Genomic DNA, 57,671 nt, shown 5'->3' with positions numbered 1-57,671 from the left:
GAATTACTGGGCGTAAAGAGCTCGTAGGCGGTTTGTCGCGTCGTCTGTGAAAACCCGCAGCTCAACTGCGGGCTTGCAGGCGATACGGGCAGACTTGAGTACTGCAGGGGAGACTGGAATTCCTGGTGTAGCGGTGAAATGCGCAGATATCAGGAGGAACACCGGTGGCGAAGGCGGGTCTCTGGGCAGTAACTGACGCTGAGGAGCGAAAGCGTGGGTAGCGAACAGGATTAGATACCCTGGTAGTCCACGCCGTAAACGGTGGGCGCTAGGTGTGGGTTTCCTTCCACGGGATCCGTGCCGTAGCTAACGCATTAAGCGCCCCGCCTGGGGAGTACGGCCGCAAGGCTAAAACTCAAAGGAATTGACGGGGGCCCGCACAAGCGGCGGAGCATGTGGATTAATTCGATGCAACGCGAAGAACCTTACCTGGGTTTGACATACACCGGACCGCCCCAGAGATGGGGTTTCCCTTGTGGTCGGTGTACAGGTGGTGCATGGCTGTCGTCAGCTCGTGTCGTGAGATGTTGGGTTAAGTCCCGCAACGAGCGCAACCCTTGTCCTGTGTTGCCAGCACGTAATGGTGGGGACTCGCAGGAGACTGCCGGGGTCAACTCGGAGGAAGGTGGGGACGACGTCAAGTCATCATGCCCCTTATGTCCAGGGCTTCACACATGCTACAATGGCCGGTACAGAGGGCTGCGATACCGCGAGGTGGAGCGAATCCCTTAAAGCCGGTCTCAGTTCGGATCGGGGTCTGCAACTCGACCCCGTGAAGTCGGAGTCGCTAGTAATCGCAGATCAGCAACGCTGCGGTGAATACGTTCCCGGGCCTTGTACACACCGCCCGTCACGTCATGAAAGTCGGTAACACCCGAAGCCGGTGGCCTAACCCCTCGTGGGAGGGAGCCGTCGAAGGTGGGATCGGCGATTGGGACGAAGTCGTAACAAGGTAGCCGTACCGGAAGGTGCGGCTGGATCACCTCCTTTCTAAGGAGCAACTCCTCGTGCACCCCGAGCAGTCGGGGACGGTAAACGCATGCAGGCAGAGCCATTTCGGATTCACACGTAATCCGGTGGTGCTCATGGGTGGAACGCTGACAGGTATTTTCTTCGTCACCGCCGGTCCGAGTGCCGGCGGGAAGAGAGTTATATCGGTGCACTGTTGGGTCCTGAGAGAACACGCGAGTGTTCGATCAGCGACGATGCCTGTCAAAGCTTCTGCCGGTCGGTGGGGTGAGTAGTGGGTGTTGTGTGTTGTTTGAGAACTGCACAGTGGACGCGAGCATCTTTGTTGTAAGTGTTTATGAGCGTACGGTGGATGCCTTGGCACCAGGAGCCGATGAAGGACGTGGGAGGCTGCGATATGCCTCGGGGAGCTGTCAACCGAGCTGTGATCCGAGGATTTCCGAATGGGGAAACCCAGCACGAGTGATGTCGTGTTACCCGCGCCTGAATATATAGGGCGTGTGGAGGGAACGTGGGGAAGTGAAACATCTCAGTACCCACAGGAAGAGAAAACAACATGTGATTCCGTGAGTAGTGGCGAGCGAAAGCGGAAGAGGCTAAACCGCGGGTGTGTGAGAGCTGGCAGGCGTTGCACTCGTGGGGTCGTGGGGCCCTTCTTCCCATCACTGTCATGGTGGGCGAGAGTAAGAAACCGGTGTGTTAGTCGAAGTGGTCTGGAACGGCCCGTCGTAGAGGGTGAGAATCCCGTAGACGAAAACATGCCGGCTCTCGTGGAGGGTGCCCGAGTAGCAGCGGGCCCGTGAAATCTGCTGTGAATCTGTCGGGACCACCCGATAAGCCTGAATACTCCCTGGTGACCGATAGCGGACTAGTACCGTGAGGGAAAGGTGAAAAGTACCCCGGGAGGGGAGTGAAATAGTACCTGAAACCGTGCGCTTACAATCCGTCGGAGCCTTCGAGCAGTTTGGTCTGCTGGGGGTGACGGCGTGCCTTTTGAAGAATGAGCCTGCGAGTTAGTGGCATGTCGCGAGGTTAACCCGTGTGGGGTAGTCGTAGCGAAAGCGAGTCCGAACAGGGCGTATCAGTGGCATGTTCTAGACCCGAAGCGGAGTGATCTACCCATGGCCAGGGTGAAGCGACGGTAAGACGTCGTGGAGGCCCGAACCCACTTAGGTTGAAAACTGAGGGGATGAGCTGTGGGTAGGGGTGAAAGGCCAATCAAACTCCGTGATAGCTGGTTCTCCCCGAAATGCATTTAGGTGCAGCGTCGCGTGTTTCTCACCGGAGGTAGAGCTACTGGATGGTCTAGGGGGCCCACAAGCTTACCGAAATCAGCCAAACTCCGAATGCCGGTGAGTGAGAGCGCGGCAGTGAGACTGCGGGGGATAAGCTTCGTAGTCGAGAGGGAAACAGCCCAGATCGCCGGCTAAGGCCCCTAAGCGTGTACTAAGTGGAAAAGGATGTGGGATCGCTGAGACAACCAGGAGGTTGGCTTAGAAGCAGCCACCCTTGAAAGAGTGCGTAATAGCTCACTGGTCAAGTGGTTCTGCGCCGACAATGTAGCGGGGCTCAAGTACACCGCCGAAGCCGCGGCACTCACACAACACCCACTCGTTTCTGCGGAGACGGGTGCAGTGGTGTGGGTGGGTAGGGGAGCGTCGTGCCGCCGGGGAAGCGCCGGAGTGATCCAGGTGTGGAGGCGGCGCGAGTGAGAATGCAGGCATGAGTAGCGAAAGACGAGTGAGAAACTCGTCCGCCGAATGACCAAGGGTTCCTGGGCCAGGTTAATCCGCCCAGGGTGAGTCGGGACCTAAGGCGAGGCCGACAGGCGTAGTCGATGGACAACGGGTTGATATTCCCGTACCCGTGTGAACGCGCCCCTGGTGAATCATCGGTACTAACCGTCCAAAGGGTGATCGATCTCCTTCGGGAGACGGGATCCTGCTGCACGGGACCTTCGGTGGTAGTAGCCAAGCGATGGGGTGACGCAGGAAGGTAGTGGGGCCGGTCAGTGGTTGTACCGGTGTAAGCCTGTAGGGCGTGACATAGGCAAATCCGTGTCGCACGAGCCTGAGAGGTGATGCGTAGCCGAATGAGGCGAATTCCATGATCCTATGCTGCCGAGAAAAGCCTCTAGCGAGCTTTCACACGGCCCGTACCCCAAACCGACACAGGTGGTCAGGTAGAGAATACCGAGGCGATCGAGAGAACTGTGGTTAAGGAACTCGGCAAAATGCCCCCGTAACTTCGGGAGAAGGGGGACCAGCCCTGGTGAAGACCTTCGCGGTCGGAGCTGGGGGTGGTCGCAGAGACCAGAGAGAAGCGACTGTTTACTAAAAACACAGGTCCGTGCGAAGTCGTAAGACGAGGTATACGGACTGACGCCTGCCCGGTGCTGGAAGGTTAAGAGGACCGGTCAGCGGAGCGATCCGCGAAGCTGAGAATTTAAGCCCCAGTAAACGGCGGTGGTAACTATAACCATCCTAAGGTAGCGAAATTCCTTGTCGGGTAAGTTCCGACCTGCACGAATGGCGTAACGACTTCTCTGCTGTCTCAACCACAGACTCGGCGAAATTGCATTACGAGTAAAGATGCTCGTTACGCGCGGCAGGACGAAAAGACCCCGGGACCTTCACTACAGCTTGGTATTGGTGTTCGGTTCGGTTTGTGTAGGATAGGTGGGAGACTGTGAAGCGGTGACGCCAGTTACCGTGGAGTCGTTGTTGAAATACCACTCTGATCGTATTGGACCTCTAACCTCGGACCCTGATCGGGTTCAGGGACAGTGCCTGGTGGGTAGTTTAACTGGGGCGGTTGCCTCCCAAAATGTAACGGAGGCGCCCAAAGGTTCCCTCAGCCTGGTTGGCAATCAGGTGTCGAGTGCAAGTGCACAAGGGAGCTTGACTGTGAGACCGACAGGTCGAGCAGGGACGAAAGTCGGGACTAGTGATCCGGCACCGGCATGTGGAAGCGGTGTCGCTCAACGGATAAAAGGTACCCCGGGGATAACAGGCTGATCTTCCCCAAGAGTCCATATCGACGGGATGGTTTGGCACCTCGATGTCGGCTCGTCGCATCCTGGGGCTGGAGTAGGTCCCAAGGGTTGGGCTGTTCGCCCATTAAAGCGGCACGCGAGCTGGGTTTAGAACGTCGTGAGACAGTTCGGTCTCTATCCGCCGCGCGCGTTAGAAACTTGAGGAAGGCTGTCCCTAGTACGAGAGGACCGGGACGGACGAACCTCTGGTGTGCCAGTTGTCCCGCCAGGGGCACGGCTGGTTGGCTACGTTCGGAAGGGATAACCGCTGAAAGCATCTAAGCGGGAAGCCTGTTCCAAGATGAGGTTTCTCACCCCCTCGAGGGGGTAAGGCCCCCGGCAGACCACCGGGTTGATAGGCCGGAACTGGAAGTGCGGCAACGCATGCAGGTGACCGGTACTAATAGGCCGAGGACTTACCACGAAGAAGCTACGCGTCCACTGTGCGGTATCTGAAACAGCACACACATCAGATACCGAAGCCCGACAAGGGTATTCGAGAACTCTGATGCGTGACGTTTCGCAGAGTTACGGCGGCCATAGCGACAGGGAAACGCCCGGTCCCATTCCGAACCCGGAAGCTAAGCCTGTCTGCGCCGATGGTACTGCACCCGACAGGGTGTGGGAGAGTAGGACACCGCCGAACACCCGTTACCGAGAGGGGACCCACCTGGTGGGTCCCCTCTCGTCGTTTTTCGTGAAAGGATTTTTCTGTGTCCGACAACAATGGTGAGCGTCGATCCTTCCGGGGTGGAGGGTCCACTCCCAGGTCGGGACGCGGAGACAGCGGCGAACGTCGCCAAGGCGGTGATCGGGGTCAGGCCCGCAGCGAGGACCGCCGGCAAGGATTCGCCGGCCGACCGGATCGCCGCGGCGAGGACCGCACGTTCCGCGGGGAACGCCGAAGTGAGGCACCCAAGGGCGCCGGGGACGACTCCCGGGAGGGCGCCCGGTCCGAGCGACCCCGCAGCGACCGCCCGCCGGGAGACCGGCGAGACCGGCCCTACGGTGAACGGCGCGGCGAGCGTCCGCATCGAAGCACGAACGAGGACCGCCGGGACGATCGGCGCACCGGTGACCGGCGTGACGATCGGACCCGGGATGATCGGCGCACCGGCACGTCCCGGGCCGGCCACGGACCCGAACAGCGGGACGGCAACGCCCCGCGCCGCCGCGGCGGCGAAGGCGGCTTCGGCCCGGGCCGGGGTCGGGAAGGCGTTCCCGCTGGACGTCGCGAATCTCGACCGGACGAGCCGGATCTTCCCGAAGACGTCGAGGCGTCGGAGCTCGATCCGACCATCCGCCGGGATCTGCTGAGCCTCGACAAGTCGAACGCCAACGCGGTGGCTCGGCACCTGGTCATGGCCGGCCGCCTCATCGACGACGACCCCCGTGTCGCCCTGGCTCATGCGCGTGCTGCGCGGCAGCGCGCCGGCCGCATCGCCGTGGTCCGGGAGGCAGCGGGCATCACCGCCTACCACGCCGGCGAATGGGCGGAGGCCCTGTCCGAGTTGCGGGCCGCTCGCCGGATGGCCGGTGGACCCGGATTGCTGGCGGTCATGGCGGACTGCGAGCGCGGACTCGGCCGACCGGAACGGGCGATCGAGCTGGGCCGTAGCGACGAGGCTCGGGCGCTGACCGGAGACGAGGCCACCGAACTGCGCATCGTCGTCGCGGGTGCCCGGATGGACCTGGGGCAGTTCGACCAGGCGGTGGTCACCCTGCAGACGCCGGAACTGGACGCCTCGCGCACCGGACCGTCCGCCGCGCGCCTGTTCTACGCGTATGCGGACGCGCTCGTGGCAGCGGGACGTACCGAGGACGGATTGAAGTGGTTCCTCAACGCCGCCGCCGCCGATCTGGAGGGGGACACCGACGCCGAGGAACGCGTCGCCGAGCTCACCGGAGAGGATCTGTGACCGGTACGGGCGCATCGTTGCGGACCCACTACGACGTCCTTCTGCTCGACCTGGACGGCACCGTCTACCGCGGCGCCGAAGCGGTGCCGGGCGCCCGCGAGGCCCTGTCCGAGGGGGCTGAGCGGTTGTTCTACGTCACCAACAACGCGAGCCGCCGCCCCGGTGAGGTCGCCAAACACCTGCGCGAACTCGGTTTCGCGGCCGACGAGTCGAACGTGGTCACCAGCTCCCAGTCCGCGGCCCGGCTGCTGGCGGAGCGGGTTCCGGCCGGCGCGCCGGTGCTGGTGGTCGGCACCGAAGCCCTCGTCGACGAGGTCGCCGGGGTCGGGCTGGTGCCGGTACGCTCCGCCGACGCCGACCCGGTGGCGGTCGTGCAGGGGCATTCCCCGGAAACCGGATGGGCGATTCTCGCCGAGGCGACGCTCGCACTGCGCTCCGGCGCGCTGTGGGTGGCGACGAACATCGACTCGACGCTGCCCACCGAGCGAGGTCTGGTGCTCGGGAACGGTTCCATGGTCGCGGCCCTGCGGTCTGCGACGGGACGTGAGCCGCTGGTGGCCGGCAAACCGGCCGCGCCACTGATCGAGGACGCCGTCGTGCGCAGCGGTGCCTCGCGTCCGCTCGTGGTCGGCGACCGGCTCGACACCGACATCGCCGGCGCGAATGCCGTCGGTGTCGATTCGCTACTGGTGCTGACCGGGGTGAGCACTGTCGCGGACCTGCTCCGGGCCCCGGCGGAGCAACGTCCCACCTATGTTGCGGACTCGCTCGCGAGTCTCGACGGCGAGGCCGCCGAGCTGCGGCCGGGCACGCGCGAGCCCCACGCGGTGTCGTTCGACGGTCGGGACGTGCATCTGGCCCCGCAACCGGCCGCGGACCCGATGGCTGCTCTTCGTGCCGTGCTCGACGTCGCCTGGTCCCATCCCGGCTTCGGTCGGGTCGTGGCGACGGACGACCTGCTGGCGCGGTGGGGAATGCCCCGCTGAGACCGTTCTGCGTGGTGTGCCGGTTCGTCACCGGCATGCACTAGCGTGGTCGATGATGAGCACGTCGATACCACGCCCAGGCGATCACCTTCCAGGCTCCCATCCGGGTATGGATCCTCGGTCGATCCACACCGATGTCGAGGGGCTGCTCACGCGTGCCCGCGACACCGCTGTCGGTGCGGCCGATCCGTCCGAGATCATCCCGCGGCAGGCGCAGCTGCTCGAACAGGCACACGACCTGCTCGTCCAGGCGCTCGCTACCGTGGACAAGATCTGACGTGGCCCGGCGAGCGCGAGTCGACGCGGAGCTGGTCCGTCGGGGCCTCGCCCGGTCCCGCGAGCACGCCGGCGAGCTGATCGCTGCGGGACGGGTCCTCGTCCACGGCACGGTCGCGACGAAGCCTGCGACGCAAGTCGATCCGGGGGCGCCCCTGTTGGTCACCGAGGTCGCCGACGAGGTGGAGTGGGCGTCACGAGGTGCTCACAAGCTGCTCGGCGCCCTCGAGGCGTTCACCGACCGGGGACTTCGGGTCGCCGGCCGGCGGTGTCTCGACGCCGGGGCCTCCACCGGGGGCTTCACGGACGTGCTGTTGCACGAGGGCGCACGGGAAGTCGTCGCCGTCGACGTGGGCTACGGCCAGCTGGTGTGGCGGCTGCAGTCCGACGACCGGGTCCGCGTGATCGATCGAACAAACGTGCGTAACATCGATGCGGACGCGATCGGGGGGCCGGTCGAGCTGGTGGTGGCGGATTTGTCCTTCATCTCGCTGAAGCTGGTGCTTCCGGCGTTCGTGCGGTGCGTGACCGCGGGCGCAGATCTGCTACCCATGGTCAAACCGCAGTTCGAGGTCGGGAAGGAGCGGGTCGGCAGTGGCGGTGTCGTCCGGGATGCGGCATTGCGGACCGAGGCGGTCCTCGACGTCGCGCGCGAAGCCCAGACTCTCGGGCTGCGTACCCTCGGGGCGGTGGCCAGTCCGCTGCCCGGTCCGTCCGGCAATGTCGAATACTTCCTGTGGCTGCGCGCCGGGCAACCGGGCCCGGCCGAGCCGGACGCGGACGTGGTCGAGCTGGTCGAACGAGCCGTGCAGGAAGGACCCCAGTGACCACAGATAGTGCAGCGCCCGGCCCGGAGCGCGCGACCCGCGAGGTCCTGCTCGTGTCCCACTCGGGACGGGTCGAGATCGCCGCGACGGCGCAGCGCACGGCGAAGATCTTCGGCGAGGCCGGCATCGGGCTGCGGGTGCTCGACGACGAGGTCGCCAGCACCGGTCTGGGTCCCCTGGCCGGACCCGAGGGCCGGGTCCGCATCGTCGAACCCGGACCGGACGCCGCCCGGGGTTGCGAGATGGTGATCGTGCTCGGCGGCGACGGCAGTTTCCTGCGCGCCGCCGAACTGGCCCAGTGCGCGACGGTGCCCGTGCTCGGAATCAACCTGGGACGCATCGGTTTCCTCGCCGAGGCCGAGACCGAGCATCTCGAGGAGGCGCTGGCACAGGTGGTGCGCCGCGAGTACCGGGTCGAGGAGCGGATGACGCTGGACGTCGCGATCCGGGTCGACGACGCGATCGTCGACCGGGGATGGGCGCTCAACGAGGCCAGCCTCGAGAACAAGTCCCGCCTGGGCGTGCTCGAGGTGGTGCTCGAGGTCGACGGTCGGCCGGTGTCGGCGTTCGGATGCGACGGAGTGCTGATCGCCACCCCGACCGGCTCGACCGCCTACGCGTTCTCCGCCGGCGGCCCGATCGTCTGGCCGGAACTCGAAGCGTTGCTGGTGATTCCCAGCAACGCCCACGCTCTGTTCGCCCGGCCCATGGTGACCAGCCCGGAATCGCTGATCGCCGTGGAGACCCTCGCCGGCAGCCACGACGGGCTGGTGTTCTGCGACGGCCGCCGCACCCTCGACCTGCCCGCGGGTGGGCGGCTCGAGGTGGTCCGCGGCAAGCATCCCGTGCGGTGGGTGCGCCTGGACTCGGCGCCGTTCGCCGACCGAATGGTGCGCAAGTTCGATCTTCCGGTGAAGGGCTGGCGGGGAAGGAGACTGTGAGGTGCTTGCCGAGATCCGGATCGACAATCTGGGGGTCATCTCCGAGGCGGGCGCCCAGTTCCACGGCGGTCTGACCGTCCTGACCGGCGAAACCGGAGCCGGCAAGACCATGGTCGTGACCAGCCTGCATCTACTGTCGGGGGTCCGCGCCGACCCTACCCGCGTCCGTGTCGGCGCCGCCCGCGCCGTCGTGGAGGGTCGGTTCTGCATCGACGCCGACGGCGGCTCGGGCGCGGAGGGCGCCGTGCCCAGCCACGTCGAGCGGGAGGTGGCGCGACTGCTCGAGACGACCGGCGCCCAGCGTGACGAGGACGGCAGCATCATCGCGGTCCGCACCGTCGGCAGCGATGGCCGCTCCCGCGCCCACCTCGGCGGTCGCAGTGTCCCGGTGGGGGTGCTCTCGGAGTTCACCGATCCGCTGCTGACCGTGCACGGCCAGAACGATCAGCTGCGGCTGCTGCGACCCGACCAGCAGCGCGCCGCGCTCGACCGGTTCGCCGGCAAGACGATCACGTCGCTGCTGTCGACGTACCAGGAACACCGCCGGCGCTGGCTGGCCGCGCGGGACGAACTACTCGAACGCACCGAGAAGTCCCGCGAACTCGCGCAGGAGGCGGACCGCCTGCGGTTCGCGCTCGACGAGATCGACGCGGTCGACCCGCAGCCGGGGGAGGACACCCGGATCGTGGCCGAGGTGCGCCGGCTCGGCGACCTCGATTCGCTGCGCGACTCCGCCCAGGGCGCACAGGCCGCGCTCGCCGGCGGCGACGGCGACGACGTGGGCGGCGCGGCGGCGCTGGATCTGCTCGGGGAGTCCCGGGCGCGCCTCGAGGCGGCCGAGGACCCCGCCCTGCGCGAGCTCGGGCCGCGGCTCGACGAGGCCATCGCCGTGGTCACCGACGTCGCGGGCGAGCTGTCCGGGTACCTGTCGGACCTGCCGTCCGATCCGGGTGTCCTCGAGACGTTGCTCGGCCGTCAGGCCGAGCTGAAATCGCTCACCCGCAAGTACGCCGCGGACATCGACGGCGTGCTCGCGTGGGCCCGCGACGCCCGTGATCGGTTGACGCGGATCGACGTGTCCGCCGATGCGGTCGCCGAGCTCGCCGCACGCGCCGACCGTGAGGCGGCCGCGACCGCCGAAGCCGCCACCGCCCTCACCGCCGCCCGCAGGAAGGCTGCCGACAAGCTCGCCAAGGCGGTGAGCAAGGAGCTCTCCGGCCTGGCGATGGGACGGGCGAGTCTGGACGTGCAGGTGCGGGACCGGGAGGCGGGACCGCAGGACAGCGCACCTCTCGAGGTCGGCGGGCGGTTGCTGCACGCCGGCACGTCGGGTGTCGACGACGTCGAGTTCCGGCTCGCCGCGCACAGCGGCGCCCGGTCCCTGCCGATCGCCCGCAGCGCCTCCGGCGGCGAGCTCTCCCGCGTGATGCTCGCGCTCGAGGTGGTGCTGGCCGGATCCGAGCGCGGCGCCACGATGGTGTTCGACGAGGTCGATGCGGGGGTCGGCGGTCGCGCGGCGGTCGAGATCGGCCGGCGCCTGGCCCGGTTGTCCCGCACGCATCAGGTCATCGTGGTCACCCATCTACCGCAGGTCGCTGCATTCGCCGACACCCATCTCGTCGTCGACAAGGTCGACGACGCGGGCGGCGTCGTCAGCAGCGGGGTGCGCACCCTCACCGAGACCGAACGAGTCGCCGAACTCGCCCGCATGCTCGCCGGTCTCGGCGACACCGAGACGGGCCGGGCCCACGCCGAGGAACTGCTCGCCACCGCGCACGCCGAACGCCGGGGCTGATCCCGCCCCGGCGCGCCTCCGTTGCCCGACCGCGGCCCGGGTTCATCATCGATGCCATGAAGATGCCGGCGCTGCTGTCACGCAATAACGAAACGTTGCCCGGAGTGAGCGGCATTGCCCGGGTCGACAAGAACCAGACCAAGCTCCTGCGTCGGGTCGGTCCCGGCGACATCGTCGTTCTCGACGCCGTCGACATGGACCGCGTCACTGCCGACGCGCTCGTCGAGGCGGGAGTGACCGCCGTGGTCAACGCCTCGACGTCGATCACCGGCCGCTACCCGAACCTCGGCCCCGAGGTGCTCGTGGCCAACGGCATCGCCCTGATCGACAACACCGGTCCCGAGGTGTTCAAGAAGATCAAGGACGGCGCCAAGGTTCGCCTGCACGAGGGCGGGGTCTATTCCGGGGAGCGGCTGCTGATCCAGGGCGAGGAGCAGACCGAGACCGAGATCTCCGACCGCATGATCGAGGCGAAAACCGGTCTGGTCGACCACCTCGAGGCGTTCTCGGGCAACACCATCGAGTTCATCCGTTCGGAGAGCCCGCTGCTCATCGACGGGGTCGGAGTGCCCGACGTCGACGTGGACCTGCGCGACCGGCACGTGGTGGTGGTCGCGGACGGACCGGACCACGAGCAGGACCTGAAGAATCTCAAACCGTTCATCAAGGAGTACTCGCCGATCCTCGTCGGTGTCGGCACCGGCGCCGACACGCTCGTCCGCGCCGGGTACCGGCCGGATCTGATCGTCGGCGACCCGGACGAGATCGGCACCGAAACCCTCAAGTCCGGCGCCGAGGTGGTGCTGCCGGCCGATCACGACGGTCACGCGCCCGGTCTCGAACGGATCCAGGACCTGGGCATCGGCGCGATGACATTCCCCGCCACCGGCGCCCCCGCCGACCTGGCGCTGCTGCTCGCCGACCACCACGGCGCCGCCCTCGTCGTCACCGTCGGCAGCACCGTCTCGCTCGACGAGTTCTTCGACCAGGGCCGCCGTGACAGCAACCCGTCGGCGTTCATGACCCGGCTGAAGGTGGGCCCGAAACTGGTCGACGCCAAGGCCGTCGCCACCCTCTACCGCAGCCGCGTCTCCGGCGGGGTGATCGCCCTGCTGGTGTTCGCCGCGCTGATCGCCGTGATCGTCGCCCTGATCGTGTCCAACCTCGGCGGCGACGTCGTGGACTGGGCCGTGCAGAGCTGGGACAGCCTCGTGGTGTGGGTGCAGGGGCTGACCGCGTGATCTCGTTGCGTCACCACGCAATCTCGATCGCAGCAGTCTTCCTCGCCCTGGCCGTGGGCATCGCCCTCGGCTCCGGGCTGTTGTCGGACAGCGTCGTCGCCGGCCTGCGCGACGACCGGTCCGAGTTGCAGCGCCGGCTGCAGGACGCCGAGGACCGCACTAACGCGCTCACCGAGCAGCTCAACGCGGCGGACGGCTTCGACGCCGCCGTGTCCGGACGCATCGTGCGCGACACGCTCGCCGGTCGCACGGTGCTCATGATCGCCACCCCCGACACCGACCCGGCGGACCTGGACGCGGTGATCCGCACCGTCGAGGCCGCGGGCGCCGCCGTGACCGGCCGGATCTCGCTGACCGAGTCCTTCGTCGACGCCGCGGGCGCCGACCAGTTGCGCACCACCGTCACCAACGTCGTGCCCGCCGGGGTGCAGTTGCAGACCGGCGCCGTGGACCAGGGCAGCCTGGCCGGCGACCTGCTCGGCGCCGTGCTGCTCGTCGATCCGGCGAACGCGCAACCGCGCAGCACCCCCCAGGAACGCGACCTCGCCCTGTCCACGCTGCGCGGCGGCGGATTCGTCGCATACGACGACGGGACCGTCGAGCCCGCGCAGGCCGCGATCGTCGTCACCGGCGACGGGGAGGCCGGGGCCGAGGCCGGCGGTAACCGCGGCGCGCTGCTGGCCCGCTTCGCCGCCGCGTTCGACTCCCGGGGCGCCGGCACGGTCCTGGCCGGACGGCCCGGCGCCGCCGTCGGCAACGGGGCCGTTGCCGTGGTGCGGGCCGACGCGGCGCTGTCGGCCGGTCTGTCCACGGTCGACACCGTCGACCGCGAATCCGGCCGTATCACCACGGTGCTGGCGCTGCAGGAACAGCTCGCCGGGGTGTCGGGCCGGTACGGAACCGGGCCCAACGCCGGCGCCGTCACCGTCGGAACCGCCGCCCGCTGACGGGGCGCGCCGCGGCGGACGGTGTGATCCCCGTCCGATCCGGGCGAGTCGTGTACGCGGGACCCGCGGCAGGTGTTACCGTGAAGTTCCGTGGGTCGTGCAGGCCCCAGTTGTTCCGTCATCAGTCCGAAGTCCTGCACCAGACGTCACGGGAGCTTCTTTGCCACAGTCACGCCACTCGCGTACCGCCACCAAGCACATCTTCGTCAGCGGGGGTGTCGCCTCCTCGTTGGGCAAGGGGCTGACGGCATCGAGCCTGGGCGCTCTTCTCACCGCGCGCGGAATGCGCGTGACCATGCAGAAGCTCGACCCCTACCTGAATGTCGATCCCGGCACCATGAACCCCTTCCAGCACGGCGAGGTCTTCGTCACCGAGGACGGCGCCGAAACCGACCTGGACGTGGGCCACTACGAACGCTTCCTCGACCGCGATCTCAACGCCGCCGCCAACGTCACCACCGGCCAGATCTACTCCACGGTCATCGCCAAGGAGCGGCGCGGCGAGTACCTCGGCGACACCGTCCAGGTGATCCCGCACATCACCGACGAGATCAAGAACCGGATCATGGCGATGGCCGGCCCCGACAAGGACGGCAACGTTCCCGACGTGGTCATCACCGAGATCGGGGGAACCGTCGGCGACATCGAGTCCCAGCCCTTCCTCGAAGCGGCTCGCCAGGTCCGCCACGACGTCGGTCGCGGCAACGTCTTCTTCCTGCACGTCTCCCTCGTGCCCTACCTGGCCCCGTCGGGCGAGCTGAAGACCAAGCCCACCCAGCACTCGGTGGCGGCGCTGCGCAACATCGGCATCCAGCCCGACGCGCTGGTGCTGCGCTGCGATCGGGAGGTCCCCGCCGCCCTCAAGGCGAAGATCGCGCTGATGTGCGACGTGGACGTCGACGGCTGCATCTCCTGCCCCGACGCCCCGTCGATCTACGACATCCCCAAGGTCCTGCACCGCGAAGGCCTGGACGCCTACGTCGTCCGCCAGCTCGGCCTGCCGTTCCGCGACGTGGACTGGACCGTGTGGGGTGATCTGCTCGACCGGGTGCACCAGCCCCGCGAGACCGTGCGGGTCGCCCTCGTCGGCAAGTACGTCGACCTGCCCGACGCCTACCTGTCGGTCACCGAGGCGTTGCGGGCCGGTGGGTTCGCACACCGCGCCAAGGTCGACATCCGCTGGGTGCCCTCCGACGACTGCGAAACCGAGGCCGGCGCCCAGGCCGCGCTCGGCGACGTGGACGCGGTCCTGATCCCCGGCGGCTTCGGCATCCGCGGCATCGAAGGCAAACTCGGCGCGATCCGCTACGCCCGCACCCGCAAGATCCCGCTGCTCGGCCTGTGCCTGGGCCTGCAGTGCGTGGTCATCGAAGCGGCCCGCTCGGTCGGCATCGCCGACGCGAACTCCGCCGAATTCGACCCCGACACCACCCACCCGGTGATCTCCACGATGGCCGATCAGGAGCAGGCCGTCGCGGGAGAAGCCGACCTGGGCGGCACGATGCGGCTCGGCTCCTACCCGGCCGTGCTCACCAAGGGCTCGGTCGTCGCGCGTGCCTACGGCAGCGAACGGGTCTCCGAGCGGCATCGCCACCGCTACGAGGTCAACAACGCCTACCGCGACCGGATCGCCAAGTCGGGCCTGACCTTCTCGGGCACCTCCCCGGACGGGCATCTCGTCGAGTTCGTCGAATACCCCGCCGACGTGCACCCGTTCTTCGTGGCCACCCAGGCGCATCCCGAGCTCAAGAGCCGCCCCACCCGGCCGCACCCGCTGTTCTCCGCATTCGTCGCGGCCGCGCTGCGGTACAAGGCCGCCGAGCGGCTGCCGGTGGACGTGCACGGCGACGACGCCGACCACGCCCTGGTCGACGGCGGCGCCGCGGCGCCGACCGTGTCCGAGGACGCCACCGTGTCCGAGAACGCCACCGCCGGCGGCAAGTAGCCGACCGTGACGCAGCGACACGAGTTCCGGACACTGTCCACACGCCGGATCCACACCGGCGCCATCGTGTCGCTGCGCGTGGACCGGGTCGCCATGCCCGACGGGCACGAGGCCGAGCGGGAGGTGGTCGAACACCACGGCGCCGTCGCGATCGCCGCGGTCGACGCACAGGATCGGCTGATCCTCATCCACCAGTACCGCCACCCGCTCGGCCACCGCCTCTGGGAGCTGCCCGCCGGGCTGCTCGACGCGCCCGGCGAGGACCCGCTCGACGCGGCCCGCCGGGAACTCACCGAGGAGACCGGCCTGGCCGCCGCCCGCTGGGACCTGCTCGTCGACCTCGCCCTGTCCCCGGGGTTCACCGACGAGGCCGTGCGCGTATACGCGGCCCGGGACCTGTCCACCGCCGACCGGCCCGACCCCGAACACGAGGAGGCGGACCTCGAGATCCGCCGGGTCCCCGTCGACGAGGCCGTCGCCATGGTGCTCGGCGGACAGATCGTCAACGCCACCGCGGTCGCCGGAATCCTCGCTCTCGCCGCCACCCGCCGCGACGGGGCCCTGCGTCCCGCCGACGCCGAGTGGCCCGACCGGCCCCGCGCCCTGCTGCGCACCAAGAGCCTCGGGAACTGACGCCGTGCTGGCCCGACAGCTCGACGCCTACCTCGACCACCTCACCGTCGAACGCGGGGCCGCCCCCAACACCCTCGCCTCCTACCGCCGCGACCTCACCCGATACCTCGAACACCTCACCGACCTTGGCATCGCCGACCTCGCCGAGGTGCGCGAGGAACACGTCGGCGACTTCGTCACCGCGCTGCGCCGCGGCGACCCCGAACGCGGCAGGCCCGCCCTCGCCGCGAGCTCCGCCGCCCGAGCCCTCGTCGCCGTGCGCGGCCTGCACCGCTTCGCCACCACCGAAGGCCGCACCCCCGTCGACGTCGCCCGCGCCGTCAAACCCCCCGCCGCGGGCCGGCGCCTGCCGAAGGCCCTGCCGGTCGCCGACGTATCGGCCATCCTCGACGCCGCAGGCACCGGTGCCGACGGACCCCGGGACCTGCGCGACCGGGCGCTGCTCGAACTGCTGTACTCCACCGGCGCGCGCATCTCCGAGGCCGTCGGCCTCGACGTCGACGACCTCGACACCACCCACCGGTCGGTGCTGCTGCGCGGCAAGGGCGGCAAGCAACGCGTCGTACCGGTCGGCCGCCCCGCACTGGCCGCCGTCGACGCCTATCTGGTCCGCGGCCGCCCCGCCCTGGCCACCGGACACACCCCGGCCCTGTTCCTCAACGCCCGAGGGGGCCGACTGTCCCGGCAGAGCGCCTGGCAGGTACTGCAGACCGCCGCCGGCCGGGCCGGAATCACCGCCGCCGTCTCCCCGCACACCCTGCGCCACTCCTTCGCCACCCACCTCCTCGACGGCGGCGCCGACGTGCGCGTGGTGCAGGAACTCCTCGGCCACGCCTCGGTGACCACCACCCAGATCTACACGCAGGTCACAGCCGGTGCGCTGCGCGAAGTATGGGCCGGGGCCCACCCCCGCGCCCGGTAGCCACCACGGCGGCAGGGCGTGTCCACGGCGCCATCGCACCATCCGAAGCGGTAGCGTTGACCCGACAGCCGAGCGAGCAGGACAGGGGGAGCAGGGGACAGTGGCGACACCACAACCGCCCGCAGCGGACACAGCGCCCGCGGCGGACACAGCGCCGGCCTCGCAGCACGCCCTGCTCCACGGCCGCCCCGACGTCGACGCGGCCCACACCGACCCGGACCCCACCCACACCGCGGAACCCGAAGCCGAACTCGGCCCCACCGGACGACCCCGCCGGTACGTCCCGGAACCGCAGCCGCTGCCCGGTCACGGACCCGCGAAGATCATCGCGATGTGCAACCAGAAGGGCGGGGTCGGCAAGACCACCTCCACTATCAACCTCGGCGCCTCCCTCGCCGAATACGGCCGTCGCGTCCTGCTCGTCGACCTCGACCCCCAGGGCGCCCTGTCCGCCGGACTCGGCGTCGCCCACCACGACCTCGACCTGACCGTGCACAACCTGCTCGTCGAACGCGGAATCTCCGTCGACGACGTCCTACTGCACACCCGGGTCGAAGGACTGGACCTGCTACCGAGCAACATCGACCTGTCCGCCGCCGAAATCCAGCTCGTCTCCGAGGTCGGCCGCGAACAAGCCCTCGGCCGAGCCCTGTACCCCGTCCTCGACCGCTACGACTACATCCTCGTCGACTGCCAGCCGTCCCTCGGCCTGCTCACCGTCAACGCCCTCGCCTGCGCCGACGCGGTCATCATCCCGATGGAATGCGAGTACTTCAGCCTGCGCGGACTGGCCCTGCTCAACGACACCGTCGACAAGGTGCGCGACCGGCTCAACCCCAAGCTCAGCCTCGCCGGGATCCTCGTGACCATGTTCGACTCCCGCACCCTGCACGCCCGCGAGGTGATGTCCCGCGTCGTCGAGGTCTTCGGCGACCTCGTCTACGACAGCGTCATCGCCCGCACCGTCCGGTTCCCCGAAACCAGCGTCGCCGGCGAACCCATCACCACCTGGGCGCCGAAATCCGCCGGCGCCGAGTCCTACCGGGCCCTGGCCCGCGAAGTGATCCATCGCTCCGGCCGATAACCCGTGACCGTGGACAACCCAGGCCCGACCCCACCGGATCCGGCCCAGCCCGCCGCGACCCCCGCGGGATTCCAAGTACGACTGCGCAACTTCGAAGGCCCCTTCGACCTGCTGCTCACCCTGATCTCCCAGCACCGCCTCGACGTCACCGAAGTCGCCCTGCACGAGGTCACCGACGAATTCATCGCCTACACCCGCGCCCTCGGCCCCCGGATGGGGCTCGACCAGACCACCGAATTCCTCGTCGTCGCCGCCACCCTGCTCGACCTCAAGGCCGCTCGCCTCCTGCCCTCGGGCGACGTCGACGACCCCGAGGACCTCGCCCTGCTCGAGGCCCGCGACCTGCTCTTCGCCCGCCTGCTGCAGTACCGCGCCTTCAAACAGATCGCCGACCGGTTCGCCGAGTTCGAAGCCGCCGCCCTGCGCCGCTACCCCCGCACGGTCGCACTCGAACCGCAGTACGAAAACCTGCTGCCCGAGGTCGTCCTCGGCGTCGACGCGACCCGGTTCGCCGAGATCGCCGCCGCCGCCTTCCGGCCCAAACCGCCCCCGCGCGTCGGCCTCGACCACCTCCACACCCCCCGCGTCTCCGTCCCGGAACAGGCCGCCCGCCTGCTCACCCTGCTGCGCGCCCTCGGCGCCGGCACCTGGGCCACCTTCGGTCACCTCGTCGCCGAATGCGACAACGGCCTCCAGGTCGTCGCCCGGTTCCTCGCACTGCTCGAGCTCTACCGCGAACGAGCCGTCACCTTCGACCAACCCGAACCGCTCGGACCGCTGCACGTGGCCTGGACCGGTGAGAACGACGACACCGTCACCACATTCGAGGAGGACTACGGGTGAGCAGCGCCACACCGGACCCCGATGCGCACGGACTCGACGCGGAACTGCTCGAGATGAGCGACGACGAACTCGCCGCCGCCCTCGAAGCACTGCTGCTCGTCGTCGACACCCCCGCACCCAACGCCCAGCTCGCCGACGCGATCGGCGTCACCGCCACCCGCGTCGAGACCACCCTGCACCGCATGGCCGCCGACCTCGACGCGCGCGGCTCCGGCATCGACCTGCGCTACGCCGGCGACGGCTGGCGCTTCTACACCCGCCGCGACTACGCCCCCTACGTCGAACGACTCCTGCAGGGCGGCGCCCGCACCAAACTCACCCGCGCCGCCCTCGAGACCCTCGCCGTCGTCGCCTACCGCCAGCCCGTCACCCGCGCCCGCGTCAGCGCGGTGCGCGGCGTCAACGTCGACGGCGTCATGCGCACCCTCCTCGCCCGCGACCTGATCGCCGAGGACGGCACCGACCCCGAGACCGGCGGCACCCGCTACGTCACCACCGAACTGTTCCTCGAACGCCTCGGACTGGCCTCCCTGCACGATCTGCCGCCGCTCGCGCCACTGCTCCCGGACGTCGATGTGATCGACGACATCAGCGAAAGTCTCGAGGCCGACCCACGATTTGCGAGAATGGGAAGGAACCCGCGCACCGAGGTCCCCTCGCCCGCGCCGTTCGATCCCGATTGAGACAGGAAAAAAGTGCACAAGCCCGCTCGCCGTGATGGCACACCGGACCGCAGAAAGACCAACTCCCGCGCAGGGAATCCACCCCGCGAACGCCGGGGCGAACCCGCCGCCCGCGCGGCCACATCGAAGCCCGCCGCCGGCGCGGCCACACCGAAGAAGGCACACCGCAAGGGCGACACCCCGCTCAACAAGCGCGGCCGTCCCGCCGCCCCCAAGCCCCAGGCCCAGCGCCCCGCGGCCCTGCCCAAGATCAGCAACGCCAGACCCGCCCGGCACCAGCACGCTGCCGAACGCCCGCAACTGCCCGCCGGCGAAGGCGTGCGCCTGCAGAAGGTCCTCGCCCAGGCCGGAGTCGCGTCCCGCCGGGCCGCCGAAGAACTCATCGCCGCCGGCCGCGTCGAGGTCGACGGCGCCATCGTCACCGAGCAGGGCCTGCGCGTGGACCCCGAGAACGCCGTGATCCGCGTCGACGGCATCCGCGTCGTCGTCGACAAGGACCTCGTCCACCTCGTGCTCAACAAGCCCCGCGGCTGGCAGTCCACCATGTCCGACGACCTCGGCCGCCCCTGCGTCGGCGACATCGTCTCCGAACGCGTCGCCGCCGGCCAGCGCCTCTTCCACGTCGGCCGGCTCGACGCCGACACCGAAGGACTGCTGCTGCTCACCAACGACGGTGAACTCGCCCACCGGCTCATGCACCCCTCCTACGAGGTGACCAAGACCTACCTCGCCACTGTCAAGGGCGTCCTTCCGCGCGGCATCGGCAAGCAGCTGCGCGCCGGCGTCGAACTCGACGACGGCCCCGCCAAGGTCGACTCCTTCGCGCTCCTCCAGGTCAACGAGGGCCAATCCCTGGTCCGCCTCGAACTGCACGAAGGCCGCAAGCACATCGTGCGCCGGTTGCTCGACGCCGTCGGCCACCCCGTGATCCGCCTCGTGCGCACCGACATCGGCCCCGTCGCGCTCGGCGACCAGCGACCCGGCACCCTGCGGGTGCTCGGCCGCAAGGAAGTCGGCGGCCTCTACCAGGCGGTGGGCCTGTGAGCTCGCTCGTCGTCGCCATGGACGGTCCCTCGGGCACCGGCAAGTCCACCGTCTCCAAGCGACTCGCCCAGCTCCTCGGCGCGGCATACCTGGACACCGGCGCCATGTACCGCGTCGCGACCCTGCACGTGCTGCGTGCGGGTGCGGACCTGACCGATCCGGTCGCCATCGCCGCCGCCACCGAGCCCCTGCCCTGGTCGATCGGCACCGACCCGGAGGCCGAGGACATCCGGCTCGCCGGGGAGGACGTCCGCGAGATCATCCGCGGTGCCGAGGTCACCGGCGCCGTCTCGGCCGTGTCCGCCGTCCCCGCCGTCCGCCGGACCCTCGTCGCAGCGCAGCAGCGCATCGGCCGCGACGCGGGGCACATCGTCGTCGAGGGCCGCGACATCGGCACCGTCGTCTTTCCCGACGCGGATGTGAAGATCTACCTCACCGCCTCCGCCGAGGCGCGGGCACAGCGGCGCAACCAGCAGAACATCGCCGAAGGCCGCGGCGACAACTACGAGGCGGTGCTCGCCGCGGTGCAGCGCCGCGACCACCTCGACTCCACCCGCGCGGTGTCCCCGCTGCGCGCGGCGGACGACGCGATCGTCGTCGACACGAGCGAGATGGACATCGACGAAGTGATCGCCGCGCTCGCCGCCGTGGTCGCCGAACAGACGGGAGCGACCCTGTGAGCGAGGACGTGACGGAATTCACCGGCGACGGTACCTGGTCGGAGGAATCGGACTGGGACCTCGAGCTCGCCGGGGCCGCCGAACTCGAAGAGTTCGTGCCCGTGCCGACGGTCGCCGTGGTCGGACGCCCCAACGTCGGCAAGTCCACCCTGGTCAACCGCATCATCGGCCGCCGCGAAGCGGTCGTCGAGGACGTGCCGGGCGTGACCCGCGACCGCGTCTCGTACGAGGCCACCTGGAACGGCCGCCGATTCATGGTGCAGGACACCGGGGGATGGGAACCCGACGCCAAGGGCCTGCAACAATCCGTCGCGCGACAGGCAGAGATCGCGATGCGCACGGCCGACGCGATCCTGATCGTCGTCGACGCCACCGTCGGGGCCACCGCCGTCGACGAGGCCGTGGCCAAGGTGCTGCGCCGGTCCAAGACGCCGGTGCTGCTCGTCGCGAACAAGGTCGACGACGACCGCGTCGAGTCGGAGGCGGCGGCACTGTGGTCGCTGGGCCTGGGGCAGCCGTACTCGGTCTCGGCCACCCACGGTCGCGGCACCGGCGACCTGCTCGACGAACTACTCGCGGTGCTGCCGCGCACCCCGCGTGAAGGCACCGGGGGACAGGGGCCACGTCGCGTCGCACTGGTCGGCAAACCGAACGTCGGCAAGTCCAGCCTGCTCAACAAGCTGGCCGGCGACGAACGATCCGTGGTCCACAACGTCGCAGGCACGACGGTCGACCCGGTGGACTCCCTCGTCGAACTCGGCGGCAAGACCTGGCGGTTCGTGGACACCGCCGGTCTGCGCAAACGCGTCAACACCGCCTCCGGCGCCGAGTTCTACGCCTCGTTGCGCACCCGCGGCGCCATCGAGGCCGCCGAGGTCGCGGTGTTGCTGATCGACGCCTCCGAACCCATCACCGAGCAGGATCAGCGGGTGATCTCGATGGTCGCCGACGCCGGCCGCGCCCTCGTCATCGCATTCAACAAGTGGGACCTCGTGGACGAGGACCGACGTTACGAGCTGAGCCGGGAAATCGAACGCGACCTGCTGCGCGTGCCGTGGGCGGCGCGCGTGAACATCTCCGCGAAGACCGGCCGCGCCGTGCAGAAGCTCGTGCCGGCCATGGAGACCGCCCTCGAGTCCTGGGACAAGCGCATCTCCACCGGCCGTCTCAACACCTGGCTCAAGGAGGTCATCGCCGCTACTCCGCCGCCCATGCGCGGCGGCCGCCTGCCCCGGGTACTGTTCGCCACCCAGGCCGGCACCCGACCGCCGACCTTCGTGCTGTTCACCACCGGCTTCCTCGAAGCCGGCTACCGCCGCTTCCTCGAACGGCGGCTGCGCGAGGAGTTCGGCTTCGAGGGCAGCCCGGTGCGGATCTCGGTGCGCGTGCGCGAGAAGCGGGACCGCCGGAGCAAGTAGCGTCCGCAAGTGCCGTGACCAGGCGATTGGTGAATCGGTCCGTCCCTGTTGTAATCTCAACGAGCGCTCGACGAGAGCGCGGACGGGCTGTGGCGCAGCTTGGTAGCGCACTTGACTGGGGGTCAAGTGGTCGCAGGTTCAAATCCTGTCAGCCCGACTTTCTGGGGCCTGACCTGTTCATACAGGTCAGGCCCCTTTTTCGTCCCCACCGCGGCTCCGTCGAACGACTGCAAGGTTGGGACGCTGGGGACCAGAAGGCGGCGCTGCCGCGCCGTCCTCGGGCCGTCCCAACGCGAGGGGAGTGGTACCAAGTGGCTCCCGCCCCCTGGACCCCTGGACACGGATCAACCTCGACGGCCAGCCGTTCTGTCTCACGCAGCTTCGGCGGCCGTCGAGGTCGCTCCGGAACGATTTGGCGTGCCCCTCGAGAGCGTCAGCCCCCCGTCCCGCGGGCAGAATTGTCGGGTGCCGATGCATGACGTGCCAGACTGGTGCAAGTCGACTCCGGGAGGGGAAGGAGAGCGTCATGGCTGGGCCTCTCGTGCTTGATCGCGCGGCGATCGCCGAGACCTGCGAGCGGTACGGCGTGAAGCGGCTGGTCATCTTCGGCTCGGCCGTCACCGAACGTTTCAACGAGTCGACCAGTGATGTCGACTTCCTCGTCGAGTTCCGCGACGACGTCGCGAACCGCTTCGACGCCTACTTCGGTCTCAAGGAGTCTCTGGAAGCCCTGCTCGACCACCCGGTCGATCTTGTCTCTCCCGTTGCCCTGGAGAATCCCTACTTCGCTGCGTCGGTCGAGGAGAACGGGCACGAGGTCTATGCGGCCTGAGGCGCCGGGGCTGCTATGGGACGCCCGTAAGGCCGCACGGCTGATCGCCCAGTTCGTCGCGGACCGGACATGGCACGAGTACGAGAGCGACGCGATGCTCCGCTCAGCAGTTGAGCGACAGTTCGAGATCATCGGCGAGGCGCTCAACAGGCTCAGCCGTCTCGACCCGGACACCGCCACCCTGATCCCGGACCTGCCGCGGATCGTCGCCTTCCGGAACTGCTCATCCACGGGTACGCCGTCATTGACAACGAGCTCGTCTGGGAGGTCGCAACGACGCGCGTCAGGGACCTGGCCGCGCTACTTGGACGGCTCCTCGGCGAAGACGAAACCGCATAGCGACGGGGAGGCGGAGCCAGCGGCCGAGGCGCTGTGCCACCGGGGACCCGGCGGGGACCAACGCCACGTTCGACCACTCGATTTCACGCCTGAACGACCGACAGCGACAGACAAGGGCAGACGACTACAGACAGTCGGTTCACGCTCAGGTCCTCGAGCCCCGGCTGGGGGTCAAGTGGTCGCAGGTTCAAATCCTGTCAGCCCGCCCGACGAACGAGGCGGTCCCGGATTTCCCGGGGCCGCCTCGTTCGCGTCTGCACATCCCTTCCGGCACACCGCGCCGTTCCACCCGGGCAACATTCGTTCCCCGGCGGCGGGACAGGTCCGCGAATGGCCCACGGTCAGGGTCCAAAGACCGCAGTCAACCCCCTGCGCCGCGAGTACTGTCGCGAACAGAAGCCGCGGCCACACCGAGGCACGACGGGCATCTCCAGTACGAGGAGACAACATGACCGAAACCCGGATCGGAACCGGATCCCAGGCCGTCAACAGCTCCGGCGACGCAGCCACAGCGCAGACCACCCCCGCCGTCGATGCCGGCCCGGTCCGGCACGAGCAGGTCGACGCGGTCGTCGACACGGCAACCGCGGCAGCGGCCCAGTTCCGCATACTCGACCAGCAGCAGGTCGATGCGATCGTCGAAGCCATGGTGCGGGCCGGCATCCGGGCGGCCGCGGAACTCGCATCGGTGGCGATCGAGGAGACCGGGTTCGGTGTCTTCGAGGACAAGGTAGTCAAGAACTACGTGGCCACCGAGTTTCTCTACGACTACCTCAAGGACAAGAAGTCCGTCGGAGTCATCGAGGAGAATGTCGAACACAGCATCGTCCGTATCGCCGAACCCATCGGCGTCGTCCTGGCCATCACCCCGGTCACCAACCCCACCTCCACCGTGCTGTACAAGGCGATCGTCGCCGCGAAGACCCGCAATGCCGTCATCTTCCGACCGTCGCCGTTCGCCGTGCGGTCGTGCGAACGCACGGTGGAGATCCTGCGCGCGGCGGCTGAAGCCGCCGGCATGCCTCCCGGCGCGCTCCAGGTCATCCCCGACGCCGCTCACGAAGTCACCCATTACCTGTTCAAGCATCCGAAGGTCGACTTCATCTGGGTCACCGGCGGGCAGAAGATCGTCGCTCTCGCCAACGCCGCCGGCAAGCCCGCCCTCGGTGTGGGTCCAGGCAACGCTCCCATCTACCTGCACCGCACGGCCGACATCAGGGGCGCCGTCGTCGACATCCTCATCTCGAAGACCTTCGACGCCTCCGTGATCTGCCCCGCCGAACAGACCTGCATCATCGACGACGAGATCTACGACGCCACCGTCGCGGAGTTCGAGCGGATGGGGGCGCACCTGCTCACGGACGAACAAGCGGAGGCGATCGCCGAGTTCGCGTTCGGCTGCGGCGACAAGGTCAACCTCGCCGCGCTCGGCCAGCAGGCTCCCGAACTCGCCGCCCGGGCGGGTTTCACGGTGGATCCCGCGGTCAAGGTGCTGCTCGCGCCGCTGCCGTCCGACCTGGACCGGCTCGCGGCGCACCCCCTGGTGCAGGAGAAGCTGATGCCGGTCCTCGGCCTCGTGCGCGCCCGCGACGTCCAGCACGGCATCGACGCCGCCGTCCTCGTCACCGAACACGGCGGTCTCGGCCACACTTCCGCCATCTACGCCACCGACCCGGCCGTGATCGACGCCTACGGCCTGGCCGTGCGGACCGGCAGGATCCTCGTCAACGCCCCGACCGCGGTAGGGGCCCTCGGCGGGATCTACAACAACCTCACGCCCACGTTCTCGCTGGGCTGCGGCACGTGGGGCGGGTCGAGCACCACCGAGAACGTCAACTACCAGCAACTGCTCAATATCAAGACCGTCGCGCACCGCCGCACCCCGCCGCAGTGGTTCCGCGTACCGTCGAACACCTTCTTCAACGCAGGGGCCCTCGAGAACCTCCGGGAAGTGCCCTGCACCAGCGTCGTGGTCGTCACCGACGCGCTCAGTGAACAGCGGGGAGTGGTCGACGAACTGCGCGCCCACCTGCGCGCCGAACACGTCAAGGTGTTCAGCGAGGTCGAGCCGGAACCGGACGAGGCCACCATCCGCCGCGGAGTCACCCTGCTGGAAGGAAATCCGCCGGACCTGCTCGTCGCCATCGGCGGTGGGTCGGTGATCGACGCGGCCAAGGCCATCCGGCTGTTCTACGAACACCCGGAGAAGGACCTCGCCGAGCTGAGCCTGCCGTTCCTCGACCCGCGCAAGCGCATGGCGGACTACCCCCAGGATCCGCACAAGCTGCGGCTGGTGGCAATCCCCACCACCGCCGGCACCGGTTCGGAGGTCTCACCGGCGGCCGTCCTCACCGTCGCCGGCCGCAAGGAGACCCTGGTCGACTACTCCCTGGTTCCGGACATGGCGATCGTGGACCCGATGCTCACCCTCTCGATGCCACGCACATTGACGGTCGACACCGGAATCGACGCCCTCACCCACGCGCTGGAGGCGGTGGCCTCCATCTTCGCCTCGCCCTACACCGACGCGTTCTGTGTCCAGGCCGCGCGCTTGATCTTCGAGGCGCTGCCGCGGGTGTACGACGATCCGGACGATCTGGCCGCGCGCACCGACATGTCCAATGCCGCCACCCTTGCCGGTCTCGCATTCTCGAACGCGTTCGTCGGCACGAACCACGCGCTCGCACACTCCGTCGGCGCCAGGTTCGGGATCGCCCACGGCCGGGTGAACGGCGTGTTCCTACCCCACACCCTTCGCTACAACGCCGGCCTGCCGACCAAGTTCATGCCGGCCCCCGGCTATTCCGCGTACGTCGCGCCGGAGAAGTACGCCCAGCTCGGACGGATCGTGTTCGGTGGGCACGATCCCGAGGAGAGCCGCCGCCGGCTGTTCCAGGGCGTCGAGGACCTGCTCCGTCGCATGCAGGTGCCGCGCACGCTGAAGGAGATCGGCGTCCCCGAGGAGGAATTCGTCACGGCGCTGCCGGAGCTGGCGATGAACGCGTTCCAGGATCTGAGCAATCGTACGAACCCCCGGATGCCGCTCATCAGCGAGATCACCGAACTCCTGCGCCTCGGCTACTACGGGGACGGCGAGCATGCCCACTGACAGCGCCACCAAGACGATTCAGGTCGACGCACCCCTGGAGACCGTGCTCACGACCATCCGTGACATCGAGAGCCAGACCGAGTGGATTCCCGAGATCCTCGAGGCCGAGGTGCTCGAGGCCGAGGAAGGGACCGGACTTCCGCACACCGCCCGGTTCAAGGCGTCGGCCACCGTCGGCACCGACAGCTACACCCTCACCTACCGGCACCGCGACGACGGCATGAGCTGGACGATGCTCCAGGGACGCCTGCAGACCGGACAGGAGGGCCGTTACCACCTCGTCGCGGTCGGTCCCGACCGAACCTCGGTGACGTACGAACTGACGATCCATCACAACCTGCCGCTGCCCGGCTTCCTACGGAACCGAGTGATCAAGGGCCTGGTCGACAGTACCCTCACCGGACTGAAGAAGCGCTTGGAGAGCTGAACGGGGAAAGGGGAGGGCAGCAGCGCCCGCAGACGCGTCCCGCCGGCCGCGTAGGGTGCCACCCGGATCCGCTCCCGGCGCCTTCCACGAGCCCGCGGTCGGTCACCGACGGCCCCCTCCGGGGACGCTCGCGGCCTAGAAGCCCTGCACGCCGCGCCCCTGCACGCCGCGTCTGCCGAGAACGGATCCCGGGCCCTATCCGGTCGTCCCGGCGGTAGCCGGACCGTGGCACGTCCTGGGACATCTGCCGGGAGTTGTAGCTGCCGACGAGACGTCCGGCATGGGCGGATGCCGATGCGGGGGAGGGCCGGGTAGGTCACGCCGCGCAAAGCCGGGCGGTGCATGGCGAGTCGTCTCGTGGAGGCACGTTCTCCCGTCCGTTCCTGCAGAACGCGGACCGTCGGGAGCAGCAAGGACCCACCGTCCCATTTCGGATCTCACGGAACTCTAGTGTTTTCAGGAACAAGCGGGGCCGGCGACATGTACAGAATCCGACGCGGACGGAATCGCATAAATTACCGAATTCCCCAGCTACGTAGCACTCCAATCACGGGCAAGACACGCACGGACCGGCCTGTCAGGCGCCGAATGCACGCGAGATCGCTGCAGCGACATCCCGGTGTCCACGGATGGGCAGGGCGAATCCCCTCCCGGACCGAGCGAGGTCGCGGGCGGTGAGCAGATCGTGTTCACCGGAGATGTCGGCGAGCACGTCGAGCCGGGGGAGCCGGCCGGCCGCGGTCCTCGGATCGGGCCCGGCATTGTGCACGCAATCCGACAGAAGCAGTACCCGTCCCTCGTCCGCAGGTACGTCCCGCAGCTGACCCCCCGCCACGTCGAGCGCGAAGCCGACGTTGGTCAGACCCTTGCTCGGGATCCGGAGCAGCAGGTCCACGAGCGCGGCAGGGGAGACCGGCTCCCCTAGGGCACTGAGAACGGCGGCTTCGGACCAGAAGGCCACCACGGCCAGATCGTCGTGTCCGAGTTCGCCGGCCACGGCACCGACCGCGGCCGCGGCGGTGCGGATGCGCTCGCCGCGCATGGAACCGGAGATGTCGACGACCAGCACCACTTTCCGGCGATCGCGGATCCGATCCCGCATCACCAGATCCGTGGACCGTGCGAACGGGTCCTCGGCAAGTATCTCGACGGTGCGGTCCAGGTCGAGTTCCTCGGCACCGTCCTGATACGGCAGCGTCCGGAGCCTGCCGAGGCCCCTCCGCGGCGCACGACGATGTCGTGGGCGCGGCACGGACAGCCGCGCAGCAATCTCGCGTGCCCGGCGTCGGACCTCGGCGTCCGCGACCGGACCGGAGGCATCGAGATCGGCCAGCGGCAATACCTCGGCCGGCTCGTCGGTCTGCCCGGGTCCCGCGCCGACTCCCGATCCGGGGGTACGTCCGGCTCGATGCGGGCCACCCACCATCACCAGACCCTGGCCGCCACCGCGGTGCTCGTACAGGGCCGGGTCGACCGACAGCTGCTTCGGTCTGCGCCGGAACGGCTTTCCCCGGCCGGTGGAGTGGCGCTGAGCACGATGGTGCACGGCGCCCTCGGCGGGGACGGACCTTCAACCGGGGGCGGCGGCAGCAGGACGGAGAAGGAAATGGTCCTGCCAGATCTCCCGCAGGACCGCTTCGGGCGTGGTTTCGGAGACCTCGTCGACCGCGATCCGTCCGGACAGCGCCACCAGCAGCGCGTCGAGCACAGCGCCGGTGTACTCCACCGGAAGATCCCGCGGTGGATCGGTCGAGTCCGGCAGATCGTCTGCAACCCCCCGCATGTCGAACAGTTGCATGGCGACCAGGGTCAGGTCGATCGCGCCGCGGACGCTGGACCCACCCCGCAGATCGGGGTGCTCTCGCGTGGCACGGGTGAGCGCTACCGCGTCGGCGACGAGCCGTGCCGACCCACATCCGGTTCGCCGGACGACGATCTCGTGTTCGGCCTGCGTGTCCTGATAACCCACCGACAGTCGGCAGAACCGGTCGTGCACGCTCATCGACAGTCGGACGGTGCCGATGTTGTCGAACGGGTTCATCGAGGCCACCACGCGGAACGCCGGATCGGCGACCACCGTGCCCACCCGCGGCACCGTGATCCGCCGTTCCGCCATCGCGGTCAGCAGGCTGTTGAGTGTGTCCTCGGGCGATCGGTTGAACTCCTCGAGGTAGAGCACTCCACCGTCGCGCATCGCCGCCACCAGCGGTCCGGGCACGAAGTTGTCCTCGTGGTAGCCCTCGGACAGCACCCGTGCCGGATCGTGATAACCGACCAGGCGCGCCGGCGTCAGGTCGGCGTTCCCCTCGACGAACATCAGCGGACTGCCGAGCTCGGCGGTGATGGCCCCGAGCAGGGTGGACTTGCTGGTCCCCGGCGGACCCTCGAGGAGCACGTCGCGGCCTGCCCCGATCGCGGCGAGCAGAAGATCGGTTTCCCGGACGCGGCCCACCACCCGCTCCGCGACTCCCCGCCGGACCTCTGCCATCGATCGGATGGTGCGCTGCATGCTCACGTCCTCGTGTACCCCTGGATCTGTTCGTTTCGTCGAACAACTATGCATCGGCCGGGCACGCCGAACGGACCGTTTCGGGGATCCATGCGCAGAATCGCAATTCCTACCGCCTAGTGTCGGTGCCATGACCGTCCGGAATCCCCTGGACCCGAGCGAGGTCGGGTCGGCACTCTCCGCGTTCGAACCCCGTTTCCTGCCCCTGGACGGCCGGCGTCACGCCGCGGTGGTCGTCGCCGTGCTCGACGACGGGCACGGCAACCCGGTCGTGCCGCTCACTCGCCGCCCCACGCGCCTGCGATCTCATCCCGGTCAGTTCGCATTGCCGGGCGGACGCCTCGACGACGGGGAGACCCCCGACGTGGCCGCGCTGCGCGAACTGCACGAGGAACTCGGACTGCGCGCTGATCCCGGCGGCATTCTCGGCCGGCTGGACGACTACATCACCCGCTCGGGCTACGTCATCTCGCCCTACGTCGTGTGGGTGGATGCGGCGATCGGCGATCTCGTCCCCAACCCGGACGAGGTTGCCGCCCTCTATGCCGTCACCGAGTCCGAACTCGACAGCGAGCCCCGGTTCGTCACCATCCCGGAGTCGGACAAGCCGGTGATCCAGTGGCCGTTCCGGGGTCATCTCGTCCACGCACCGACCGCGGCGGTGATGTACCAGTTCCGTGAAGTCGTGCTCCACCGCCGAAGCACCCGCATCGACGACCTGGAACAGCCCGTGTTCGCGTGGAGGTGAGCGGTCGCACGGGCAGCGGCGGCGTGGGGTGTGCAAGGCTGTCGGGACCGACTCCCCGAACGACAGGACGGATGATGAACGACGCGACGACGACCGGTACGCCGGCTCGATCCGACCGCATCGTCACCGTCCCCAACGTGCTGAGTGTCGTCCGCCTGGCTGGAATCCCGATCTTCCTCTATCTGGTCCTCGTCCGGCATGCCGACGGGTGGGCGCTCGCGGTTCTGATGCTCAGCGGGATCACCGACTGGGCCGACGGCAAACTCGCACGGCTGCTCGATCAGGCGTCGCGACTCGGGGCGGTGCTCGATCCGCTCGTCGACCGCCTCTACATCGTCACGACTCTTCTCGCGCTGGTGGCCCGGGGCATCGTGCCGTGGTGGATCGCCGTTCTTCTGATCGGCCGGGAGATGGTGCTCGCCCCGACCCTGGCCGTCTATCGACGCCGCGGTCTGCCGCCACCGGAGGTGCTGTACCTGGGCAAGGGCGCCACGTTCCTGCTCATGTTCGCGTTGCCGCTCCTCTTGGCCGCGCAGGCGCTTCCCGCCGCCGGCGACGTCCTCGAACCCGCGGGGTGGGCCGCCCTCCTCTGGGGCACTGCCCTCTACGTGTGGACGGGCGCGCTCTACCTGCTGCAGGCGGTGCAGACGGCTCGAGCGGTGCCCGTGTCCGGAGGGCCTGCCACCGGATGAACCGCAACTGGGAGCAGATCCGCCGCAACCCCGTCCCGTCGCTGCTGAAAGCGCTGCTCGAGGACCATCTCGATCCCGGGTACACCGGCGCGGCGCGCGACCGCGCCGCCGGCCACTCCCGCCCGACCCGCACCGGCATCGGGGTGTGGCTCGTCCTCGGTGGTCTGCTTGCCGGCCTCGTCCTCGGCGTGGCATACGCCCAGAACATCGAGCGCGAATCCGGGACGGAGCAGGCGCGCGACGACATCCTCGCCACCGTCCGCGCGACCGAGGACCGCAACGACGCACTCGCGGCCTCCCGCGACGACTTGTCCACCGAGGTGGAACAGCGCCGCATCGCGGTGCTCGCCGACGACGAACAAGGGAGGGCGGTGCTCGACCGGCTCGCCCGCGCAGAGGACGACGCAGCGTCGACGCCCGTGCACGGGCCGGGAATCACGGTCACCCTCGCCGATCCGGCGTCGCGTCCCGACCTGACGGACTCGGCGGAGAAGGACCGCGCCCGCAGCGCCTCGGTGATTCTCGACCGCGACCTGCAGTCGGTCGTCAACGCGCTCTGGCGCAGTGGCGCCGAGGCCGTCGCGATCAACGGGGTCCGGATCGGTCCGGGTGTCACCGTCCGTCAGGCCGGTGGAGCGATGCTCGTGGACAACAGGCCGGTCTTCTCGCCCTACACGGTCTCCGCCGTCGGGTCTCCTGCCGAGTTGCAGACCGGGTTCGTGGTCAGCGATGCCTACCTGCGCATGGCGGGGGTGCAGCAACTCTACGAGGTAGGTTTCACCATCGCGGACGCGGCAGACCTGGCGCTGCCGGCCGCCACGGTGCGCGATGTCGCAGCGGCACGGGAAACGGGAGAGCGGTGAGGACTGTGGTGACCAAACGCGGATATGCCCTCTACGCGGTGCTGGCCCTCGGTGTGGGCATCGTGGTGGGCGTGATCGTCAGTCCCCAGGTTCCGGACGTGGTCCAGCCCTACCTGCCCATCGCGGTCGTCGCGGCGCTCGACGCGGTCTTCGGCGGCCTGCGCGCCTACCTGGACGAGATCTTCGACGCCAAGGTGTTCGTCGTCTCCTTCGTCTTCAACGTGCTGGTCGCCGCACTGATCGTCTGGCTCGGTGACCAACTCGGGGTGGGCACCCAACTCTCCACGGCGATCGTCGTGGTTCTCGGTATCCGGATCTTCGGGAACGCATCCGCACTGCGCCGCAGGCTGTTCGGGGCGTAGCGGGATGGGCGAGGGCAAGCACGAACGACACGACACGGCCGAGACCGGCACAGCGCGCCGATCGCGGATCGTCTTCTCCGCCCTGGCGGCGCTGCTCATGGTTCTGCTCGGGGTGGGGATCGCCACCCAGGTCAGGAACACCGGTTCGGGGGATGCGCTCGACTCCGCCCGGCCCGCCGACCTGCTGGTGGTGCTCGACAACCTCAACCGGCGCGAGGCGGAGCTGCGCCAGGAGATCACCACCCTGGAGCAGACGCTGGCCAGTCTGGAACGCAACGGCTCCGAGGCCGCGCTCGCGGAGGCGCAGCAGCGCCTGTCGGCCCTGCAGATCCAGGTCGGCGCCGCCCCGGCCACCGGTCCGGGAGTGATCTTGACCATCGCCGACCCGCGGCGGGGGGTCGGTCCGGAGGTCCTTCTCGACACGATCCAGGAACTGCGCGCCGCGGGAGCGGAAGCGGTGCAGGTCGCCGGAACCGGCGACGCTGCCGTGCGTATCGGCGTGGACTCCTGGGTGGGCGGAACCGCAGGTGCGCTGGTCGTCGACGATCGACCGCTCGCAGCGCCCTACGTCGTCGCCGCGATCGGGGACGCGCCCACACTGGCGGCGGCGCTGAACATCCCCGGCGGTGTGGTCGACACGGTGGCCCGAGCCGGCGGGACGGTGCAGATCGAGCAGTCGCCGCAGGTCGAGGTGCCCGCCTTGCGGGAGATCGAGCCGCGACAATACTCTCAGCCCGGTAATTGAACCCGGCGTTCCACGCGAATGTCGCTGCCCGAAAGGACCTGTCGTGAGTGAGTTCCGAACACCCGCCGATCTGCGTTACACGGCGGAGCACGAGTGGGTTCGCCGAACCGGCGACGTGACCGCACGCCTCGGCATCACCGACTATGCCCAGTCGCAGCTCGGCGACGTCGTCTTCGTGCAGTTGCCCGAGACCGGTGCGGAGCTCACCGCGGGGGAGTCCTTCGGCGAGGTGGAATCGACCAAGAGCGTGTCCGACGTGTTCGCTCCGCTCACGGCGAAAGTCGTTGGGGTGAACTCGGATCTGGACGGCAATCCCGAGCTCGTCAACGGGGATCCGTACGAGGCCGGCTGGCTGGTGGACGTCGAGGTCGGCAGCAAGGACGAGCTCGACGCCGCTCTGGCGGACACGCTCGACGCCGACGGATACCGCGCAATCACGCAGAACTGACCCCGCGTCCGGCCGGGGCCGCGTCTGCCTGCACGAAGGACGTCGTGCAGGGTACGGTCATCGGTAGGCGTGTGCCGGGTCGGGGCGCGGGTCCGTACCGGAAGTGATCGTGGCTGAACGAAACTGCGGCCCCGGGGGAGCGATCCCGAAGGGCCGAACGGATAAGGAGATACGGTGAGCGAGAACGGCAACGCGGGCTACGAGGAAACCCCTGCGGAAACCACTTCGGTGTTTCGTGCCGACTTCCTGAACGAGCTCGATACCACCGGCACGGGCGCGGGAACGACCGAAGCGCCGGTCTCGGGGGTCGAGGGGCTTCCCACAGGATCGGCGCTGCTCGTCGTCAAGCGTGGCCCGAACGCCGGGTCGCGTTTCCTGCTCGATCAGCCGACGACGTCGGCCGGGCGTCACCCGGACAGTGACATCTTCCTCGACGACGTGACGGTGAGCCGTCGGCACGCCGAGTTCCGCCAGGACGAGGGCGAGTTCCAGGTCGTCGATGTGGGAAGCCTGAACGGAACCTACGTCAACCGCGAGCCGGTCGACTCGGCCGTTCTCGCGAACGGCGACGAGGTGCAGATCGGGAAGTTCCGGCTGGTGTTCCTCACCGGCCCGCGGGGTTCGCAGGGCACGGGTAGCTGATGACCGCTGCCCGCCAGCCGTCACCGGGGGGGATGTCGATCGGCTCCGTGCTCGATCGGCTCCGGCCCGAGTTTCCGGACGTGACGATCTCGAAGATCCGTTTCCTCGAATCCGAGGGACTGATCAGTCCGGAACGCACCCCGTCGGGTTATCGCCGTTTCTCGATCGCGGACTGTGAGCGTCTGCGGTACGTACTGACCGCGCAACGGGACCAGTACCTGCCGCTGAAGGTGATCAAGGAACAGCTCGAGGCGATCGACCGCGGTGTCGCGACGGTGGGCTCGGTGGAGGGTCGCCCGAAGCGGCCCCGGACCCTGGCCGTGGCGCCGGGGCAGGTGTCCCCGGAGGATCTGCGCACGGACCGGGAGGTGCGGATCAGCCGGGACGACCTGTGCGGGCGGGCGGGCATCGAGTCGTCCTTCCTGACGGAGCTGATCCGCGCCGGGCTCATCGTGCCCGGCGCGGCCGGCTTCTTCGACGAGGATGCGGTGCTGCTGGCGCGCACCGCCAAGGCCATGTCCGAGTTCGGCCTCGAGGTTCGGCACCTGCGTGCGTTCAAGCTCGCGGCCGACCGGGAGGCGGGCCTGGTGGCGCAGATCGCGGGTCCGGTGGCAAAGGGCCGGGACGTCGGTGCGCGTGCTCGGGCCGAGGAGATGGTACGGGAACTGGCCGCGCTGTCGTTGACGATGCACACATGCCTCGTCAAGGCCGCCGTCCGGGGCGCTCTGGATCGGTGAGCGGCGGGCGTCGACCTCGACGACGGCGCGTTTGGCACTAGAATTCAGGGGGATATCGGCGGACGGTTCGCCACCGTCGCACAGCAGGGATGGGAGGCGGCTCGATGAGCGAGATGCGAGTAGTGGGGATCCGGGTCGAGCAACCGCAGAATCAGCCTGTCCTGCTGCTGCGCGAGGTCGACGGAGATCGGTACCTGCCGATCTGGATCGGCCAGATGGAAGCCACGGCGATCGCACTGGAACAGCAGGGTGTCGAGCCGGTCCGGCCGTTGACGCACGACCTGATCAAGAATCTGGTCGATGCCTTCGGCCGTACCCTCGAAGAGGTCCGGATCGTGGATCTCAAGGAGGGGACGTTCTACGCCGATCTCGTCTTCGACGGCGGTCTGCGCGTGTCGTCCCGCCCCTCCGACGCGGTCGCTGTAGCCTTGCGCATCGGCGCGCCGGTCTTCGTGGAGGAACCGGTGCTGGCGGAAGCGGGCCTCGTCATGCCGGATGAGCGGGAGGACGAGGTCGAGAAGTTCAAGGAGTTTCTCGAATCCGTCTCCCCCGACGACTTCAAGGCGACGGACGGCTGATCGTCGAACGCCGCCGAGGTTCTGTCGCGACTTCCGGCCCCGACGGCCGGGACGCGCGCCGCGAGTGTGACGCGGAACCGGAAGGTCGTCGTCCGGTCGGCGTGTTGCTGCCCAACTTTTCGTACGGGGCGTACGCTGAGTGAATCGCTACGGATCGACTCGGTGGGTCACGCGAGCGCTCGACGACCGGATGGGGGTGGGGATCCGCCCGTCGTTCGTTCCAGGGCACGCCTGTGCACGCGAGAGGGAGTCACAACAGTGGGAGATCGGCCGCAGGGACAGCAGCTCAGCTTCGACGCCGTCGACCGCGATGCCCCGTCACGGGCAGCTCTCGATGCCGACGAGATGCAGCCGGGTCTGTTCCCGGACGATTCGGTGCCTGACGAGCTCGTCGGCTACCGCGTGCCCATCGCCTGTCAGATCGCCGGCATCACCTACCGCCAGCTCGACTACTGGGCGCGGACCAACCTGGTCGTTCCGTCCATCCGGGGCGCGGCCGGCTCGGGCAGCCAACGGCTCTACTCGTTCAAGGACATCCTCGTCCTGAAGATCGTCAAGCGTCTGCTCGACACGGGCATCTCGCTGCAGAACATCAGGGTGGCGGTCGACCACCTCCGCGAACGCGGAGTGCGGGACCTGGCGAAGATCACCCTGTTCTCCGACGGCACGACTGTGTACGAGTGCACCTCCCCGGAAGAGGTGGTCGATTTACTGCAGGGCGGGCAGGGAGTGTTCGGGATCGCGGTGAGCGGTGCCATGCGGGAGCTGACCGGCAGCATCGCCGACTTCCCGGCTGAGCGCGCGGACGGTGGCAACGTGGAACAGCGACCCGAGGACGAACTGGCCTCTCGCCGCCGCGAACGCGTCAATCGGCGGATCGGGTAGACGCTCGTCACAGGAAACGCCCGCGACCTCCGTGTTCCGCGGCCTCCCGGTGCCCTAGAATCGGGGGTACGTCGCCGCCGTGCGGGAGAGTTCCGGACCTGTTCCGGGCGCCGAAGGAGCAGCACCTCCCCGTCAATCTCTCAGGCATCGAGGACCGTACGGGCACCGACGTCTCTGGAAAGCGGTGGGAGCACCCACCCGCCCACGGGGAAAGGGCCGGTTCGTTCCGGTACCGAATCTCTCAGGCGCTCGCTCGACGAGCTCGCGACAGAGGGGGAGGACACGCACCGTGCGACCCTTGCCCGGATGCGGACCTCCGACCTCAGGGAGTCGCGATGACCGATGCTGCCACCCACACCTTCGCCGACCGCCACGTCGGCCCCGACGCGGCGGGACTGCGCCGCATTCTCGACGTCGTCGGCGTCGAATCCCTCGACGAACTGGCCGCGAAGGCGGTGCCCGCCGGGATCCTCGACGCGCGGACCGACGGGGTCGCGGACGGACTCGAGTCGCTCGACGCGCCGCTGTTGGAACACGAGGTGCTGAAGGCCCTGCAGGAACTCGCCGGGCAGAACACCGTCGCGACGTCGATGATCGGTCAGGGGTACTACGGCACGCTGACTCCGCCGGTCCTGCTGCGCAACATCATCGAGAATCCCGCCTGGTACACGGCATACACCCCGTACCAGCCGGAGATCAGCCAGGGGCGCCTCGAGGCCCTCCTCAACTTCCAGACCATGGTCTCGGACCTGACCGGCATGGAGGTCGCCAACTCGTCGATGCTGGACGAGGCGACCGCCGCCGCGGAGGCGATGACGCTGCTCGCGCGCGCCAACCGCAAGTGCCGGAGCACGCGGGTCGTCGTGGACACCGACGTGTTCGCCCAGACCGCGGCGGTCCTCGCGACCCGCGCGGAACCCCTGGGAATCGAGATCGTCACCGCGAATCTCGTCGACGACGGTCTGCCCGAGGGGGAGTTCTTCGGCGTGATCCTGCAGATCCCGGGTGCCTCCGGCCGGGTGTTCGACGCGGGTCCCCTCGTCGAGGCGGCGCACGAGCGTGGCGCCCTCGTGGCGGTGGGGGCGGACCTGCTGGCCCTGACGCTGCTCACCCCGCCCGGTGAACAGGGCGCGGACGTATGCTTCGGCACCACCCAGCGGTTCGGCGTGCCCATGGGATTCGGCGGGCCGCATGCCGGCTATCTCGCGGTGCACGCCGCCCATGCCCGCAACCTGCCTGGCCGGCTCGTCGGTGTCTCGGTCGACGCCGACGGTTCGCCGGCGTACCGGCTGGCGCTGCAGACGCGTGAGCAGCACATTCGCCGTGAGAAGGCGACCAGCAATATCTGCACCGCGCAGGTGCTTCTCGCGGTCCTCGCCGCGATGTACGCGTCGTACCACGGCGCCGAAGGCCTGGCCGGGATCGCGACCCGTGTGGCGGGCCAGGCCGCCCGGCTCGCCGCGTCGCTGCGAGCCGCCGACATCGACGTGGTGCACGACAGCTTCTTCGACACCGTTCTGGTCCGCGTTCCCGGCCGCGCCGACGCGGTGGTCGCGGCGGCGCTCGAGGCCGGCATCAACGTCCGGCGGGTCGACGACGACCAGGTGGGGGTCTCGTGCGACGAGGCGACCAGCGAGGCCGATGTGGCTGCAGTTGTTGCCGCGTTCGGGGCGGAGGACACCGCGGCGGAAGCCGCGCCCGCCCTTCCCCGGCACCTCGCGCGCACGAGCGCGTACCTGGAGCACGAGGCGTTCACCCGGTACCGTACCGAGACCGCGATGATGCGGTACCTGCGCCGCCTGTCGGACATGGACCTCGCGCTCGACCGCACCATGATCCCGCTGGGTTCGTGCACGATGAAACTCAATGCCGCCGCCGAGATGGAGGCGATCACCTGGCCCGGATTCTCGGCGCTGCATCCGTTCGCCCCCGCGGATCAGACCGCAGGCATCCGCCGGCTCATCGCGGACCTGGAAGGGTGGCTTGCCGCGGTGACCGGGTACGACGCGGTGAGCCTGCAGCCGAACGCCGGCAGCCAGGGCGAGTACGCCGGGCTTCTGGCCATCCGCCACTACCATCTGAGCCGGGGCGACGAGCACCGCGACACCTGCCTGATCCCGTCGAGCGCGCACGGCACCAACGCGGCCTCCGCGGTCATGGCCGGTATGCGCGTGGAGGTCGTCGCGTGCCGTTCGAACGGTGACGTGGACCTCGACGATCTGCGTGCGAAGATCGCCGATCACGCCGAACGTCTCGCCGCGATCATGATCACGTACCCGTCGACCCACGGCGTCTACGAACACGAGATCGCCGACATCTGCGGCGCCGTGCACGACGCCGGTGGTCAGGTGTACATCGACGGGGCCAACCTGAACGCTCTCGTCGGTCTGGCACGACCCGGCAAGTTCGGCGGCGACGTGAGTCATCTGAACCTGCACAAGACGTTCTGCATTCCGCACGGCGGGGGCGGTCCCGGGGTGGGGCCGATCGGCGTGCGCGCACACCTGGTGCCGTTCCTGCCCGGACACCCGGCGGAGCCGGGGCTCGGCGGGGGCGGACCGGTGTCGGCGGCGCCGTTCGGATCGGCGTCCATCCTCCCGATCACGTGGGCGTACATCAAGCTGATGGGGGCGCAGGGCCTGCGGCGGGCCTCGCTGACCGCGATCGCGTCGGCGAACTACATCGCGCGCCGGCTCGACGAGTACTTTCCCGTCCTGTACACGGGTGAGAACGGCATGGTGGCGCACGAGTGCATCCTCGATCTGCGGCCCCTGACGAAGGACACGGGCGTCACGGTGGACGACGTCGCCAAGCGTCTGGCGGATTACGGCTTCCACGCACCCACCATGAGCTTCCCCGTTGCGGGCACCCTCATGGTCGAACCCACCGAGAGCGAGGACCTGTCCGAGCTCGATGCGTTCATCGACGCGATGATCGCCATCCGCGGCGAGATCGACCGCGTCGGGGCAGGGGAGTGGCCGGTGGACGACAACCCGCTGCGCGGGGCGCCGCACACCGCCCAGTGCCTGGTGGGGGAATGGATCCACCCCTACAGCCGTGAGATCGCGGTGTATCCACTGGGGCAGACCCGCGCGAAGGTGTGGCCCGCGGTGCGACGCATCGACGGGGCGTACGGGGATCGGAACCTTGTGTGCTCGTGCCCGCCGTTGGAGGCGTACAGCAGCTGAGTGAGTTCTCGGGGGTGAGCCGCCGGAGCGGCTCACCCCCGAGAATCAGACCAAAATATTCCGAGCCATACGGAACATATTAAATAACCGAACATCCCGGAACGGCAACCCTCCAACACCCGACCCCAAACTCGAGGACGGTCAGACGGTCCCTACGGTCAGTTCGAGAATCGCCACTTCCGGAGGGGTGGCGATGCGGACCGGCGGCCCCCAGGCACCGGTACCGCGGGAGGTGTAGACGAGCGTGTCTCCGAACCGGTCGAGACCCGTCACCGTCGGCTGCTGCAGGGGCACGACGTATCCGAGCGGCCACATCTGTCCGCCGTGCGTGTGCCCGGACAACTGCAGATCGATGCCGTGCTCGCGCGCCTCGAACACGTGGCGAGGCTGGTGGGCGGCCAGGAGAACGAAGCGTTCGGGATCGCGGTCCTGCAGTGCCGCGGTCAGGTCCGCGTCGTTCGGGGCCGGCGCCGAATAGTCGTGGATGCCGGCGAGATCGATCGCGTCGCCGCCGCGCTCGAGGGTCACTCGCTCGTTGCGGAGGGTGCGTACACCGAGGGTTTCCCAGAAATCCAGCCAGGACATCGCGTCGTCGGCGTAGTACTCGTGATTTCCGCTGACGCCGTAGACCCCGAGCGGGGCACGCAGGTCCGCGAGAGGCGCCAGGTCGGGTCCGACGAGGGCGATGGTGCCGTCGGTGAGGTCTCCGCCGAGCACGATCAGGTCCGGCCGCTGTGCGTTCACGAGGTCCACTGCGCGGCGGGTGAACTCGCGGCCGCGGGACGGGCCGACGTGCAGGTCGGTGACGAGGGCGACGCGCAGCCCGTCGAATCCGGCCGGGAGCCGGCGCAGCGGGATCCGGGTGTGCACGAGCCGGGGCCGAGCGGCCTCGACCGTGCCGTAGCCGACGGCGGCGACCGCTGCGACGGTCAGCGCGCCCGTCGCGACCTGCAGAGCGCGCCGCCGGGAAGAATCCGGCGGATGGGCGGCGTCTCGACGGAAGCGGCGTACCGCTCGCGCTGCGAGGGACACGATCCCGATCAGGAGCGTGCCGAGGACCAGGTACAGCACTACTGCGAGCCAGGTCCAGCCGAGGAATCCGAACGGGCGGGCCCAGCGCGGGTCGAGTGAGGTGCCGCTCTGCGCACCGATCAGCGCGACGACGAGGAGGACGCCGAGCGCGGTGTTCGCGGCGATCGCCGCGCGCCCGCGCAGACCGGGGGCACGGACGAGGCGGCGGTGGAGCCAGAAGGTGACGAGGGCGAGGAACGTCCCCGCGACGAGTAGCCGGATCACGGTGTCAGGACATCAGCTTTCGGAGGGCGGGGGCGAGTTCGGGCCCGTCGGTCGTGGTGACGGAGACGAGCGCGCCGCCGGTGCGGTCGGCGAGGGTCTGCAGGGTGTTGCGGTCGGTGTCGTCGCCGAGGGTCACGACGTCGATCCGGACGGGCCGGTCGGGGTCGCCGGCGGCGGTGACGAGGTCGAGGATGCGCTGGCGGGTGGTGTCGTCGTCGTTGGCACTGTCGGTGATCAGGAGGACGGAGTTGGGCTGCCCGGGCGTGAAGTTTCGGACGGCGTCGACGTAGGCGGCGGCCAGGGACCGGTAGACGGCGGAACCGTCGGTGGTACGGGTGCCGCTCAGGGCGGTGGTCAGAGCGGTGCGGTGGTCCGCGGTGAGTGCGCCGCGTGCCACCGTGGTGCGGTACGGGGTGGTGCCGTCGAGGTCGTCGGCGAAGACCCACAGGGCGAGGTTCGAGGCGTCCGGTGACCGGTCCACGTGCTGGTCCAGGGCGGCGGCGAGGTGGGCGAGACGGGTGTCGTCGCCTTCGACGGTTCCCATGGACGTGGAGGTGTCGAGAAGGATCGTGGTGGTGCGGGGTGCCACCGGTGCGCGCCGGTGGTCCAGGAGGATGTCGGCCACGGCCGGGTCGGCGCGGTTCAGGGTCTGTTCGATGCGGGGGAAGGGCACCGCGTCGCTACGGGGTGCGGGCTGACCGTCGACCCGGAAACCGGCGTCGGCCAGGGCGCGGGCGGCGGCGGGTTCGCGGAGATAGCCGGTCAGTTCGGCGGCGGCGCGCGAGAGCGTCTCGTCGACCCACGGGGCGTCGACCACGGCGGCGGGGAAGTCGGCGGTGGGAGTGGGACCGGTGGGGACGAATTCGGCGAGGCCGGCGGCGCCGCCGGACGTGACTGCTGTGTGCAGCTGTTGCTCGGTGATCGGTACGGCGTGCACCGTGCCGTCGGCGCCGGGCGCGTCGGCGAGGGTGTCCAGGGCTGCGGCGGTGGTCGGTCCGGCGCCGGCTCCGAGGGCGTCGGCGCCGAGCGCGAGGGTCCCGACCGCGGAGGTGGTTGCCGGGGAGGCGGCTTGTTCGGCGGTCAGGGGGCCGGGTCCGGCGTCGGTGACTGCGGCGGCGACGGCCTCGAGGGCGGGTGTGGTGGCGTCGGCGTCGGGGCCGGTGGGCAGGGCGAGACGGAGGCCGGTCCAGCCGTCGAGGCCCAGACCGGCGAGGATGCTGCCGTCGGACTGGAGGGAGGGCAGCTGACGCCATGCGGTGTTTGCGGCGTCGAGGGCACGCCCGAGTGCGGTGGGGACGGCCAGCACGATCGGGGAGGTGGCGAGGGAGCGGGACTGTCCGTCGAGGGCCTGTGCCGCGCGCGCGGTGGCGTCGCTGCTGAAGGGGACCCAGAGGGCGGGTGGGGGCCCGAGGGCGGGGTCCCAGCGGGGGTCGGCGGCTGAGGCGTCTGCGGCGGCGGTGAGGGCGGTGGTGGCCGGGGTGGTGGCGACGGCGGTGACGCGCACGTCGATGCAGTGGTCGCGGACGACCGGGCGGGTGTCGGTGACCCAGCGGGCGGCGAGGGCGGTCAGTGTGGGGGCGACGGCGGGATCCGCGGCGACGTCGAGAAGCGCGTCACCTTCGACGCAGGTCTGTGCGGCTTCGGTCGCCTGCTCGTCGATGCGTTCGCGCAGGCGGAACCAGCCGACGACGGCGAGGACGAGGACGAGTGCCACGGCGACGGCAACGATCGGGCCCTTGCTCACACCTCTGGCGCCGCCCGTTCCGCGATGTCGACCCACGTGTTTCCTGCCTGTCGTCGTGTCTGCCCGCCGTCGTTCCCGGAGTCTAGTGATCGGCTGTGAGACGCCACGGCCCCCGATCCACCGTGGATCGGGGGCCGTGGCTGGGGGTCAGGCTCGGCGGCCGTGGGCGGCCTTGAATTCGAGGCGGCGCCGGTGCAGGATCGGCTCGGTGTAGCCGCTGGGCTGGGTGGTGCCTTCGAGGATCAGTTCCTTGGCGGCCTGGAAGGCGATGCTGGAGTCGAAGTCCGGGGCCATCGGCAGGTAGGTCGGGTCGCCGGCGTTCTGCCGGTCGACGACCGGTGCCATGCGCTGCAGGGCGCCGACGACGTCGTCGGCGGTGACGATGCCGTGGTGGATCCAGTTGGCGAGCAGCTGGCTGGAGATGCGCAGGGTGGCGCGGTCCTCCATGAGGGCGATGTCGTGGATGTCGGGCACCTTCGAGCAGCCGACGCCCTGGGAGATCCACCGCACGACGTAGCCGAGGATGGACTGGCAGTTGTTGTCGAGCTCCTCACGCTTTTCCTCGTCGCTCCAGTCGGTGGACGGGGCGAGCGGGATGGTGAGGATGTCGTCGACGGTGGCGCGGCGCGTGCCCTTCAGCTCGTCCTGCACGGCGAACACGTCGACCTGGTGGTAGTGGGTGGCGTGCAGGGTGGCGCCGGTGGGCGAGGGCACCCAGGCGGTGTTGGCGCCGGCGCGGGACTGGCCGATCTTCTGTTCGAGCATGTCGGCCATGAGGTCGGTCATCGCCCACATGCCCTTGCCGATCTGGGCCTTGCCCTGCAGCCCGCACGCGAGGCCGGTGTCGACGTTCCAGTCCTCGTAGGCCGAGATCCACTTCTGCTTCTTCATCTCGGCCTTGCGGACCATGGCGCCGGCCTCCATGGAGGTGTGGATCTCGTCGCCGGTGCGGTCGAGGAAGCCGGTGTTGATGAACACCACGCGTTCGCTGGCTTCCTTGATGCAGGCCTTCAGGTTGACGGTGGTGCGGCGTTCCTCGTCCATGATGCCGACCTTGAGGGTGTTGGCCGGCAGGCCCAGGACCTCTTCGACCCGGCCGAACAGTTCGGTGGTGAAGGCGACTTCTTCGGGGCCGTGCTGTTTGGGCTTGACGATGTAGATCGAGCCGGTGCGGGAGTTGATCAGCGGCCCGGTCGCGTTGCCGACGGACAGGCCGTGCACGGCGGCGAGGCTGGTGATCAGCGCGTCGAGGATGCCCTCGGGGACCTCGTTGCCCTCGGAGTCGAGCACGGCGGGGTTGGTCATGAGGTGACCGACGTTGCGGACGAACAGCAGCGATCGGCCGTGCAGGGTGAGGTCGGAGCCGTCGGGGGCGGTGTAGACGCGGTCGGCGTCGAGGGAGCGGGTGAAGGACTTGCCGCCCTTGGAGATCTCCTCGGCGAGGTCGCCGCGGTTGAGGCCGAGCCAGTTGCGGTAGCCGATGACCTTGTCCTCGGCGTCGACGGCGGCGACCGAGTCTTCGAAGTCCATGATGGTGGTGACCGCGGATTCGAGGACGACGTCCTTCACCCCGGCGGCGTCGGTGCTGCCGATCGGGGAGTCCGGGTCGATCTGGATTTCGACGTGCAGGCCGTGGTTGCGCAGCAGCACCGCGGTGGGGGCGGTCTTGTCGCCGAGGTAGCCGGCGAACTTCTCCGGCTGGGCCAGGGTGGTGGTCGTGCCGTCGCCGAGTTCGATCTTCAGCTCGGCGCCGTCGACGAAGTACCGGGTGGAGTCGGTGTGCGAGCCGGTGGCGAGGGCGGCGGCGGTGTCGAGGAAGTCGCGGGCCCAGGCGATGACCTTGTCGCCGCGCACCTTGTTGTAGCCGGTGCCCTTCTCGGCGCCGCCTTCTTCGGAGATGGCGTCGGTGCCGTAGAGGGCGTCGTAGAGCGAGCCCCAGCGGGCGTTGGAGGCGTTGAGGGCGAAGCGGGCGTTGAGAACCGGCACCACCAGCTGCGGTCCGGCGGTGGTGGCGATCTCGGCGTCGACGCCTGCGGTGGTGACCTGGAAGTCGGCGGGCTCGGGGACGAGGTAGCCGATGTCCTGGAGGAACGCCTTGTAGGCCGCGGCGTCGTGCGCCTGGCCCTTGCGGTCGCGGTGCCAGGTGTCGATCTGTGCCTGCAGCTCGTCCCTCGTGGCGAGCAGGGCGCGGTTGCGGGGGGCGAGATCGTGGATCACCTTGTCCGCGCCGGCCCAGAACTCGGCCGCGTCCACCCCGGTGCCGGGGATCGCCTCGTCGACGACGAAGTCGTAGAGCACCTTGGCGACCTGGAGTCCACCGACTTGCACGCGTTCAGTCATTACCTGCCTCACTCTTTCCGGGACCTGTGCGCTCGCGTCGGCGGCGCCGACGGGCAGCACGACGAACAGCACTCACGTTACCCGCCGGTAGTTTCGGGCAGGCCGGTTCGACCCGCCGCCGGGGCGGTACATCGATTCAGCAGCTCCTCTCCAGGGCCGCGGCGCGATGGTGAGCGCCGACCGCTCGCGGGCGTACTGTGCGCGCCCGGAAGCGGTCTCGATCGTGATCGGCGAGTAGCCGCAATCGCTCAGATCATACGGGGTGGTCCGCGACCCCGGCCCGCCCGGGCGGGCCGGGCGGCCGCGCGGTCACGCCGCCTGCCGGGCGTCGTCGAGCAGTCCGGTGAGGTTGGCGAGGGCGGGCCGGACGTGCGTGGCGAATCGTCTCGTCGCTTCCCGGACGAGGGGCCGGTCGGCGCGGTGCCGGAGTCCCCGGGACGTGTTGAGGCGGGAACGCTCGAGCCAGTCCGCCATGTCCGGTTCCTTCGACCATGCGTACTCGGCGTTCGTCTCGACGAGCGTTCCGCGGATCCAGTCGAGGGGGACGTCCGGTAGCCGGTTCGGTGGGCAGAGCCGGTTCTTCTCGGCCGGGTCCCGGCCGGTGGCCTCCACGAATCCGACGAGGGCGGCATTGAACGGGACGAGCCCCGTGCGGACGGGCTGCAACGTGATACGGCCCTCCTCGAAGATCGGGACGGCCGGTGCCGGGTTCAGGCCCGGGGCGGCGCAGTGGACGTGGAGGTGACCGGGCCCGGTACGGATCGTTCCGTGGTCGAGCACGATCGTGTCGTGTTCGATGCGTCGCACGTGCCCGAGCCGGACGACGTCCTCGATGCGGCGGAGCTGCTCGAGTTCGGCGGTGCTGACGGTCGGCCCCTTGTACATGGTGGGGAGGACGTGCTCGTCGACGCGCAGCAGCTGTTCGCTCGCCTCGAGCCGGGCGAACAGCTCGGCCGGCGTCCTCGCCCGGGCGGCGGCTTCCATCTGCCGGGCCAGTCCCTCGATCAAGTCGTCGACCAGTTCACCGCCCTGGGCGAACCGTCGGTTGCGCAGCCACGCCTCCCGGGGTTTGACCCACTGGATCGCGTCCGGGGGCAGGCCGAGCTGCAGCAGCCACAGGCACGCGTCCATCGCGGTCTTGCCCGCCCCGATGATCACGTACCGTTCGGGCGGTTCGGCCACGCGCGCAAGGGCGTCGACGGGGACGCAGCGGACGCCGGGGGCCACGTCGAACGGTGGTGTGAACGTGGCGGGTATCGCAGGCTCGAGGTAGGTGGCGTCGACGAGGGCGGTGCGGACCTCCACCTCGTACCGGTCGGTGGAGATCCGGGAGACGAAGCGATGGTCACCGACGTATTCGCTCATGGGGAAGTAGCGCACCGCTCCGGATGTCAGCAGATTGCTGCGCATGACACGGTCGAAGTATGCACAGATCTCCGGTGCGCTCGCCTGTTCGTACATGCCTCGGTTCGGGCCGGTGCGGTCGATGACGTCCGTCCCGAGCGGCAGCGAGTTCACGCCGTAGTACGCGGACGGCTGGTGCAGCCGCACGAACGGGTAGGCCTCGTTCCAGTGCCCGCCCGGGGCGTGACGCCGGTCCACCATGACGACGTCGGTGTCGGAATCGGTGATCAATGCGTCCGCGAACGCCATGCCGGCCGCGCCGCAGCCGATCACCAGATAGTCCGCTTCCAGCCTGTGCGTGGGCATAGTCCGTTCCTCTCCGGGCGGGTACGGTTCCGGGCTACCGTTCGGCCGCGGCGGGCCGGATGTTCTGGTTGACGTGGAAGACGTTGTCCGGGTCGTAGCGGCGCTTGATCCGGGTGAGCCGGTCGTAGTTGCCGCGGTAGGCGGACTCGACCCGGTCCTGGCCCTCGCTCATCAGGAAATTGACGTAGGCGCCGCCGGCGGAGGTCGGGTGCAGCTGTTCCCAGTAGTCGCGAGCCCACCGGGTGATGAGGCCGACGTTGGCGGGGTCGGGGTCGACACCGACGATGACCCCCGCCCATCCGCCGCCCCGGTACGCGAACGGGGTCGCGTCCTCGGGGACGCGGCTGGTGGCCCCGTCGATGGGATAGAGGTGCATGGTGGAGTGACCGGTCGGCAGCTGCGGCCCGTACCTGCAGTGCACGTCGATTGCGGCGTCGGTGATCTCGTCGAAGAAGTCCGCCCGCCAGTACCACTGCAGGCCGGGCGGGTAGAGGGCGTCGAACGCGCTCTGCAGGACGGTGAACGGCATGTCGTGCAGGCCGACCAGCAGCGGCGAGCCGTAGGTCCGGATGGGGTCGAGCACCTCGTCGGCCTTGGCGTGTGGTCCGGTGTAGCACCAGACGATGCCGCAGCACCTGCGGCCCCAGAGGTCCTCGGGGAACGGGGCGGCGGGTGGGACGGTGAGCAGCGCGATCCAGCCGCTGAGTTCCTCCGGGAGCGCCGGCAGCAGCTCCCGGTACCAGCGCATGACGTCGGCGGTGTCGGCGAGGTCGTAGAGCACCGGGCCGCCGACGATCATGCCGGCCTCCCCGATGTCGTGGCAGCGGAAGGTGAAGGAGGTGACGACGCCGAAGTTCCCGCCGCCGCCGCGCAGCGCCCAGAACAGGTCGCTGTGCGAGCTCTCGTCGGCCGTCACGAGCGTGCCGTCGGCGAGGACCACGTCGGCGGACAGAAGGTTGTCGACGGTCAGCCCGAAGCGCCGGGAGAGGTAGCCGATGCCGCCACCGAGGGTCAGCCCGCCCACGCCCGTGGACGAGAGGAAGCCGGACGGGGTGGCCATGCCGAAGGCGACCGTGGCGTGGTCGACGTCGCCCCAGGTGCATCCGCCGTCGACGCGGACGGTGTGGTGTGCCGGATCGACTGTGGTGCTGCGCATCAGGGACAAGTCCACGACGAGCGCGTCGTCCCACACGCCGAGACCGCCGGCGTTGTGCCCGCCGCCGCGCACGGCCAGGGTGAGCGCGTGGGCGCGGCCGAAGCGGACGCAGGAAACGACGTCGGCGGCGTCCCGGCAGCGTGCGATCGCCGCGGGATGTTTGTCGATCATGCCGTTGTAGACGGCACGCGCCGTGTCGTAACGGGTGTCGCCGGGGGTGATCAGGTCGCCGCGCAGTGCCGCGGCCAGGTCGTCGTACGGCACCGCGCCGGCCGGCCGGGTCGAAATGGTGGTCACGAAAGCCCCTCTCGGGTCGGTCGCTCGCCGGTGCGGGCGTTGTACCGTCGACCCTAGGAAGAGGGCGTTCGCGCAGCGTTCGGGTGCGCGCCGCCGGTCACCGGGCCGGGGGAACGCCCGGGAGCGGCAGGTCGACGCCGTGTTCGGCGAGGTCCCGCGCGCAGCGCCGGAGCAGGGCGGCACTGCCGTGGGCGGCCGCGGTCCGGGCGGCGGCACGCAGTCGCACGATCGCGGCGACGTGGTCGTCGTGCGCCGCGCGCATCCGCATCACCTCGGGCAGCCACCACAGGTCGTCGCGGGCCTGTCCGGCGACTATCGCGGCATCGAGCGCGGCCCGGGCAGCGCCGGGTTCCCCTTCCCGCACCGACAGGTCGGCGAGCAGCGAGAGCCAATACGGCATCCGGGCGAACGAACCGGCCGAGCGGAGCGTGTCGATGCCGCGCCGCATCTGCACGAGGCCGGCCTCGCCGCCGCGGGACCACCCGCCGAGAATCAGCGCCCACTCGCTGTAGTAGGCGAATCCGTACCGGATGCACAGGTCGGTCAGTTCCGCGACGGCGGCGTCGAGGGCGGCGGGGTCTGTGCGCAGGTGGTGGGTGATGCCGCTGTAGGCCAGGGCGACGGCCAGGCTGTAAGGATGATCGATCGTTTGGGCCAGCCGGACAGCCTCGTTGCAGCAGCTCAGGGCGGCGTCGTTGTGGCCGAGCAGCCAGTGGGCGTGGGCCGCCCAGGCGCTGCCGTGCACGTCGGGCCGGGTGCCGACGGTCAACGAGGGAGCGCCCCGGGTCAGTGCGGCCGCACGGTCGAAGTGGTGGAGCGCCTCCTCGGGGCGGCCGAGCTCGACCGCGGACCCGGCGAATGCGAAGTGGGCCGACCCGCGCAGCGGGGAGCCGGGGTCGACGAGAGTCAGTGCGCGGGTCGCGACCTCGTGGGCGCCGGCGATGTTTCCCTGCACGAACCGCGACGACCAGAGGCCGACGAGGCCGGCCAGGAGGGAGTCCTTGCGGCCGAGGGACTCGGCCAGCCGGATCGAGCGCTCGAGGGTCTGCTGCAGTTCGGGGGAGGAGTAGCCGTATCGTGCGTTGAGCGGCGCCGCCATCTCTTCGCGGACGGCGAGTTCCTGTACGGCGGCGTCGCGCCCCTCGAGTTGGGTGCGAGCGATGGCGAGTGCCTTCTTGTGCAGTCGGATCGCCTCGGTGTGGGCGAAGGTGCTCGAGGCGACATCGGCCGCGCGACGGTAGTAGGTCACTGCCCGGTCCGGTCGTCCCCCGCGGGCGTACTGCTCGGCGAGTTGCGCCGAGACGCTGTCGTAGTCGTCGGCGTGCAGCAGTTCGAGGCTCTGCGCGAGACGGCGGTGCAGCAGCCAGCGCCTGGGCGGGCTGATCCGGGCGTAGGCGGCGTCGCGGAGCAGGTCGTGGGAGAAGTCGTAGCCGTCGCGGAACTGTCGCAGGATTCTGCGTTGCCACAGCTCGTCGACGGCGCGCACCACGGCGTCGGTGTCGAGGTCGCTGGCCTCGGTGAGCAGGTCGAGGGTGAAGTCGCGGCCTACCGCCGCGGCGAGTCCGGCGACGTCCCGTGCGGCGGGGCTCACCTGCCCGATCCGGTCGTGCAGCACGTCGGCCAGGCGGCCGGCGGGGGCGACGCCCGGTCCGCTGCGCATCGCTTCGATGATGTAGAGGGGGAAGCCACCGGTGGTCGCGTGCAGTAGTTCGGCGTCCTGCGGGTCGAGCGGGCGCCCCCCGAGCGTTTCGGCCAGGCGGGCGGTGCCGCAGGCCCCCAGGGGCTGCAGTGGCAGGTCGGCGAGCAGACCGGCGGTCCGCATCCGGTCTGCCCATTGCTCGAGGTCCCGGTTCTCGTCGGTGTCGTCGGTGCGGGCTGTCGCGGCCACCATCAGGGGCGCGTCGGGTGTCAGGGACAGGCAGAACGTCAGGAACGTCAGCGTCTCCGGGTCGCACCACTGGATGCTGTCGAGGGTCAGCAACACGGGGCGGCCGCCGCCGATCAGCGCCCGCGCCAGGCCTTCGAAGAACCGGAGGCGCTGCCAGGCGTCGACCATCGCTCGGACGCCGGCGCCGGGTTCCGGGCGGGCCGCGCCGGACGGTACGAGCCTGTCGACCTCGGCGCGCCAGATCGGGTCGAGCGCGGTGAGCGCGGGCTGCACCGCGGGGGTACGGAGCCAGTCCGCTACCGGGGCCAGGGCGAGCCGTCCGGACGTTCCGAAGCATTGGGTGCCGGCCACCACCGCGGGTTGTGCGCGGGCGGTGGTGGCGATCTCGGCGACCAGGCGGGTCTTGCCGACGCCGGCGCCGCCGGTGACGAGGACGAGGGTGGGGTGCCCGGCGGCGGCCGTGCGCCACGTCTCGTGCAGCCGACGGAGTTCGCGTGTGCGTCCGACGAGTGTCGGGGCGGCGAGTCCGGGCCGCTCGGCCGCCGGTCCGGCGATGGGGCGGGCGGTCGCGGTGGGGTCCGCGGGGGCGAGCAGGCGGTCGGCGAGGGTGCGCGTCGCCGGGTCAGGTGCCAGCCCGAGTTCACGTTCGAGGACGGCGGCGCAGCGGTGATAGGTGCTCACTGCGCCGGCGCGGTCGCCGTGCTCGGCCTGCAGGGTCATCAGGGTGCGGTACCCGCTCTCTTCCAGGGGTCGGAGGTGGATCCGGCGGCGGACGGCGTCGATCGCCCCGGGGAGGTCGCCGGTGCGCGTCCGGAGCCGGCACAGCAGATCGCACAGGTCGACGCAGTGCCGTTCGAGATCCGATCGGGCCTCGAGGATCCAGTCGTCGTACATGCCGGGCAGCAGGGGGCCGCGGTATTCGGCGAGCGCGGTGGTGGCGTGCCGCAGCGCCGCCTCGTCGTCGCCGCTGGTCGCGGCCGCCCGGGCGGCCTGGTACTCGACGGTGAAGGTCCGTAGGTCCACCCGGCTGGTCTCGGTGTCGCGCCAGCACAGATCCCGGGAGGTCACCTCGACGGCCGGGTCGTCTTCGAGGGCGCGGCGCAGGTGGTGCAGTTCGCGGCGCAGGTTGGTCAGGGCCTGGGCGGTTGTCGAGTCGGGCCAGAACAGGGGGGGCGATGAGCTGGCGGGGCTGTGCAACTCCGGCGTGGAGGGCGAGGAAGGCGACCAGGGTCGTGCCGCGAGGGGACCGCGTCACGACGGCGCCGGTCGTGTCGTCGGTGATCGACTGCTCACCCAGGACGGAGACGTACAGCATCAGCTCGTGGCCTCTCCAGACTTCAGCCTAGACCCGGGGAGGGATATCCCTCCCCGCGGGGGCCGCGCCGCGCGCCGGGGACGTCCCGGGGAGAGGGCAGGCGGCGGTGTCCGCTCAGCGGTGGCTGTGCTCCCGGCCGGCGTCGAGGAGTCGGCGGCACCGGTCGAGCAGCGCCGCGCGCAGTGGCGCGGAGCGGTCGGCCAGTTCCGTCTGTCCGCGGACGTACTCTGCCCGGCCGCGGGGTGTCTCGATCCGTATGGGCGGGTAGCCGTGGTCGCTCAGGTCGTAGGGGCTGGCCCGCATGTCGAGTTCCCGGGCGGCGTAGGCCAGTTCGAAGCAGTCGGCGGTCAGGTCCGAGTCGAGCAGCGGGGTGAGCTTGTAGCACCACTTGTACAGGTCCATGGCGGCGTGCAGGCACCCGGGTTGCTCCCGCCGGATCTGGTCGTCGCGGGTGAGGGGTTCGAGATTGAGGGGGCCGGCGGCGGGGGTGAAGAACCGGTACGCGTCGTAGTGCGTGCAGCGCAGCTGCAACGATTCGACGACGGCGTCGGTGCCGGTGTGTCCGAGCCGCAGCGGTACGGCGCTGTGGCGGAGGTCGGCGGGCTCGGTCCGGTACACCATGGCCCACTCGTGCAGGCCGAAGCAGCCGAGGTGCGCGGGACGGGAGGTCGTGGCCTCGAGCAGGTCGGTGACGTAGCGGATGGTGTCGCGCCGGCGGGCGAGGTGTTCGGGGTCGGCCGAGACCCCGGCGCCGGTGGTCCGGTAGCCCCGGAGGGAGGCGTACTCCGCGGATGCGGGGCCGGTGAGTGTCGTTCCGAAGCCGGGGTGCCAGCGCAGGAGCTGGGACGGCGTGTAGCTGTAGTAGGTGAACAGGAAGTCGATCACCGGGTGTGGTGTGCCGTGCGCGCGTTGGTCGAGGTAGGGGGCGAGCAGCGCCGTCAGCCGGTGGCGGTGCCGCTCCCGGCGGGGCAGCCAGTGCTCGGGTTCGAGGACGGTGGTCACCGCTGCCCCCCGGTATCGACTGCACCGACGGTGCAATGATTGTTGTGCCGCGTCGGGGTGTCGGGTGGGCGGAGGTTCACGGACGTGGTCCCGGGCCGGGGTCGGCCATCCGGTGGGTGGTGTCGCGCACGGTGCCGACGAACTGTTCGACGAGGTCTTCGAGCGCGACGATGCCGATCACGGTTCCGTGCTCGTCGACGACTCCGCCGAGGTGGGCGCTGGTGCGCCGCAGCAGCGACAGCGCGTCGTCGAGGGGGGCGTCGACCGGCACCGGCGGCAGGGGCCGGATCTCGGCGGTCGCGATGAGGGTGTCCGGCCCTGCCGATTCGTCGCGCACGAGGTCGAGGACGTCCTTCAGGTGCAGGTAGCCGGCCAGTTCCCCGTGTGCGGTCTCCGCCGGGTACCGGGAGTAGCCGGTCTCGGTGACGGCCTGCTCGACAGCTCCGAGTGTGGTGCCGGCCGGGCCGAGCGGGACCGTGCGGACCCCGGACAGGGGGATCGTGACGTCCGCGACGGTCCGTCCGCTGGTCTGGAGGGCCTGGGTCAGACGCCGGTGTTCCTCCTCGTCGAGCAGTCCTTCCGAGCGGGATTCGCCGATCATCTCGGACAGTTCGAGTTCGGTGACGGTGACGTCCAGTTCGTCCTTCGGTTCGACCCGCAGCAGGCGCAGGCTGAGGTTGGCGCACAGGTTGTAGAACGCGATCAGTGGCCGGGCCACCTTCATGAACAGCAGGTGGGTCGGTACGAGCAGCATCGCCGAGCGTTCCGGTCCGGCGATGGCGATGTTCTTCGGAACCATCTCGCCGAGCAGGATGTGCAGCACCACGACGATCGTGAGGGCGAGTGCGAAGCCGATCGGGTGCAGCAGGGAGTCCGGCACGCCGAGGGCGTGCATGGGTGTTTCGATCAGGTGGGCGATGGCCGGTTCGCCGACGCGGCCGAGCAGGATCGAGCAGATGGTGATGCCGAGCTGGGACCCGGCGAGCATCAGCGACAGGTGCTCCCCGGCGGCGATGACGGTGCGGGCGCGTTTCTTGCCCTGCCCGACGAGGGCTTCGAGTCGGTCGCGGCGCGCGGTGATGAGGGCGAACTCGGCACCGACGAAGAATGCGTTGCCGGCGAGGAGCAGCACGGTGAGCAGCACCGCGAGCCAGTCGTTCATCACCGGTCTCCGTTCTCGCGGCCGGGTGCGTGCTCGTCCTCACCGGCAGGCTCGGTGGGGACGAGCAGGACGCGGTCGATGCGGTGCCCGTCCATGTCGAGGACCCGGGCACGCCAGCGGTGGTCGGCGTCGCCGGGCCGGTGCGGCAGCAGCACCTCGTCGCCGGATTCGGGGATCTCCCCGAGTTCGGTGAGGAGCAGCCCGCCGAGCGTCTCGTATTCGCCGTCCGGTGCGTGGTATCCCGTCAGGTGGGCGACCTCGTCGATGCGCAGCAGGCCCGAGCAGGACCAGCCCTGCTCGACGCGCTGCGCTTCGGGCTCGGGTTCGTCGTGTTCGTCGCGGACGTCGCCGACGATCTCCTCGATCAGGTCCTCCATGGTGACGATGCCGGCGGTGCCGCCGTATTCGTCGACGACGAGCGCGACCTGCATGCCGTCGGAGCGGACCCGTTCCATGACCGCGTCCCCGTCGAGGGTGGACGGCACGACGGGGACCTGCCGGGCGAGAGTGTGCAGCTGGGTGTGGGCGCGGCGCCGCGCGGGCACGGTGAACGCGTGTTTGACGTGGACGACGCCGACGGTGGCGTCGAGATCGCCGTCGACGACCGGGAAGCGGGAGTAGCCGGTGCGCGACGAGGCGTCGATGAGGTCGAGGACGGTGTCGTGGACGTCGAGGGACTCGATGGTGACGCGGGGGGTCATGAGGTCTTCGGCGGTGCGTTCCCCGAAACGCAGCGAGCGTCCCACGAGCAGCGCCGTGCTCTCGTCGAGGGCGCCGCGTTCCGCCGAGGCGCGCACCAGTGATCCGAGTTCCTCCGGGGAGCGCGCCGAGCGCAGTTCCTCGGCCGGTTCGATACCCAGGCGCCGCACGATCCGGTTGGCGGCGCCGTTGAGTCCGCGGATCGCCCATTTGAACACGAGCGAGAACCCGGCCTGCAGGCCGGCGGTGGCGCGGGCGGTGGCCAGGGGCCGCGCGATGGCGAGGTTCTTCGGTACGAGTTCGCCGAAGACCATCGAGAACGAGGTGGCGATGATCAGGGCCAGGGCCAGGGAGATGCCGGAGGCGAGGGCGGCGCCGAGTCCGGCGGCGCGCAGCAACGGGTCGAGGAACCGGGCGAGGACCGGTTCGGCGAGGTAGCCGGTGATCAGGGTGGTGATGGTGATGCCGAGTTGGGCGCCCGAGAGCTGGAAGGACAGGGTGCGGTGGGCGTGCTGAACCTGGCGTGCGCGCAGGTCGCCGTCGCGGGCGTGCGCGTCGACGGTGCTGCGTTCGAGGGCGGTGAGGGAGAATTCGGCCGCCACGAACACCGCGGTGCCGGCGGTCAGGGCGATGAACCCGAGCAGGCTGAGGACGGACAGCAGGACGGACATCAGCACCGCTCCCGGGCCGGCGGCAAGCTCCGCTCCGATGTCGCGAAGGTCCGGCCGGGTATGTCACCCGGCTCGCTAGGGGAACCCTCCGAACCGGCGGAGTCGGACTCCGCGTCGGCCGTGGCGGCCGGAGGCCGTGTCGAAATGATGGCGGCCGGAGGCCGTGTGGAAATGGTGGTGGGTGCCGCGGGCACCGGATTCCTCTCGTCGGGCCCGAGGTGCGGGCGTTCACGGTGAGGCATCATTCTACGGACCGTGTCCGGCCTCGTGCGGTGCGGTCACCATCCGGTCGGCAGGGGGCGTCCCTCGGCGAATCCGGCGGCCGACTGGACCCCGAGCACGGCGTGCGCGTGCAGGTCCTCGAGGGTGCGGGCACCGGCGTACGTGCAGGTGCTGCGCACCCCGGAGCAGATGTGGTCGATCAGGTCCTCGACGCCGGGCCGTTGGGGGTCGATGCGGATGCGGGAGGTGGAGATCCCTTCCTCGAACAGGGCTTTGCGGGCGCGGTCGAAGGCGGAGTCGTCGACGGTGCGGGCGGCGACCGCACGCTTGGAGGCCATGCCGAAGCTTTCCTTGTAGGGGTGGCCGGTCTCGTCGTAGCGCAGTTCGCCGGGCGATTCGTAGGTGCCGGCGAACCAGGACCCGATCATGACGTTGGCGGCGCCGGCGGCGACGGCGAGTGCGACGTCGCGGGGGTGCCGCACCCCGCCGTCGGCCCAGACGTGCGCCCCGAGGTCCCGGGCGGTGCGGGCGCATTCGGCGACGGCGGAGAACTGGGGTCGTCCGACACCGGTCATCATGCGGGTGGTGCACATGGCGCCGGGGCCGACGCCGACCTTGACGATGTCCGCGCCGGCGTCGAGCAGTTCGCGGGTGCCGGCGGCGGAGACGACGTTGCCGGCGACGAGGGGGACGGGCAGGTCCAGCGCCTTGATCCGTTTCAGGGCGTCGAGCATCTTCTCCTGGTGGCCGTGCGCGGTGTCGAGGACGAGCAGGTCGACGCCGGCGTCGACGAGCCCCGCGGCCTTGGCGGCGACGTCGCCGTTGACACCGACGGCGGCGCCGATGCGCAGGGCCCCGTCGGCGTCCACGGCCGGGGTGTAGATGCCGGCGCGGACGGCGCCGGTGCGGGTCAGGACCCCGGCGAGGGTGCCGTCGTCGTGGGTGAGCACGACCAGCGGGTCGTGTTTGGCTTCGAGCAGTGCGAACGCTTCCCGCGGCGACGAGCCGACGGAGGCGGTGGCGAAGTCGCGGATGGCGACCGCGCGCAGCCGCGCGAACCGGTCGACCTCGCGGCAGGAGCCGTCGGTGACGACACCGACGGGGCGGCGGTGGTCGTCGACGACGACGACGGCGCCGTGGGCGCGTTTGGGCAGGAGGGCGAGGGCATCGGAGACGGAGTCCTCGGGACCGAGGGTGACGGGGGTGTCGGCGACGAGGTGGCGGCTCTTGACGAACGCGACGGTCTCGGCGACGGTGCCGGCCGGCAGGTCCTGGGGGAGCACGACGAGTCCGCCGCGACGGGCGACGGTCTCGGCCATGCGGCGGCCGGACACGGCGGTCATGTTGGCGACCACGATGGGGATGGTGGTGCCGGAACCGTCGACGGTGGACAGGTCCACGTCGAACCGGGACGCGACGGCGGACCGGTTCGGGACGAGGAACACGTCGTCGTAGGTCAGGTCGTACGGGGGCTGGTGGCCGTCGAGGAAGCGCACCTGGCGAATGCTACGCGCCGGTGGCGTCGGGCGCGGTGAGCCGGGCCTGGCTGCGCGAGAGCGCCACCGTGGCGATCAGCATCACCGCGACCGAGGCGACGACCAGGGCGAGTCCCGGGCCGTCGACCCGGAGCCGTTCGTCGAGGACGGTCATGCCGAGGAAGACGGCGGCGAGGGGTTCGCCGATGGTGATCGCCGGCAGGGACGCGGCGAGCGGGCCGGCCTGGAAGGCGCGTTGCTGGAGGTAGACGCCGAGCAGGCCGGCGGTGAGCAGGGCCCAGGTCTGCCAGGCGCCGACCACGGGACGCAGGCCGTGTTCGAACAGGTCGGTGACGTACTTGGTGAACGCCACCGCCACGCCGTAGAGCAGGCCGCTGGCCGCGCCGAGTGCCATCGCCCGCGTGCCGGGGTCGTGGCCGAGCAGCCCGATCGCGGTGGCGGCGGACACGGCGGTGCACACCGCGCCGAGCGGGAGGACCCACTCGTGCCAGGGGGCGTCGATCTCACCGGCGGTGGGGTCGCCGACGACGAGGAACACCACGAGCGCCGCGCACAGGGCCGCCGCGGTCAGCCAGGTGGGGCGGGTGATGCGGGAGCCGGAGAACGCGGCGGACAGGGGCAGGGCGAACAGCAGCGACGACACCAGCAGTGGCTGGACCACCAGGACCGGCCCGAGGGCGAGGGCGGCGACCTGCAGCAGGTAGCCGCCGCCGTCGCCGACTACCCCGGCCCACCAGCGGGGGCTGCGGATCAGGGCGGCGACGAGGGACTCGCCGGCGGGGACGGCTTCGGCGGAGCGTTGCTGGGCGACGCTGGCCGCCGCGAACAGGAGCGCGGCGGCCAGCGCGCACACGACGGACGCCGTGACGGTGCCGCTCATGGGCACAAACTATGCCCTACCGGGGTGCCGGTGCGGGCGTGGTCAGGCGCGGACCTCGGTGCGGTCCCCGCTCCAGAGGGTGTGGAACTTGCCGTCGGCGTCGATGCGCTCGTAGGTGTGGGCGCCGAAGAAGTCGCGCTGGCCCTGGGTGAGGGCGGCGGGCAGGCGGTCGGCGCGCAGACCGTCGTAGTACGACAGCGAGGAGGCGAACGCGGGGACGGGGATGCCGAGCATGGTGGCGGTGGCGACGACGCGGCGCCAGCTGTCGATGCCGGCCTCGATGGCCTCGCGGAAGTAGGGGGCGAGGATCAGGCTGGGCAGCTGCGGGTCGGCGTCGTAGGCCTCCTTGATGCGGTTGAGGAACTGGGCGCGGATGATGCAGCCGCCGCGCCAGATGGTGGCCAGGGCGGCGCGGTCGACGTTCCAGCCGTGTTCGGCGCTGCCGGCGGCGATCTGGTCGAAGCCCTGCGCGTAGGCGACGATCTTCGACGCGTAGAGGGCG

The 57,671-nt window shown here is 69.7% G+C and carries 45 protein-coding genes, 1 tRNA gene, 3 rRNA genes, 1 pseudogene and 1 riboswitch (2 of these 51 only partly in view); of the genes and pseudogenes, 36 read left to right on the top strand and 14 right to left on the bottom strand.

The window, feature by feature from the left end:
- The 25 genes and pseudogenes from F1734_RS14785 to F1734_RS14670 form a co-directional block, all read left to right on the top strand.
- Nucleotides 1–990, top strand: a 16S ribosomal RNA gene (locus F1734_RS14785) (it extends 533 nt beyond the left edge of the window).
- A 304-nt stretch (nucleotides 991–1,294) separates the two neighbouring features.
- Nucleotides 1,295–4,427, top strand: a 23S ribosomal RNA gene (locus F1734_RS14780).
- Nucleotides 4,428–4,532: 105 nt separating this feature from the next.
- Nucleotides 4,533–4,649, top strand: a 5S ribosomal RNA gene (gene rrf, locus F1734_RS14775).
- Together the 16S, 23S and 5S rRNA genes form the textbook arrangement of a ribosomal RNA operon.
- Nucleotides 4,650–4,716: 67 nt before the next feature.
- A complete protein-coding gene (locus F1734_RS14770; protein ID WP_010596553.1) occupies nucleotides 4,717–5,922 on the top strand; it encodes a hypothetical protein in 1,206 nt (401 codons plus the stop codon).
- Nucleotides 5,919–6,908, top strand: coding sequence for an HAD-IIA family hydrolase (locus F1734_RS14765; RefSeq protein ID WP_010596552.1), 990 nt, complete (start codon nucleotides 5,919–5,921; stop codon nucleotides 6,906–6,908). The genes F1734_RS14770 and F1734_RS14765 overlap by 4 nt, the downstream gene beginning before the upstream one ends.
- A gap of 109 nt (nucleotides 6,909–7,017) precedes the next feature.
- Nucleotides 7,018–7,185: a hypothetical protein gene (locus F1734_RS14760; RefSeq protein ID WP_010596551.1), complete on the top strand. Its 168-nt coding sequence runs from the start codon at nucleotides 7,018–7,020 to the stop codon at nucleotides 7,183–7,185.
- A 1-nt stretch (nucleotide 7,186) separates the two neighbouring features.
- Entirely contained in the window at nucleotides 7,187–8,011 is an 825-nt protein-coding gene (locus tag F1734_RS14755) for a TlyA family RNA methyltransferase (RefSeq protein WP_203010729.1), read from the top strand.
- Entirely contained in the window at nucleotides 8,008–8,952 is a 945-nt protein-coding gene (locus tag F1734_RS14750) for an NAD kinase (protein ID WP_010596549.1), read from the top strand. The genes F1734_RS14755 and F1734_RS14750 overlap by 4 nt, the downstream gene beginning before the upstream one ends.
- 1 nt (nucleotide 8,953) lies before the next feature.
- Nucleotides 8,954–10,747: a DNA repair protein RecN gene (gene recN, locus F1734_RS14745; RefSeq protein WP_203010728.1), complete on the top strand. Its 1,794-nt coding sequence runs from the start codon at nucleotides 8,954–8,956 to the stop codon at nucleotides 10,745–10,747.
- Nucleotides 10,748–10,803: 56 nt separating this feature from the next.
- On the top strand, nucleotides 10,804–11,988 hold the full coding sequence (gene steA / locus F1734_RS14740; protein ID WP_010596547.1) for a putative cytokinetic ring protein SteA: 1,185 nt from the start codon (nucleotides 10,804–10,806) through the stop codon (nucleotides 11,986–11,988).
- Nucleotides 11,985–12,935, top strand: coding sequence for a copper transporter (locus F1734_RS14735; protein WP_010596546.1), 951 nt, complete (start codon nucleotides 11,985–11,987; stop codon nucleotides 12,933–12,935). The genes steA and F1734_RS14735 overlap by 4 nt, the downstream gene beginning before the upstream one ends.
- A gap of 160 nt (nucleotides 12,936–13,095) precedes the next feature.
- Nucleotides 13,096–14,880 (top strand): CTP synthase, encoded by a 1,785-nt coding sequence (locus F1734_RS14730; protein WP_026138095.1) that lies wholly within the window; start codon nucleotides 13,096–13,098, stop codon nucleotides 14,878–14,880.
- A 6-nt stretch (nucleotides 14,881–14,886) separates the two neighbouring features.
- Nucleotides 14,887–15,513: an NUDIX domain-containing protein gene (locus F1734_RS14725; RefSeq protein ID WP_048773822.1), complete on the top strand. Its 627-nt coding sequence runs from the start codon at nucleotides 14,887–14,889 to the stop codon at nucleotides 15,511–15,513.
- A gap of 4 nt (nucleotides 15,514–15,517) precedes the next feature.
- Nucleotides 15,518–16,435, top strand: a complete 918-nt coding sequence (gene xerD / locus F1734_RS14720) for a site-specific tyrosine recombinase XerD (RefSeq protein ID WP_010596543.1) — start codon at nucleotides 15,518–15,520, stop codon at nucleotides 16,433–16,435.
- A 100-nt stretch (nucleotides 16,436–16,535) separates the two neighbouring features.
- Nucleotides 16,536–17,519 (top strand): ParA family protein, encoded by a 984-nt coding sequence (locus tag F1734_RS14715; RefSeq protein ID WP_238423952.1) that lies wholly within the window; start codon nucleotides 16,536–16,538, stop codon nucleotides 17,517–17,519.
- A 3-nt stretch (nucleotides 17,520–17,522) separates the two neighbouring features.
- Nucleotides 17,523–18,362, top strand: a complete 840-nt coding sequence (locus tag F1734_RS14710) for a segregation and condensation protein A (protein ID WP_010596541.1) — start codon at nucleotides 17,523–17,525, stop codon at nucleotides 18,360–18,362.
- The gene (scpB, locus tag F1734_RS14705) at nucleotides 18,359–19,045 is read left to right on the top strand and encodes an SMC-Scp complex subunit ScpB (RefSeq protein WP_010596540.1); all 687 of its coding nucleotides are present in this window, start codon (nucleotides 18,359–18,361) and stop codon (nucleotides 19,043–19,045) included. The genes F1734_RS14710 and scpB overlap by 4 nt, the downstream gene beginning before the upstream one ends.
- Nucleotides 19,046–19,057: 12 nt before the next feature.
- Entirely contained in the window at nucleotides 19,058–20,089 is a 1,032-nt protein-coding gene (locus F1734_RS14700) for a pseudouridine synthase (RefSeq protein ID WP_017682153.1), read from the top strand.
- Between the two features lie 17 nt (nucleotides 20,090–20,106).
- Complete coding sequence (gene cmk, locus F1734_RS14695; RefSeq protein ID WP_040269849.1) at nucleotides 20,107–20,769, top strand: (d)CMP kinase; 663 nt, start codon at nucleotides 20,107–20,109, stop codon at nucleotides 20,767–20,769.
- Nucleotides 20,766–22,187, top strand: a complete 1,422-nt coding sequence (gene der / locus F1734_RS14690; RefSeq protein WP_017682154.1) for a ribosome biogenesis GTPase Der — start codon at nucleotides 20,766–20,768, stop codon at nucleotides 22,185–22,187. The genes cmk and der overlap by 4 nt, the downstream gene beginning before the upstream one ends.
- Nucleotides 22,188–22,270: 83 nt before the next feature.
- Nucleotides 22,271–22,344, top strand: a tRNA-Pro gene (locus tag F1734_RS14685).
- A 369-nt stretch (nucleotides 22,345–22,713) separates the two neighbouring features.
- Nucleotides 22,714–23,019 carry a nucleotidyltransferase family protein gene (locus F1734_RS14680; protein WP_225222424.1) on the top strand — a complete coding sequence of 102 codons (306 nt, stop codon included), beginning with the start codon at nucleotides 22,714–22,716 and terminating at the stop codon, nucleotides 23,017–23,019.
- Nucleotides 23,009–23,170: pseudogene (locus tag F1734_RS26535) on the top strand (HepT-like ribonuclease domain-containing protein); the annotation flags it as partial. The gene F1734_RS14680 and the pseudogene F1734_RS26535, both read left to right, overlap by 11 nt.
- 636 nt (nucleotides 23,171–23,806) lie before the next feature.
- Nucleotides 23,807–26,467 carry a bifunctional acetaldehyde-CoA/alcohol dehydrogenase gene (gene adhE / locus F1734_RS14675; RefSeq protein ID WP_010596534.1) on the top strand — a complete coding sequence of 887 codons (2,661 nt, stop codon included), beginning with the start codon at nucleotides 23,807–23,809 and terminating at the stop codon, nucleotides 26,465–26,467.
- Entirely contained in the window at nucleotides 26,457–26,894 is a 438-nt protein-coding gene (locus F1734_RS14670) for an SRPBCC family protein (protein WP_059174660.1), read from the top strand. Before adhE ends, F1734_RS14670 begins: the two co-directional genes overlap by 11 nt.
- Nucleotides 26,895–27,471: 577 nt before the next feature.
- Here F1734_RS14670 and F1734_RS14665 read toward each other — a convergent pair.
- Both F1734_RS14665 and F1734_RS14660 read right to left on the bottom strand, forming a co-directional pair.
- Nucleotides 27,472–28,440: a vWA domain-containing protein gene (locus tag F1734_RS14665; protein ID WP_119699809.1), complete on the bottom strand. Its 969-nt coding sequence runs from the start codon at nucleotides 28,438–28,440 to the stop codon at nucleotides 27,472–27,474.
- Between the two features lie 24 nt (nucleotides 28,441–28,464).
- The gene (locus tag F1734_RS14660) at nucleotides 28,465–29,403 is read right to left on the bottom strand and encodes an AAA family ATPase (RefSeq protein WP_102030699.1); all 939 of its coding nucleotides are present in this window, start codon (nucleotides 29,401–29,403) and stop codon (nucleotides 28,465–28,467) included.
- A gap of 130 nt (nucleotides 29,404–29,533) precedes the next feature.
- Between F1734_RS14660 and F1734_RS14655 the strand changes: the two genes are divergently transcribed.
- The 11 genes from F1734_RS14655 to gcvP all read left to right on the top strand — a co-directional run bounded on the left by F1734_RS14655 (nucleotide 29,534) and on the right by gcvP (nucleotide 39,291).
- Nucleotides 29,534–30,151: an NUDIX hydrolase gene (locus tag F1734_RS14655; RefSeq protein WP_017681697.1), complete on the top strand. Its 618-nt coding sequence runs from the start codon at nucleotides 29,534–29,536 to the stop codon at nucleotides 30,149–30,151.
- A gap of 74 nt (nucleotides 30,152–30,225) precedes the next feature.
- Nucleotides 30,226–30,843, top strand: a complete 618-nt coding sequence (locus F1734_RS14650; protein WP_059174666.1) for a CDP-alcohol phosphatidyltransferase family protein — start codon at nucleotides 30,226–30,228, stop codon at nucleotides 30,841–30,843.
- Nucleotides 30,840–31,706 (top strand): DUF881 domain-containing protein, encoded by an 867-nt coding sequence (locus tag F1734_RS14645; RefSeq protein WP_203010727.1) that lies wholly within the window; start codon nucleotides 30,840–30,842, stop codon nucleotides 31,704–31,706. Before F1734_RS14650 ends, F1734_RS14645 begins: the two co-directional genes overlap by 4 nt.
- A gap of 5 nt (nucleotides 31,707–31,711) precedes the next feature.
- Nucleotides 31,712–32,068: a small basic family protein gene (locus tag F1734_RS14640; RefSeq protein WP_003937277.1), complete on the top strand. Its 357-nt coding sequence runs from the start codon at nucleotides 31,712–31,714 to the stop codon at nucleotides 32,066–32,068.
- Nucleotides 32,069–32,072: 4 nt separating this feature from the next.
- Nucleotides 32,073–32,813: a DUF881 domain-containing protein gene (locus tag F1734_RS14635; RefSeq protein ID WP_010596527.1), complete on the top strand. Its 741-nt coding sequence runs from the start codon at nucleotides 32,073–32,075 to the stop codon at nucleotides 32,811–32,813.
- Nucleotides 32,814–32,856: 43 nt separating this feature from the next.
- Nucleotides 32,857–33,261 carry a glycine cleavage system protein GcvH gene (gene gcvH / locus F1734_RS14630; protein ID WP_010596526.1) on the top strand — a complete coding sequence of 135 codons (405 nt, stop codon included), beginning with the start codon at nucleotides 32,857–32,859 and terminating at the stop codon, nucleotides 33,259–33,261.
- A gap of 174 nt (nucleotides 33,262–33,435) precedes the next feature.
- The gene (garA, locus tag F1734_RS14625; RefSeq protein ID WP_003937274.1) at nucleotides 33,436–33,903 is read left to right on the top strand and encodes a glycogen accumulation regulator GarA; all 468 of its coding nucleotides are present in this window, start codon (nucleotides 33,436–33,438) and stop codon (nucleotides 33,901–33,903) included.
- Nucleotides 33,903–34,640: a transcriptional regulator FtsR gene (ftsR, locus tag F1734_RS14620; protein ID WP_026137991.1), complete on the top strand. Its 738-nt coding sequence runs from the start codon at nucleotides 33,903–33,905 to the stop codon at nucleotides 34,638–34,640. The genes garA and ftsR overlap by 1 nt, the downstream gene beginning before the upstream one ends.
- Before the next feature lie 104 nt (nucleotides 34,641–34,744).
- The gene (locus F1734_RS14615) at nucleotides 34,745–35,218 is read left to right on the top strand and encodes a bifunctional nuclease family protein (protein WP_010596524.1); all 474 of its coding nucleotides are present in this window, start codon (nucleotides 34,745–34,747) and stop codon (nucleotides 35,216–35,218) included.
- 258 nt (nucleotides 35,219–35,476) lie between these two features.
- Complete coding sequence (locus tag F1734_RS14610) at nucleotides 35,477–36,103, top strand: MerR family transcriptional regulator (RefSeq protein ID WP_003937271.1); 627 nt, start codon at nucleotides 35,477–35,479, stop codon at nucleotides 36,101–36,103.
- Nucleotides 36,104–36,175: 72 nt separating this feature from the next.
- Nucleotides 36,176–36,270, top strand: a riboswitch (glycine riboswitch).
- Between the two features lie 168 nt (nucleotides 36,271–36,438).
- Entirely contained in the window at nucleotides 36,439–39,291 is a 2,853-nt protein-coding gene (gene gcvP, locus F1734_RS14605; RefSeq protein WP_040269828.1) for an aminomethyl-transferring glycine dehydrogenase, read from the top strand.
- A 141-nt stretch (nucleotides 39,292–39,432) separates the two neighbouring features.
- On the opposite strand, the gene F1734_RS14600 is transcribed toward gcvP, so the two are convergent.
- From F1734_RS14600 to gndA, 12 genes are all read right to left on the bottom strand, one after another.
- Entirely contained in the window at nucleotides 39,433–40,587 is a 1,155-nt protein-coding gene (locus F1734_RS14600; protein WP_010596522.1) for a metallophosphoesterase, read from the bottom strand.
- 4 nt (nucleotides 40,588–40,591) lie between these two features.
- Nucleotides 40,592–42,331, bottom strand: a complete 1,740-nt coding sequence (locus F1734_RS14595) for a vWA domain-containing protein (protein WP_017681702.1) — start codon at nucleotides 42,329–42,331, stop codon at nucleotides 40,592–40,594.
- Between the two features lie 147 nt (nucleotides 42,332–42,478).
- Nucleotides 42,479–44,671, bottom strand: a complete 2,193-nt coding sequence (locus F1734_RS14590; protein WP_203010726.1) for a malate synthase G — start codon at nucleotides 44,669–44,671, stop codon at nucleotides 42,479–42,481.
- Nucleotides 44,672–44,980: 309 nt separating this feature from the next.
- The gene (locus tag F1734_RS14585) at nucleotides 44,981–46,381 is read right to left on the bottom strand and encodes an NAD(P)/FAD-dependent oxidoreductase (protein WP_010596519.1); all 1,401 of its coding nucleotides are present in this window, start codon (nucleotides 46,379–46,381) and stop codon (nucleotides 44,981–44,983) included.
- Nucleotides 46,382–46,415: 34 nt separating this feature from the next.
- A complete protein-coding gene (locus tag F1734_RS14580; RefSeq protein WP_140188629.1) occupies nucleotides 46,416–47,834 on the bottom strand; it encodes an FAD-binding oxidoreductase in 1,419 nt (472 codons plus the stop codon).
- A gap of 97 nt (nucleotides 47,835–47,931) precedes the next feature.
- A complete protein-coding gene (locus tag F1734_RS14575) occupies nucleotides 47,932–50,919 on the bottom strand; it encodes an ATP-binding protein (RefSeq protein ID WP_238423951.1) in 2,988 nt (995 codons plus the stop codon).
- A gap of 232 nt (nucleotides 50,920–51,151) precedes the next feature.
- Nucleotides 51,152–52,039 (bottom strand): 3-methyladenine DNA glycosylase, encoded by an 888-nt coding sequence (locus F1734_RS14570; RefSeq protein ID WP_203010725.1) that lies wholly within the window; start codon nucleotides 52,037–52,039, stop codon nucleotides 51,152–51,154.
- A gap of 76 nt (nucleotides 52,040–52,115) precedes the next feature.
- Nucleotides 52,116–53,201 carry a hemolysin family protein gene (locus F1734_RS14565; protein ID WP_010596515.1) on the bottom strand — a complete coding sequence of 362 codons (1,086 nt, stop codon included), beginning with the start codon at nucleotides 53,199–53,201 and terminating at the stop codon, nucleotides 52,116–52,118.
- Nucleotides 53,201–54,571, bottom strand: coding sequence for a hemolysin family protein (locus F1734_RS14560; RefSeq protein ID WP_040269845.1), 1,371 nt, complete (start codon nucleotides 54,569–54,571; stop codon nucleotides 53,201–53,203). Before F1734_RS14560 ends, F1734_RS14565 begins: the two co-directional genes overlap by 1 nt.
- 278 nt (nucleotides 54,572–54,849) lie before the next feature.
- Nucleotides 54,850–56,289, bottom strand: coding sequence for a GuaB1 family IMP dehydrogenase-related protein (locus F1734_RS14555; protein ID WP_203010724.1), 1,440 nt, complete (start codon nucleotides 56,287–56,289; stop codon nucleotides 54,850–54,852).
- A 10-nt stretch (nucleotides 56,290–56,299) separates the two neighbouring features.
- On the bottom strand, nucleotides 56,300–57,169 hold the full coding sequence (locus tag F1734_RS14550; RefSeq protein WP_010596512.1) for a DMT family transporter: 870 nt from the start codon (nucleotides 57,167–57,169) through the stop codon (nucleotides 56,300–56,302).
- A 42-nt stretch (nucleotides 57,170–57,211) separates the two neighbouring features.
- Nucleotides 57,212–57,671: the 3' portion of an NADP-dependent phosphogluconate dehydrogenase gene (gndA, locus tag F1734_RS14545; protein WP_010596511.1), read on the bottom strand. It continues 992 nt past the right edge of the window; only the last 460 of its 1,452 coding nucleotides appear in the window; its start codon lies beyond the right edge, outside the window; it ends in the stop codon at nucleotides 57,212–57,214.

Source organism: Rhodococcus ruber, from assembly GCF_016804345.1.
Classification (GTDB): Bacteria; Actinomycetota; Actinomycetes; order Mycobacteriales; family Mycobacteriaceae; genus Rhodococcus; species Rhodococcus ruber.
Note: the sequence above shows the minus strand (reverse complement) of the source record. Positions and strands in the feature narration are given on the sequence as shown.

Coding starts and splice junctions, on each gene's coding strand:
- F1734_RS14760 (WP_010596551.1), top strand. CDS start 7,018: ATGGATCCTCGGTCGATCCACACCGATGTCGAGGGGCTGCTCACGCGT.
- steA (WP_010596547.1), top strand. CDS start 10,804: ATGAAGATGCCGGCGCTGCTGTCACGCAATAACGAAACGTTGCCCGGA.
- cmk (WP_040269849.1), top strand. CDS start 20,107: ATGGACGGTCCCTCGGGCACCGGCAAGTCCACCGTCTCCAAGCGACTC.
- F1734_RS14680 (WP_225222424.1), top strand. CDS start 22,714: ATGGCTGGGCCTCTCGTGCTTGATCGCGCGGCGATCGCCGAGACCTGC.
- adhE (WP_010596534.1), top strand. CDS start 23,807: ATGACCGAAACCCGGATCGGAACCGGATCCCAGGCCGTCAACAGCTCC.
- F1734_RS14670 (WP_059174660.1), top strand. CDS start 26,457: ATGCCCACTGACAGCGCCACCAAGACGATTCAGGTCGACGCACCCCTG.
- F1734_RS14660 (WP_102030699.1), bottom strand. CDS start 29,403: ATGCAGCGCACCATCCGATCGATGGCAGAGGTCCGGCGGGGAGTCGCG.
- F1734_RS14655 (WP_017681697.1), top strand. CDS start 29,534: ATGACCGTCCGGAATCCCCTGGACCCGAGCGAGGTCGGGTCGGCACTC.
- F1734_RS14650 (WP_059174666.1), top strand. CDS start 30,226: ATGAACGACGCGACGACGACCGGTACGCCGGCTCGATCCGACCGCATC.
- F1734_RS14645 (WP_203010727.1), top strand. CDS start 30,840: ATGAACCGCAACTGGGAGCAGATCCGCCGCAACCCCGTCCCGTCGCTG.
- F1734_RS14635 (WP_010596527.1), top strand. CDS start 32,073: ATGGGCGAGGGCAAGCACGAACGACACGACACGGCCGAGACCGGCACA.
- ftsR (WP_026137991.1), top strand. CDS start 33,903: ATGACCGCTGCCCGCCAGCCGTCACCGGGGGGGATGTCGATCGGCTCC.
- F1734_RS14615 (WP_010596524.1), top strand. CDS start 34,745: ATGAGCGAGATGCGAGTAGTGGGGATCCGGGTCGAGCAACCGCAGAAT.
- gcvP (WP_040269828.1), top strand. CDS start 36,439: ATGACCGATGCTGCCACCCACACCTTCGCCGACCGCCACGTCGGCCCC.
- F1734_RS14590 (WP_203010726.1), bottom strand. CDS start 44,671: ATGACTGAACGCGTGCAAGTCGGTGGACTCCAGGTCGCCAAGGTGCTC.
- F1734_RS14585 (WP_010596519.1), bottom strand. CDS start 46,381: ATGCCCACGCACAGGCTGGAAGCGGACTATCTGGTGATCGGCTGCGGC.
- F1734_RS14565 (WP_010596515.1), bottom strand. CDS start 53,201: ATGAACGACTGGCTCGCGGTGCTGCTCACCGTGCTGCTCCTCGCCGGC.
- F1734_RS14560 (WP_040269845.1), bottom strand. CDS start 54,571: ATGTCCGTCCTGCTGTCCGTCCTCAGCCTGCTCGGGTTCATCGCCCTG.
- F1734_RS14550 (WP_010596512.1), bottom strand. CDS start 57,169: ATGAGCGGCACCGTCACGGCGTCCGTCGTGTGCGCGCTGGCCGCCGCG.